This is a genomic window from Pedobacter sp. GSP4, from assembly GCF_051857575.1.
In the GTDB taxonomy this organism is placed as follows: domain Bacteria; phylum Bacteroidota; class Bacteroidia; order Sphingobacteriales; family Sphingobacteriaceae; genus Pedobacter.
In genome coordinates this window covers 57,672-115,342 of the sequence record NZ_JBPZIR010000008.1, presented here as the reverse complement: position 1 = coordinate 115,342, position 57,671 = coordinate 57,672, and the positions used below count along the sequence as shown (strand labels likewise).

General features: G+C 40.3%; 36 protein-coding genes (2 of these 36 cut by a window edge). 27 read left to right on the top strand and 9 right to left on the bottom strand.

Translation table 11 applies throughout. The annotated features are described in order from the left end of the window. From ACS5PU_RS18895 to ACS5PU_RS18855, 9 genes are all read left to right on the top strand, one after another. A protein-coding gene (locus tag ACS5PU_RS18895) for a fasciclin domain-containing protein (protein WP_439460722.1) crosses the window boundary here: on the top strand, positions 1-571 show its 3' portion. It extends 173 nt beyond the left edge of the window; only the last 571 of its 744 coding nucleotides appear in the window; the start codon falls outside the window, past its left edge; its stop codon occupies positions 569-571. Positions 572-601: 30 nt separating this feature from the next. Next, on the top strand, positions 602-2,275 hold the full coding sequence (locus ACS5PU_RS18890; RefSeq protein ID WP_439460721.1) for a DUF5008 domain-containing protein: 1,674 nt from the start codon (positions 602-604) through the stop codon (positions 2,273-2,275). Between the two features lie 26 nt (positions 2,276-2,301). Beyond that, entirely contained in the window at positions 2,302-4,044 is a 1,743-nt protein-coding gene (locus ACS5PU_RS18885) for a hypothetical protein (RefSeq protein ID WP_439460720.1), read from the top strand. A gap of 16 nt (positions 4,045-4,060) precedes the next feature. Next, positions 4,061-6,010 carry a M60 family metallopeptidase gene (locus ACS5PU_RS18880; protein WP_439460719.1) on the top strand — a complete coding sequence of 650 codons (1,950 nt, stop codon included), beginning with the start codon at positions 4,061-4,063 and terminating at the stop codon, positions 6,008-6,010. Positions 6,011-6,027: 17 nt separating this feature from the next. Further along, positions 6,028-7,704 (top strand): LamG-like jellyroll fold domain-containing protein, encoded by a 1,677-nt coding sequence (locus tag ACS5PU_RS18875; protein WP_439460718.1) that lies wholly within the window; start codon positions 6,028-6,030, stop codon positions 7,702-7,704. Positions 7,705-8,401: 697 nt separating this feature from the next. Next, entirely contained in the window at positions 8,402-11,566 is a 3,165-nt protein-coding gene (locus ACS5PU_RS18870) for a glycoside hydrolase family 2 TIM barrel-domain containing protein (RefSeq protein WP_439460717.1), read from the top strand. A 109-nt stretch (positions 11,567-11,675) separates the two neighbouring features. Then, the gene (locus ACS5PU_RS18865) at positions 11,676-12,878 is read left to right on the top strand and encodes a glycoside hydrolase family 27 protein (RefSeq protein ID WP_439460716.1); all 1,203 of its coding nucleotides are present in this window, start codon (positions 11,676-11,678) and stop codon (positions 12,876-12,878) included. Between the two features lie 60 nt (positions 12,879-12,938). Further along, complete coding sequence (locus ACS5PU_RS18860; RefSeq protein WP_439460715.1) at positions 12,939-14,447, top strand: M60 family metallopeptidase; 1,509 nt, start codon at positions 12,939-12,941, stop codon at positions 14,445-14,447. Positions 14,448-14,487: 40 nt separating this feature from the next. Beyond that, entirely contained in the window at positions 14,488-14,694 is a 207-nt protein-coding gene (locus ACS5PU_RS18855; protein WP_439460714.1) for a hypothetical protein, read from the top strand. 438 nt (positions 14,695-15,132) lie between these two features. On the opposite strand, the gene ACS5PU_RS18850 is transcribed toward ACS5PU_RS18855, so the two are convergent. The 5 genes from ACS5PU_RS18850 to ACS5PU_RS18830 form a co-directional block, all read right to left on the bottom strand. Further along, positions 15,133-15,759, bottom strand: coding sequence for a M23 family metallopeptidase (locus ACS5PU_RS18850; RefSeq protein ID WP_439460713.1), 627 nt, complete (start codon positions 15,757-15,759; stop codon positions 15,133-15,135). Between the two features lie 270 nt (positions 15,760-16,029). After that, on the bottom strand, positions 16,030-17,841 hold the full coding sequence (locus ACS5PU_RS18845) for an IucA/IucC family protein (RefSeq protein WP_439460712.1): 1,812 nt from the start codon (positions 17,839-17,841) through the stop codon (positions 16,030-16,032). 520 nt (positions 17,842-18,361) lie between these two features. Next, positions 18,362-19,738, bottom strand: a complete 1,377-nt coding sequence (locus tag ACS5PU_RS18840) for a lysine N(6)-hydroxylase/L-ornithine N(5)-oxygenase family protein (RefSeq protein WP_439460711.1) — start codon at positions 19,736-19,738, stop codon at positions 18,362-18,364. Next, positions 19,738-22,197, bottom strand: coding sequence for a GNAT family N-acetyltransferase (locus ACS5PU_RS18835; RefSeq protein WP_439460710.1), 2,460 nt, complete (start codon positions 22,195-22,197; stop codon positions 19,738-19,740). The genes ACS5PU_RS18840 and ACS5PU_RS18835 overlap by 1 nt, the downstream gene beginning before the upstream one ends. Continuing rightward, positions 22,142-23,683, bottom strand: a complete 1,542-nt coding sequence (locus ACS5PU_RS18830; protein WP_439460709.1) for a pyridoxal phosphate-dependent decarboxylase family protein — start codon at positions 23,681-23,683, stop codon at positions 22,142-22,144. The genes ACS5PU_RS18835 and ACS5PU_RS18830 overlap by 56 nt, the downstream gene beginning before the upstream one ends. Before the next feature lie 342 nt (positions 23,684-24,025). Between ACS5PU_RS18830 and ACS5PU_RS18825 the strand changes: the two genes are divergently transcribed. Continuing rightward, a complete protein-coding gene (locus tag ACS5PU_RS18825; protein ID WP_439460708.1) occupies positions 24,026-26,461 on the top strand; it encodes a TonB-dependent receptor in 2,436 nt (811 codons plus the stop codon). Positions 26,462-26,678: 217 nt separating this feature from the next. Here ACS5PU_RS18825 and ACS5PU_RS18820 read toward each other — a convergent pair whose 3' ends face one another. Further along, positions 26,679-27,899 carry a metallophosphoesterase gene (locus ACS5PU_RS18820; RefSeq protein WP_439460707.1) on the bottom strand — a complete coding sequence of 407 codons (1,221 nt, stop codon included), beginning with the start codon at positions 27,897-27,899 and terminating at the stop codon, positions 26,679-26,681. A 203-nt stretch (positions 27,900-28,102) separates the two neighbouring features. Between ACS5PU_RS18820 and ACS5PU_RS18815 the strand changes: the two genes are divergently transcribed. From ACS5PU_RS18815 to ACS5PU_RS18760, 12 genes are all read left to right on the top strand, one after another. Next, a complete protein-coding gene (locus ACS5PU_RS18815) occupies positions 28,103-28,549 on the top strand; it encodes an RrF2 family transcriptional regulator (RefSeq protein ID WP_439460706.1) in 447 nt (148 codons plus the stop codon). A gap of 372 nt (positions 28,550-28,921) precedes the next feature. Then, positions 28,922-31,015 (top strand): nitrite reductase, encoded by a 2,094-nt coding sequence (locus ACS5PU_RS18810; RefSeq protein WP_439460705.1) that lies wholly within the window; start codon positions 28,922-28,924, stop codon positions 31,013-31,015. A 182-nt stretch (positions 31,016-31,197) separates the two neighbouring features. Next, positions 31,198-31,974 (top strand): uroporphyrinogen-III C-methyltransferase, encoded by a 777-nt coding sequence (gene cobA, locus ACS5PU_RS18805; RefSeq protein ID WP_439460704.1) that lies wholly within the window; start codon positions 31,198-31,200, stop codon positions 31,972-31,974. Continuing rightward, positions 31,958-33,469 carry a TSUP family transporter gene (locus tag ACS5PU_RS18800; protein WP_439460703.1) on the top strand — a complete coding sequence of 504 codons (1,512 nt, stop codon included), beginning with the start codon at positions 31,958-31,960 and terminating at the stop codon, positions 33,467-33,469. Before cobA (ACS5PU_RS18805) ends, ACS5PU_RS18800 begins: the two co-directional genes overlap by 17 nt. A gap of 2 nt (positions 33,470-33,471) precedes the next feature. Then, positions 33,472-34,173 (top strand): phosphoadenylyl-sulfate reductase, encoded by a 702-nt coding sequence (locus tag ACS5PU_RS18795; RefSeq protein ID WP_439460702.1) that lies wholly within the window; start codon positions 33,472-33,474, stop codon positions 34,171-34,173. Positions 34,174-34,413: 240 nt separating this feature from the next. Beyond that, positions 34,414-35,319 carry a sulfate adenylyltransferase subunit CysD gene (gene cysD, locus ACS5PU_RS18790; protein ID WP_439460701.1) on the top strand — a complete coding sequence of 302 codons (906 nt, stop codon included), beginning with the start codon at positions 34,414-34,416 and terminating at the stop codon, positions 35,317-35,319. Positions 35,320-35,393: 74 nt separating this feature from the next. Continuing rightward, on the top strand, positions 35,394-36,644 hold the full coding sequence (locus ACS5PU_RS18785; protein WP_439460700.1) for a sulfate adenylyltransferase subunit 1: 1,251 nt from the start codon (positions 35,394-35,396) through the stop codon (positions 36,642-36,644). A 409-nt stretch (positions 36,645-37,053) separates the two neighbouring features. Further along, complete coding sequence (locus tag ACS5PU_RS18780; protein ID WP_439460699.1) at positions 37,054-37,524, top strand: hypothetical protein; 471 nt, start codon at positions 37,054-37,056, stop codon at positions 37,522-37,524. 309 nt (positions 37,525-37,833) lie between these two features. Then, positions 37,834-38,628, top strand: coding sequence for a uroporphyrinogen-III C-methyltransferase (gene cobA, locus ACS5PU_RS18775; protein ID WP_439460698.1), 795 nt, complete (start codon positions 37,834-37,836; stop codon positions 38,626-38,628). 606 nt (positions 38,629-39,234) lie between these two features. After that, positions 39,235-40,647, top strand: coding sequence for a glycogen synthase (locus ACS5PU_RS18770; RefSeq protein WP_439460697.1), 1,413 nt, complete (start codon positions 39,235-39,237; stop codon positions 40,645-40,647). An 8-nt stretch (positions 40,648-40,655) separates the two neighbouring features. Then, the gene (locus ACS5PU_RS18765) at positions 40,656-41,924 is read left to right on the top strand and encodes a glucose-1-phosphate adenylyltransferase (protein ID WP_439460696.1); all 1,269 of its coding nucleotides are present in this window, start codon (positions 40,656-40,658) and stop codon (positions 41,922-41,924) included. A gap of 314 nt (positions 41,925-42,238) precedes the next feature. Next, on the top strand, positions 42,239-44,023 hold the full coding sequence (locus ACS5PU_RS18760) for a glycoside hydrolase family 15 protein (protein WP_439460695.1): 1,785 nt from the start codon (positions 42,239-42,241) through the stop codon (positions 44,021-44,023). Between the two features lie 279 nt (positions 44,024-44,302). On the opposite strand, the gene ACS5PU_RS18755 is transcribed toward ACS5PU_RS18760, so the two are convergent. The 3 genes from ACS5PU_RS18755 to ACS5PU_RS18745 all read right to left on the bottom strand — a co-directional run bounded on the left by ACS5PU_RS18755 (position 44,303) and on the right by ACS5PU_RS18745 (position 49,378). Continuing rightward, the gene (locus ACS5PU_RS18755; protein ID WP_439460694.1) at positions 44,303-46,492 is read right to left on the bottom strand and encodes a bifunctional alpha,alpha-trehalose-phosphate synthase (UDP-forming)/trehalose-phosphatase; all 2,190 of its coding nucleotides are present in this window, start codon (positions 46,490-46,492) and stop codon (positions 44,303-44,305) included. Positions 46,493-46,575: 83 nt separating this feature from the next. Continuing rightward, a complete protein-coding gene (locus tag ACS5PU_RS18750; protein ID WP_439460693.1) occupies positions 46,576-47,934 on the bottom strand; it encodes a sensor histidine kinase in 1,359 nt (452 codons plus the stop codon). 73 nt (positions 47,935-48,007) lie between these two features. Next, positions 48,008-49,378, bottom strand: a complete 1,371-nt coding sequence (locus tag ACS5PU_RS18745) for a sigma-54-dependent transcriptional regulator (protein ID WP_439460692.1) — start codon at positions 49,376-49,378, stop codon at positions 48,008-48,010. A gap of 333 nt (positions 49,379-49,711) precedes the next feature. Here ACS5PU_RS18745 and ACS5PU_RS18740 point away from each other — a divergent pair, with 333 nt between their 5' ends. The 5 genes from ACS5PU_RS18740 to ACS5PU_RS18720 form a co-directional block, all read left to right on the top strand. Next, positions 49,712-50,956 carry an efflux RND transporter periplasmic adaptor subunit gene (locus tag ACS5PU_RS18740; RefSeq protein WP_439460691.1) on the top strand — a complete coding sequence of 415 codons (1,245 nt, stop codon included), beginning with the start codon at positions 49,712-49,714 and terminating at the stop codon, positions 50,954-50,956. Positions 50,957-51,080: 124 nt separating this feature from the next. After that, positions 51,081-51,779, top strand: a complete 699-nt coding sequence (locus tag ACS5PU_RS18735) for an ABC transporter ATP-binding protein (protein ID WP_439460690.1) — start codon at positions 51,081-51,083, stop codon at positions 51,777-51,779. A gap of 234 nt (positions 51,780-52,013) precedes the next feature. Beyond that, on the top strand, positions 52,014-54,383 hold the full coding sequence (locus ACS5PU_RS18730) for an ABC transporter permease (protein ID WP_439460689.1): 2,370 nt from the start codon (positions 52,014-52,016) through the stop codon (positions 54,381-54,383). Between the two features lie 174 nt (positions 54,384-54,557). Next, on the top strand, positions 54,558-56,930 hold the full coding sequence (locus ACS5PU_RS18725; protein ID WP_439460688.1) for an ABC transporter permease: 2,373 nt from the start codon (positions 54,558-54,560) through the stop codon (positions 56,928-56,930). A 240-nt stretch (positions 56,931-57,170) separates the two neighbouring features. Continuing rightward, positions 57,171-57,671, top strand: partial view of an FtsX-like permease family protein gene (locus tag ACS5PU_RS18720; RefSeq protein ID WP_439460687.1) — the 5' end (the start) only. Its footprint extends 1,875 nt past the window's final position; only the first 501 of its 2,376 coding nucleotides appear in the window; the start codon lies at positions 57,171-57,173; the stop codon falls past the right edge of the window.

Sequence of the window (57,671 nt, the reverse complement as noted above, 5' to 3'; positions counted from 1 at the left end):
CAAATTGGCGGGTATGGCTGATGTGGTAAGCAAAGAAAATATCACGTTCTTCGCGCCACCAAGTGGTTCTATTTTTAAATCTGTTAAACAGTTAAATGTCTATTTAAGGGTGCAGGGTAAAGATACGGTATCTAAACTATCGCAAATCAAACCTTTGGTATGGAAGAACATACTTTCCCAATACATTTTTAAAGGGGCAAGCCGATTAAAAGATTATCCACAGCGCGATACTTTATCCTATCTGGCATATCCTGGTCAGGGCTATGCTTCTTACGGGAATAGGATTATGAATATTGGTGTCATTTTTAACGATGCTGTAGTTTATAATTCGGCAGGAGCAGAAATTTCGAGGGTTGCTTATGCAGGTTACCGTCAATTGTACCTGGCTTACATCCCCGATTTGTCTAATCCGCAGGTTTCATTGGTTAATATACCTGTAGCAACTTCGGATATACAACCTACAAACGGTGTTTTACATGTATTAACCAAGAGTAAGCACAATTTCGGCTTTAATACCAACACATTTATCGAACAGGCTATATCAGCAGGTATAGATCCGGCAACGCCATAGTTTAATATTTCACTCGAAAATTGAATAAAAATGTTAAATAACATAAAATATAAATTTAAGGCGCATTTGTTCTTGGCAACATGCCTCGTAGCAACTTTTGTTTCCTGCAAAAAACAGAATGGCCTAACCGAAGATCCTTATGCAGGAGGTAAAAAACCTTTGGATATCACTTTCGTAACTAAAACCATCGAACCGGATGTTGTAAATGCAGGTGAGGTATTAAGTGTAAAGGTAAAGGGCTTAAACAAGTACATCAACGATTTTAAAGTATATGTAAATGAAGTTGAAGCCGAAGTGGTTACTGCGGCAACAAACGATAGTACCTTAACCTTTAAAGTTCCGGTTACAGCCAGCACAGGCAGTATGTGGATTACCTCACAAGGACAAAGCTTTTTTGGCCCACTGGTTAAAGTAGGCGGTAAAGTAAGTGTAGATCCTACATGGAAGATCATTAATGGGGCTACAAATAGTACAGGTTCAAGCACTGTTTATGATGTAGAAGGTTTGCCAAATGGTAACTACTTCGTAGCTGGAGCCTTTAACAATTTTGAATTAAAGGGAACAGAAAAAGTGCCGATAGGTGGTATTGCACAAATAACGGGAGATGGGGCTTATACCACAAGTGGAGTTGCTTTTGGTAAAGCAGCTGGTGGTGCCGGCAAATACATCAATTCGATTACCAGGATTGCAACCGGTAGTCAGGCTGGTAAATTTATTATCGGAGGTAGTTTTACCGCTTTTAATTCTACACGTCCAAACCGTCAAACGTTAAATAATGTAGCGAGGTTAAATACCAACGGATCATTGGATAGTTTAATTCTTACCAATGTTATTAATCCAAAACCACAGGAAATTTACAAAAATGGCGATACCGTTAGTGCATTTAATGCCGGTGTGGATGGGGCTGTTAGAAAGACCTTTGTTTTTGGCGAACAGGTTTACCTTGTTGGTAATTTTAATAATTATAAACGGATGTATCTGCCAAACTCCAGTTATGATGAAAAGGTTTACGATTTAACGAGAATGCGCCAAATGGTTAGGGTAAACATGGATGGTAGCATGGATTCGACCTTTCATTATAACAAGTCTACCCGCCAAAGTGCTGTGGGAGCCAATGGGGTAATTCTAGATGCCATGATGCAGGCCGATGGAAAATTGATCTTGGCCGGTACTTTTACCACATTTAATGGTGTACAGGCCAATAGGATTGTAAGGCTGAACTTAGATGGTAGCGTAGACAACAGCTTTAGCGTGGGGGCAGGTGCAAATGGTGATATTTACTCGATCAGATACAACATCAATACCGATAAAATTGTAATTGGTGGCACGTTCACAACTTTTAATGGTAAGGCTGCGGCAGGCATTAATTTGCTAAATGCAAATGGCAGCAACGTAACTACTTTTAATGCACTGGCTATAACCGGAGGTATAACCACGTTTGTAGGGCAGCTTAATAACGGAAAAATAATTGTTAGTGGCTCTTTCAACAAATACGGCGACTATTTAAGGCAAGGGTTTATGGTATTGGAAAGCAATGGGCAATTGGCGCTTGGCTACAACAATACCGGAGGTTTTCAAGGGACTATTTACGATATGCTCGAAACCTCAATCAGTACAGGTTCGCAGGTAATTTTGGTAGGGGATATTTTGCGCTTCAACACCTTTTTACCACGCAACCTATTGCGCCTAACTTTTTCTAATTGATCAATATAGTTTCAGACATAATGAATATGAAAAAAGGATTTACATTAACTATCGCCCTAAAATGCTTTGGCTTGGCTTCAGTACTTGGGCTTATCCTTACGGCAACCGGATGTAATAAGGATTTTGAAAATACATTGCCCCAGACTTTTAAAAACGATACCGCGGGGTTGGGAGCAGGTAAAAAAGTGCTTTACATTGTTTTAGATGGTGTAACGGGAGCCGCAATTAAAACACTTGCACCAACCAATATCGCAACAATCAATGCTAAAGCATTATATACTTTTGATGGACTTGCTGATGATAAGCGGAATGTGATTACAAATGCCGCGGCATGGACAAATATGTTTACAGGTTACGATTACACCAAAAGCAATGTAACCACTGAGGATTTTGCCGGCCTAAATCTGGCAACTACGCCTACAATATTTACCCGTATCAAAAGTTCGCTAAGTATATCACGAACGGTATCAATTGCATCAACTCCACTTTTTAACGATAAACTGGCTGGTGATGCAACAATAAAACAGAACGTATCAGATGATGCAGCTGTTAAGGCCGGAGTAGTAGCTGAGCTAAACACAAATAACCCTACAATGGTGGTTGCACAATTTCATAGCGCCGATGTTGCAGGTGCAGCCAATGGATACACAGCAAGTACACCAGCCTATGCAACTGCAATTCAGACTATTGATGGGTATATTGGTGAGATTTTAACCGCATTAAAAGCCAGAAAAGGATATTCGGGTGAAAACTGGTTAGTCGTTGTCGCTTCCAACAAAGGAGGTGGCGTATCTGGTGGGGGCGCAGGATCTAATGTTTACACCGATCCTTCAAGAAATACTTATGTCGCATTTTATAACCCAAGGTTTTCAAAAACCCTGGTAAATCAGCCAGATCCAAGTTCTTATCCGTTTACAGGTTCGGCACTTCGCCTAACTTCAACTACGGCAAATAATGGAGTGGCTGTACTTTCTGATGCCAATATTGGGGATTTTGGAACAAGCGGCGATTATACTTTTGTGTTAAAAATAAGGAGTACAGCAAGTAGCGCAAGTAATTACGCTCATTTTTGCGGCAACATGAGTAACTACAGTGCCAGGGAAGGATTAAACAGTACCGGTTGGGATCTAATGACCTGGGGCGATTCTTATTACTTAAGCTTTGCAGGTGGTTATACTATTTCTGCTGGTGCTGTAATTAGAGATGGTAAATGGCATACACTTGCTTTTAAGTTATTTAGTGAAGGAGCTGTACGTTACGCCTCCTTATTTCAGGATGGCAAAAAAATTACCAGTGTAGATATTACCGGAAAAAATTTAACCAATCCTGCCGCCTTACACATGGGGGCTGGAAAAGCAACGAGTGCTACAGATGGTACTGATTTATGGTTTAGGGATATGGCTATATATAATTTCGCCATGACCGATGCAGACCTAATTACCAATATGAAAAAGGAGATTTCTTTTGCAGCGCCAAACCCGGATAAGCTATTGGGATGGTGGCCTGCTAACGAAGGTAATGGCTTGGTACTTAAAGATCTTTCGACGGCGAAAAAAGATTTTGCAGTAACCGGGAGTGCAAGCTGGGGGGCTTTTCTCGAAGTTTCGCCGGTTGTAGCGGGCAATATTACCGATCTGGCCTTTAAAAATGTACCAAATGGCATTGATATCCCTGTATTAATCTATAACTGGTTAAACATAGCTATACCACAACAATGGGGCTTAATGGGTAATTTATTTACCCCAACAATAGTATTATCAACCAACTAACTTTAAAATTGATAAAATGAAATTTAATCAGTTAACTAAAATATTTGGCCTTTCTCTTTTACTCGCATTTACCGCTTGTAAAAAATATGGCTATGAGGTACCAGATGGCTATCCAGACAATTCACAGAATGTGGCAGAAGGAACTATTGATACCAACATGAAAGTAATAGATAAGTCTATGTATGCTAAAGCCAGGGTTTTTCCTGGTTTGGTAGATCAATCAGAGCCAAGGGTTAAAGATGCACAGTTTACCCTGGATCTTAACTTTACCGATCAAACTGCACAGAATTTAAGAATCTCCGTAGCACCTTCACCACAATATAGTACAGGTTATTATGCTGCTCCGGGCGAACTTATCAAGTTAGTGGTTCCGGCGGGAGTAGAAGGACTAACAGTGCAGATAGGTTCGCATACCGATAACCTTTCTGGTAAATCGCCATTGCTACGCGATCCAATCATTTACAACAGAAAGTTATTGGTTGCAGGAGTTAATTACATACGCAACCTATATGGTGGGCATATTTACATCTTGGCTTCTTTTGCATACGCCAATCCTGTTACATTTACCATTAGCGGTGCTGTGGTGTCTCCCGATTTCATTTTAGGTCAAACAGTTGATGCTGATTGGGTTGCCAAAGTAAAAGCCTCACAAGTGCCTTGGCTAGAATTAAGGGCTAAACGCGTTATTTTTACGATTCCGAGAGATAAGGTTATTGCAACCTTTAACTCCAGCGAACCTTTTACCAATCCAACGGCAGTATTTACCAAATGGAACGATGTTTTCGATCTGGATTATAATGCATGGATGGGCTTATCAGATAATGCTCCCGATGTGAGAGACCGTAGTCCGCAAAGTCAATGGCGCGGTATATTAGATATCCAGTTAAGTAAAGGTTATGGCCATAGCGGTTTCCCTTTTGTAGGTTTAAACGATTCTTATTGGTTTGCGAGTTTTACAAGTCTCAACAGTTTAAATACCAGCAGCGGCCAATGGGGTACCTATCACGAGTTTGGTCATAATTGCCAGCAAGGTGATGTTTGGAGCTGGAGCACTTTGGGAGAAACCACCAACAACCTGTTCAGTTTTAAAGTAGCCAATAGAATTGGTGCAAATTATAATATTCTGCACCCTGCAGTATCAAGTGGTTTTCCTGAATCAATAACCTATGCCAGTGGTACAGGAGTCAAAAACTTTGATACCGATGCTTTTATGACAGACGATAGCAAGGGGCCTTTTAGAAGGATGACACCTTTTGTTCAGATTTTTGAAAAATATGGCTATGGTGCAATGACTTATCTATATTCAGAAGCCCGCCATGCAGATAGATTAAATTCGAGCGATATTACTAAGCATAATTTTGTCTACGAAAAATTATCAGACTATACAAAAGTTGATTTAGCACCATTTTTTGATGCATGGGGCATTTCAATAAGCGACGCTGTTGCAATTAAGGTATCATCAAAATATCCAATCTTAACTAATCAGGTATGGACATATAATGCTTTGAATAAAACAGGGGGAACAGCTGCAATTTCATTTGCACCAAGTGTTACTGTAAGCTCAAATCAATCAAATGAAGGTAGTCCAGCCGCTATGCTCGATAATAATACTGCAACTTACTGGCACTCGCAATATAGCCCTGCGCCAACAACAGCACAAGGCTATCCTTATACTATTGTGTATAGTGAGAATAAAAGGATGACAGTTAAAGGAATGTATTTTGTTCCGCGGAATTCTACCGCTCAGCGTGTAAAAAATATAGAAATATTAGTGAGTAGTGATAATATTGGTTTTACAAGTGTGGGCACTACGCAGATTCCAAATGCATTTTCACGTTACGAATTTGTATTTCCTAATGGGCCGGTATATGGTAAATTTTTCAAGATCTTATTAAAAGATGGTTGGAATACGCCCGTTGCCTCATTTCCTTATGCAGCAATGGCTGAGTTGGGTGTAATTAAATAAACGCTAAATTAAAGAAGATGAAAATTTCAAATAAATTTAAATATTATAGTGCTTTGGCATTGTTTATTCCACTTTGCTTCGCCGCGTGTAAAAAATATAATAATCCGGATGCGATTTATGAAGATTTGAAAACGAGTAATGTAAAACAAAGAAAAGTGCTCATTATTGGAATTGATGGTTTAGGTGGGGCAGAACTACAAGCTATTGCACCAACCAACTTTACAGCCATGCAAAAGAATGGTAAATACTCTTTTACTACCATAAAAGGTGTTTCTGACGCAGGGGGATGGGTAAGTTTACTAACAGGTACTGGTTTTGCAAAACACCAGATATTAGATGATAATTTTGAACGCTTACAGGATCGTGATGGAACAGGGCATACATCGATCACTTCTTACCGGAATGTATTAGATTATATTACCCAGTTTAAAACCGTTAAAACTGGTGTAGTAACACCATGGGCTAATTTACGCAAATACTTAAGTAACACGGATCTCGCACCTGTTGTAAGTTCGGATATTGCGGTTAAAGATAGTACAATAGCTTTGCTGAATGCCCAAACTAATTTAGGCGCATTGATCGTTAATTTTAGGGATGTAGTGGCAGCAGGAACAAATGGAGGCTATACAGCTTCTAATGCAACCTACAAAGCATCTGTAAATAAAACTGATGGTTATGTAGGAGATATTTTAACAGCTTTAAAAGCCAGAAAAAATTACGCTAACGAAGATTGGCTTATTATTTTAACCAGTAACCACGGCGGCAGCAGTGCCGCTCCAACCAGTGGTTTTATGTTGGCTTATCATCCTTTATTGAGCCAGTTAGAACTTAAAAAAACGGGCTTTACCACCATTAACTTTAAAACAAGCGCTATTACAGCCATAGTTCCAAATGATAATGGATTGTATAATATGGCCGATAATAAGGATTTTACTGTTCAGATGCAGACTAAATTTAATACCGCCAATAACTATCCACAATTTTTGGGTAAAAGTACATTACTAAACGGGTCTACTATGACGGGTTGGTTCTGGATGCAGGAAGGTAATACTTGGAATTTGGAGTTTGGCGGAAGTGGCAATGGTGGTGGTGGAAAACAGCAATTACAGATGTCGGGAGTTTTGGCAAATGGTTGGCATACACTCACCATGACTGTTAAATATGTAAACTCAACCACAAGAACGGCTTCAGCTTACGTAGATGGAGTACTTAAAAATTCGTACAATGTTAGTGCTTCGAAAAGCATAAATACTACCGAACCTTTAAAAGTTGGTGCATTTGGTGGCGAGTCTGACTTTTATGCTGCCAACCTATCTGTTTTTAACACCGCATTAGATGCTACCACAATAGCAAATAATGTTAGTTTAAAGGATATCAGTAAACATCCGAACTATGCAAATTTAATAGGCTTTTGGGCTATTGATGAGGGTGCAGAAGGCATTTTAGGAAATAAAGCACCAGGAGGATACAATATGTTTTTGGGTGGACAGTATAAGTGGACTCCACTGGGCATTGATGTTCCGGCTGGAACAACAGCTGATCCCACCTATGTACAAGGAGCAAAATCATTTGTATCAACTTTGGGCGATGCAACAGCACTTTCTCTTTATTGGATGAATATTAAAATTTTGAACGATTACGGAATAGATGGTAATCCATTCTTAAATCAGTTTGAGTTAGAATTTTTAAAATAATAGTTAGTTTAGTTAGTGAAACCCTTGCCTCCGGAGGAGGCATAGGGTTTTTTCTGTTTAAAAACACAACATTTAGAAAGAGGGCGGTAACTTAATGTCCTTAATCCCTTAATGGTAATAGGATGTTGAATAGCTTGATATGTAGAAAGCCCATACAGAACTTAATGTCCTTAATCCCTTAATGGTCAAATGGTGTATAAGCTAACATTAAAAATACTGTCTAAAACTTAATGCCCTTAATTTCTTAATGGTAATAAGATGTTGTATAGCTTGATATGTAGAAAGACCATACAGAACTTAATGTCCTTAATCCCTTAATGGTCAAATGGTGTATAATCTAACATTAAAAATACTGTCTAAAACTTAATGCCCTTAATTTCTTAATGGTAGTATGATGTTATGTAGCTTGATATTTAGATGACCATACAGACTTAATGTACTTAATCCCTTAATGGTAATAAGATGTTGTATTGCTTGATATGTAGAAATACCATGCAAAACTTAATGTCCTTAATGGTCAAACGGTACATAACCTTAAACAAAAAGACTGTATAATGCAACGGCCAAAACTATAAAAACAACCTCCCTGCCAATCGTAACATATTTAAAACTCAAACGTTTGCGCTAAAACATTTTCCCAATAATCAATTTATCATCAGTAATTTGGGTGCACAAAACCTAAATATTATCACACACAATGAAGAGAAAACTAACCGTTTTATTTACCTCATTCCTTATTGCCGGGCAAATCAGTGCACAAGAGCTGCCCACTGAGCTACAAACACCCGAAGTAGTTTCAGTAAACCGCCTGCCTATGCGCGCATCCGCTTTTGCATTCGAAAACCAAGAGCTGGCTGCTAAAAGAGCAAAAGAAAAATCGACCTATTTCTTATCTTTAAACGGTACCTGGAAATTTAACTGGGTAAAAGATCCACGCAAAAGACCAACTGATTTCTATAAAGTAGATTTTGACGATAAAACCTGGGATAATTTTAAAGTTCCGGCCAACTGGGAAGTTAACGGTTACGGACTTCCAATTTACGTAAACCAGCCCTACGAATTTGCTGGCCGCCAATTAACCGGCGCGCGGATGAACCCGCCATTCGATATCCCTGCTGATAATAATCCAGTAGGATCTTACCGGAAAAAAATAAATATCCCTGCCACTTGGGATGGTCGCCAGGTGTTTATTAACCTAGGAGCCGTAAAATCGGCCTTTTACATTTGGGTTAACGGTAAAAAGGTGGGGTATAGCGAAGATAGCAAGCTCGCCGCAGAATTCGATATTACCAAATACGTAAAGCCGGGCGAAAATACCATTGCCCTCCAGGTGTACAGATGGAGCGATGGCAGTTATCTCGAATGCCAGGATATGTGGCGCATTTCGGGTATAGAGCGTGATGTTTATCTCTATTCTACACCAAAATTAGATGTCCGCGATTTTAAGGTAGAAGGTACACTTGATGCAACTTATACCAATGGATTGTTAAATGTCGATTTAGCCGTACAAAATTATAAAATAGATCAACGTACCAACCATAGCCGCCCCGATAGCTTTTATGTAGCACTTGATTTGGTTGATGCCAAAGGGATTAATGTTTGGAAAGATGCCACTACGCTTCAAAAGGTATTGGGTAACTATAAAACCAACCTCTCTTTCAAAACACAGATCAGCAACGTCAAAAACTGGTCGGCAGAAATTCCTTATTTATACACCTTGTACATTACCTTAAAAGATAAAAACGAAAAGGTAATTGAAGTAATCCCTCAGCGTGTGGGTTTCCGTTCCGTAGAAATTAAAGGGAGCGATCTGCTCGTTAACGGTAAGCGCGTATTTTTAAAAGGCGTAAACAGGCACGAGCACAATGCCACCCAGGGCCATACCTTAACCCATGCCGATATGGAAAAAGATATGGAAATGATGAAAAAGCTGAATGTAAATGCGGTCCGCCACTCACATTATCCGCCCGATCCCTATTGGATGGAACTTTGCGATGAATATGGATTATATGTAATTGATGAAGCAAACATCGAATCGCACGGACGGTATTACAGTTTGGAAACCTCTTTTGCCAACGATAAACAATGGCGCATCCCGCATTTAGAACGGATTACCCGGATGTACGAGAGAGATAAAAACCATGCCTCGGTAATCACATGGTCTTTAGGTAACGAAGCCGGTAACGGTGTTAACTTTTACGAGGCATACGAATGGCTAAAAGGAAAAGATTTCCGTCCCGTACAATACGAAAGAGCAGAAAGCGATTTTAATACCGACATGATTGTACCGCAGTACCCGTCTCCAAATTACCTGCCACGTTACTCAAAACAGGATAAAGAAACCCGTCCGTTTATTATGAGCGAATATGCACACATTATGGGCAACAGTTTGGGTAATTTTAAAGAGTATTGGGATGCGATTGAAAACAACCCCAAATTGCAGGGAGGTTTTGTTTGGGAATGGATAGATCAGGCGATTGATACCGTTAAAAACGGCAAACGCATTATGGCCTATGGTGGCGATTTCCCTTTAAGCGGCCCCGTTGATGAAAACTTTAGCGATAACGATTTCTGTGTTAAAGGTGTGGTTACCGCTTATCGTGGTATGACCCCAATGGCCGTTGAGCTTAAAAAAGTGCATCAGTACATTAAAACCACCTTTAACGGCACCAACCAGATTAATGTAAACAACAGCTATTTCTTTAAAGATATTAACAACATACAGTTAAACTGGGAACTGGTAGAAGATGGCAAGGTAGTGCAAACCGGTGTGGTAAATAACTTGAATGTTGGTCCACGCCAAAGCCAAACCTTAACCATACCTTTTAAAACAAATTATGCAGCAGGTAAAGAGTATTTCTTAAATGTTCGCTACCGCTTAAAAACTGCCGAACCATTTTTAGAGAAAGGCTACGAAATTGCCTACGAGCAGATTGCTTTGGCCGGTACACCAAAGGCCAGTGCCTATACTGCCGGCAAAAAGGCTTTAAAAGTAGAACAAACTGCCGATCGTGCAATTGTTAAAGGAAGCGATTTTACCATCACCTTCGATTTAACCAAAGGTACATTGATCAGTTATCTGGCTAAAGGAGAAGAGTTATTGGCTTCGGGACCGCAACCCGGCTTTTACCGTGCACCAACCGATAACGATATCGGTGCAGGCTTAAATACGAGATTGCGCATGTGGCGTAATGTATATCAGGATAACAATACCAGCAATATTAAATCAACCGTAAGTTCAAGCGGCGATGGTTTTACGCTTATTGTAAAATCTACCCTGCTTAAGGGCGATGCAGAAACCACACAGGAATTTAATGTGCTGGCCGATGGAACCGTTAAAGTAAATAACCAGTTTAAAGCGGTTACCGGAAACTACAAAAGCTTAATGCGCATAGGAAACGATCTGCAATTGAAAAACGATTTCAGCAATATTCAGTGGTATGGCCGTGGTCCGGGCGAAAACTATGTTGATAGAAAAACAGCCTCATTGATCGGTACTTATAAATCGACCGTTGCCGATCAGTATTTCCCTTACGCCCGTCCGCAGGAAAGTGGCAATAAAACTGATGTACGCTGGGTGGCATTTACCAATAAGGCCGGTAAAGGTTTACGCTTCGAATTTGCCGATCAGTTATTGAATTTTAATGCACTGCCATATGCTGTTGAAGATCTGGATCCAGAAGCCGAGAAGAAACAGTACCACTCTGGCGAGCTGGTAAAACGCAACCAGATTTATGTACACATGGATTTACAGCAACTGGGCGTTCAGGGTATCGATAGCTGGGGCTCAATGCCATTAATCCAATATCAGATTCCTTTCAAAGATTACCAATACAGTTATTATATCAAACCGATTAAATAACCATTCTCCGTCATTGCGAGGCACGAAGCAATCTTTTTAGTTGATTAGATTGTTTTGTGCCATTTAATGATTTATATAAAAACTTCGACAAAAGATACCTGATCAAAATATGAAATTTATCAAAGTCTATTTCACTTTACTTTTAGTCACTCAGCTGAGTTTTGCACAAGAAACAAAACTGGCTGCAACGCCTCCAATGGGCTGGATGAGCTGGAACATCATGTCAGAAAATCCAAACGAAAAGGATATTAAAGAAATGGCCGATGCCATGGTAAGCAGTGGGATGGTGAAAGCGGGTTATCAGTATATTTTTTTGGATGATTGCTGGCAGGGCGGTCGCGACAATAAAAACAACATCATCGCAGACCCGAAGAAATTTCCTTCCGGCATTAAAGCACTGGCCGATTATCTGCACAGTAAAGGCATGAAACTTGGCATTTATTCGGACGCGGCACCATTAACCTGCGGCGGTTATACTGCAAGCTTAAATTTTGAAGAGCAGGATGCCAGAACTTTTGCATCATGGGGAATCGATTACTTAAAATATGACTATTGCAATGCACCAGAAGATGTAGAAACGGCCAAGAAACGTTATGGCACCATCGCGCAGGCTTTGCGTAAATCGGGCAGGGCAATTGTACTGGGCATCTGCGAATGGGGGCCACGCGAACCCTGGAACTGGGGTGCGCAGGTTGGCGGACAAAGCTGGCGCACCACTTACGATATCAGGGATAAATGGATGGATGTAGAAGGTAAAGGAGGCGTTGGAATTTATAATGTGGTGGATAAAATGGCTGGTTTGGCCAGCTTTTCAGGTCCAGGTAAATGGAACGATGGCGATATGCTGGTAGCCGGCTTGCATGGTACCAAAGGCCCGTCTTCTGCTTTTAAAGGTGTGGGCTGTACCAAAGCCGAATACCAGAGCCAGATGAGTTTGTACAGTATGCTTAACTCGCCATTATACGCCAGTTGCGATATCCGCAAAATGGACGGTGAAGCGAAGACTATTTTCACCAATACCGAAGTGATTGCTTTAAACCAGGATGCTTTGGGCAAACAGGCCGAACGTAAAATCAAAACCGAGGTTTGGGATGTTTTTGTACGTCCCTTGGCCAATGGCGACTATGCTATAGCCATTTTAAATAAATCAGTAACTGCTCAAAATGCCAAAGTAAACTTTGCAGAACTGGGCCTGGCCGATAAATACGAAATAAAAGATTTATGGCAGCACAAAGTGATCGGCAAAAACAACAAATGGACAGGTGAGGTAACTGCTCACGAAACCAAGGTTTTCCGCCTTAAAAAAGTATAATACAAACTGCGCTGAACCAATTAAAGCACACAAACAATCCTAAATAAACCAAACACACAAATGAAAACAGTATTAACCCTTGCCTTGGTAGCAACAAGCTTAGCCGCCTTGGCTCAGGATGCCGCTAAAGATCCATCCACAATTGTCATTTCGCCACAACATACACTTTCTAAAAACGATACCGTATTTAGAAAAGCCATCGCTAAATGGAGCGATGAAACGCTGAAGAGCACCGATTACAAAAGCATTAAAGCACAGCCTTCATCCAGTATTTTTCCTGGCGCAGTAAAAGAGGGCTTTCAGTTTATCAATAAAACCGTTAGTATCGAGCATAAAAAAATGGCCGATAGTCTGGTGTCCATTGTCTCTACGCTGGGTTACTCCGGTTACGATAACGCGACCATGTACAGTACCGGCTTATATGCCAAAGCAGGCGAATATATCGAAATTGAGGTGCCTAAAACAGCAGATGTAACTGATCTGGAAGTTCAGATTGGTGCACATAGCGACCGTTTAAATTACTGGGTAGCTGGTAAGGAAGATTGGCGGAGGATGCCGATTATTACCAAAAAACAAAAACTGGTAATTGGGAAAAACAGGTTAAGTTCTCCTTTTGGTGGCTTGATTTACATTAACGTAAAACCTAAGGCCGAAAGCAGAACCATTGATTTTAAAATCAATCATGCCGTTGCCGCACCATTATTTGTGTTGGGCAAAAGTACCCAGGCCGATTGGGAAACACAGTTGAAAAACAATAAGGCACCCTGGGGCGAAATGGCTACCCAGAATGTAATTTTAACCTTGCCCGACAGTGTATTGCAAACCATAAAGAACCCCGAAGAAGTACTAAAGCTGTGGGATTTGGTTGTACTTGGAGAATTGGATCTGGCCAATATGCCTGCGCCATTTTACCGGGCACAGCGTATGGTACCCGATGAACACATTGGCGGCGGTTACATGCATAGTGGCTACCCGATTATGATCCACCATTCGCCGTCGAGGAAGATGCTATCAAACGAAATTATGGCTAATCCCGAGCTGCTGATGAAACCCAGTAAAGGAGGCGCCAACTGGGGCTTTTTCCATGAAATTGGGCACAATATGCAAAATTTAAACTGGGTTTTTGGCGGTACAACCGAAGTAAGCAATAACTTCTTTTCGCTTTACATGTTCGATAGGTTAATGGGTGGACGGGACGATTCGCATACAGGCGTATCAAGTGCCAATACACAGAAAATGATGAAAAAATATTTTGCTGAAGGGGCCAGCTATGAGAAATGGAAAGGCGATGCTTTTCTCGGACTGATTATGTTCCGCCAGATGCAGGAAGGATTTGGGTGGGAAAGTTTTAAATCGTTCTTTAAAGAATATCAAAAAATCGGGCCGAGCATTGGCAGATTAAACGATCAGCAAAAACGCGATTTATGGGTTAAAACCTATTCAAATATTGTTAAACGTAACTTGGCGCCATTTTTTAATACCTGGGGTGTTGGCATAAGCGAACAGACCCAAAAAGAACTGGCCGGCCTGCCTGCTTGGAAACCTTATAATTTCCCTCCTGTAAACTAGTTGAAATAACTATCCTTAAATTAACTGAACACCAACTGTAATGGCAATAAGTAGAAAAAATACGCTGAAAACAGATGAGCAAAGCAGCAATCAGCTTCATATTTATGAGGTAAACCCAATTATCTTTTATTCAGGCGAAGCAGACGAGCTTAATATAGAACTGTTGGAATTTAATTATGGCGAGTTGATTATCAAGTCTTTATCAACCTCAATTTTACAGGTTAAAGAGCTGATTATGGAAGGATGAAGATTTTACCATCAAATGGAAGCAGGATGCAAAAGGACTGAGAATTACGCTACCTGATGGGCTCATCAATGATGAAAACAGGGAAAAATGCGTTTTGAAAATTAAGTTTTAGCCAATTCTGCAACTTATAACACTCCAAGCCTATGAGGTTAATGGGCACGTTGCTATTAAAACTTCATAGGTTTTCGTTCATAACCAATAAAAACTTTCTTATTTATAATGATTCCAAGCCACCCATGGTGGGAAGCTTGCATACCTTCAATGATTTGGTGCCACTTATGGAGGGAAGGTTTAATTGCCACAATTATTTGATGTTGCTTATGGTGCGAAGGTTTCTAAGTAATTTTGGAAAGTTGTTAGAGAAAAACCCTTTATTCTATCGGTTGGTGTCTCACCAACCGAAATCTACTTCTCTTAAGCTCATCGACTAAAATTTACCTATTTAACATGTTCTTTAATAAAGCCTTGAGGGTTATAAAACCTCTCGTTCAATTGCGCATCATTAAAGGTTAACCAGCTTGCGCAGCCATAATCATCAAATTTTTTCCTGATTTCGAGGTGAAGGTGGTGATAATCCCCGCCATATTTTTTGCTTTCCTGTGGTGTAAATAAGCGTGCCAGTTTGGTGTTCTGATCAACGTTTTGTCCGTTGCTTACATATACTTCTTTCAGGTGTTTGTAAGAGGTAAAAACCGTTAAACCACTAGGTAATTTGTGCTTTACCACTACCGTGCGCTGGTTTTCGCCCAAATGCACAGAACATACAATGCCATTGGCCATAGCATAAACATTAACCAGTTTTGTTTTGGGCTTGGCCGGATTAATATCAATGGCGGTGTGCATGTGCCCTTTAACGTAACTGTCCCTATGATCGCCAAAAATGCTGATGATTTTAATGCTGTTTATCTGTTTACGGTTCACCACATCGAACGGAATAAACCATTGGCTGGCCGTTTTCGCGGGGGCAGTATCCGTATAATAAGGTTTCCAACGGTCGCGGTCTTTCTCTATCGTTGGTGTTTCGGATAAAAGAGTGATTAAAAGAATAAACAATAGGGTTTTCATGCTAAGCGATTTACAAAGCAAGATAATATTATTTATACAAATAAACTATTTTTATAGTTTTAAGAAAGTTGGTTGTCAAGGGCAGGGGTAATGCAGGTATGATCTGATATAAAGATCATCATTTCCATAAATTAACAAAAAATCCGTCATCTCGAGCCGATAGCTATCGGATGAAGCGCAGCCCCGAACATTCGGGAGATAGATCTAACTCGAGACAGATCTATAGACTTCGCTTTGCTCCGCTCGAAATGACGAATAGTAAAAATTCAACTAAGCTAAAACATCCTCCTTCAAAGCTTCAGCAGCGGGATTAATCAAAGTACCAATCAGTTCTGGAACCGGAACATCTGTGCTTTCGCTGTAACCATGGGTTAATAATCTCACCCTATTTATGCAAACCCTGATAAATTCTGGTACAAAAAGGTCGAATTTTGCAAATTTTGGAGCAAGCTCAGCATTTTCCTGTTGAAAGGCTAAAATTACATCGGCCACCTGACGCCAAAACTGTTTTTCATCCAGGCCTACATAACTGTGGAAAATATTGCTGAGGTATCTAAATACAGCATCGAATATTCCAGATAAGATAAATAAAGGAGCCAGTTCATCATTAATCTCCCTTAAAACATCAACCAGGTCGCTTGGTAATTTGGCTTTCGATTCTTCTGTCAATACAATTTCCTCTACAAAATCTTTAATGATAATCCGCTCCGGAACACCATTTTTCATCACCAATATAGTGTTTTCGCCATGCGGACTAAAGAAAAAAGCATGTTTATAAAAAATTCTGAGCACCGGTTTTAGGTAAGCTGATAAATAAGCATTTAACCAGGTTTCGGCATCAAGACCCGATTTTTCGATCAAAGCCTGCACCATGCTTTTACCCTTATCATCTATATAAAGAAGGCTGGCCATGGTCATGATATTTTCGCCTTCTGTTAAATAGTTTTCGGCACTTTCGCGCCAAATTGCACCTAAAAATTCCTGATACTGATACGGTGAACCCGGTATTTCGCTGTATTGCGGGTGTGTATAAGCCACGGTAGCTACTTCGCCCAATAGCACTACACGGGTTTGTTTAAGGTAATCGTCACCCTGAAGCATATCTTTTGCCCATTGGGTTACTTTGGGTGCAATAGCCAGTTTTTTAGGTGACAATCCCCTGAAAATAGAGGTGTTTAAAATTGAAATGGCTGTTTTTACATAGTGCTTTTTAGGCTCACTAACATTAAAAAAGGTACGGATACTGTTCTGGCACATGTATTCGTCGTTCCCAATACCAACAGGCAGAATCAGCTGATGGGCAATATCGTGTGCCAGCTGCAGTACAATTTTATTGTTCCATTGCCACTCATGTACCGGGATAAAAAAGTAATCTTCAGGCTTTAACTGCTGGTCAATTAATACCTGGTTAAAATCATGGACCTGTTTTAAACTGAGTTCTTCATTGTAGAACGAAAAGGCCGAAATACTTTCAACGCTTTTAAACTTCGCCCTGCTTTTATGAACCGCTAACCAGGCCAACTGCGTTCTTTGTGCTGCTTCTGGGGCGTACTTACCTTGGTCGCTATGGTTAAAACCGATACGGCCTTTGTTAATGGTTGCCCATGGGTGACCATCCATTTGATGCTCAATGGTTTGATAATCCGCACTGGCCAATTCATCGGCTGTTAACCTGCCTTTTTCATGGATGTAAGCATCGGCATAAAGTGTATTTAAGGTTTCTTCGATAAAATGGGCAAGGGTAAATGGATTAATACCAAAGGTTTGCTGTAGTTCTGTGTAAAATGCGGGTGCGTTGTTTACGGCTACACTTTTGCCGTTTATAAACTTTTTGATGCTCTGCTTATCAATATGCAGATAATCGAGTGCCCGCTGCTGACCAGAAAAAGTATAGTAAATATTTTCCGTATCGGTAGAGAGTTGGAAATCTAGCACTCCATCTTCATGTGTATTTATAAGTGTTGGTTCCGCTAATTTTTCGTGCATTAGCTCAACTATCGATTTTGCAATGTAGTTGAGATTTACTTTATCCCAAACTTCTTTTTTTAAAGGTTTGATGTGGTTAAAATTGTTGTAGTTCATGTATTTAATTTTTTTTAGTTGGTCCCGATTTGTAATCGGGACCTGTTGTACTCCGGATTTTAAATCCGGTTTTCGGTGATCGGGATTTCAAATCCCGACCAACTATAATCCCAGTCAACTGTGGCTGTATAACATTGTCATCCTGAGCTTGTCGAAGGACTAACAAAAAACTAGTTAGTTTCTACAGGCTGTTGCTTGTCCCGATTTGTAATCGGCACCTATTTTACTTCGGATTTTAAATCCGGTTTTCGGTGATCGGGATTACAAATCCCGACCAACTATAATCCCAGCCAACTGTGGCTGTATACATTGTCATCCTGAGCTTGTCGAAGGACTAACAAAAAAACTAGTTAGTTTCTACAGGCTGTTGCTGGTCCCGATTTGTAATCGGGACCTGTTGTACTCCGGATTTTAAATCCGGTTTTCGGTGATTGGGATTTCAAATCCCGACCAACTATAATCCCGGCCAACTGTGGCTGTATACATTGTCATCCTGAGCTTGTCGAAGGACGAGTAAGATCTAAGTCGTTTCAACAGGCTCAAGGTGACAGGCCCTTTCTTCAAACTCTGTTTTAGGATCATCCAGAGCTTGTCTTAAGGCCTCTTGCTCCCCATCAACACTAAACTGCTGAAAAGCAATCCGTTTTTCAACCGGATAGATTTCAAAACCTAAAATAGCGTTGATGATGGAGGCATTGCGGTAAGCACCCATCCCTAAATCAGGCGTTACAAATCCATGCGTATGCAATTCGGCGTTTTGAACAAAAATTTCATTTCCGCTCACATCAATGGCATAGTTGCGCTGTACCTGAAACAGGCCATCAGCATTGCGTGCAATGCGCATATCAATACCTGATAGGAAGCTTGGCTCGCTATATTTATAGCCGGTGGACAATACCACAAAATCCGTATCAACCGTAAAATCTTTTTCGCTTTCGGTATGATAAAAATCTAGCTGGTAGCTGCCATCCTTGTTCACTTTTAGATTGTTTAATTGGCAGTTCGGCATTAATTCTGCGTTGATTTTCTCTCCATCAACACTCAATTCATACAGTTTATCAAAAATCTGGTTAATCAGATCGAAGTTAATGCCCTTAAATAATGAATTTTGTTTAGCCAGTAACTGTTTACGCTTCGCATCACTTAAATTGTAAAAATGATCAACATACTCAGGCGAGGTCAGTTCTAGGGTCAACTTCGAATATTCCATGGGGAAAAAACGGTCGGGCCGGGTAAACCATTTTAGTTTTAAGCCGTTTTCGGTTTCTGGTAAAAGGTCATAAAAAATTTCGGCAGCGCTTTGGCCAGAACCAATTACGGTTACCGTTTTTTGTGCCAATAAAGTAGGTTTAAACTTTAAATAGGCAGAAGAGTGTACCGCATTTTTATGAATGGCAGGTGTAATAAAATCGGGAACCTTAGGTGCAGTTCCTGTACCGAGCACAATTTTTCTGGTAAAAATGGTTTCGCATGCTCCTGTTGCCTGATCGACTTTTTCAACCTGATAAAGCCCATCAATATGGTTTATGGCAGTTACTTTTTGTCCGAACCGGCAGTTCGGCAAATGCGCAATTGCCCATTTACAATAAGCATTATACTCTTTGCGCAACACAAAAAAATCTTCCCTGATGTAAAACTTATACAAACGGTCGGTCTGTTTTAAGTAGTTCAAAAAGCTGTATGGGCTTGTCGGATCGGCCATGGTAACCAGATCGGCCATAAAAGGAACCTGTAATGTTGCATCACTCAGCATCATACCGGGGTGCCAGTTAAATTCGCTTGCCTTATCAAGAAATAAAGTGGATAAACTTTCTATCGGCGCACATAAGGCAGCTAGGCCCAGGTTAAATGGACCTATACCGATGCCTACAATGTCGTATGTTTTTGGCTGCTGCATTAAATTTCCTCCGTTTCAAATTGTGCTAACTTCAACATGGCATAAGCCTTTGCCTCAGGGAATTTTTCCCAATACCAATCGCGGTAGCAAAAGGTGAGGTTGGCCATTTTGTAAGGCATTTGGATTACTTTTTCTAATTTGAAACCTAACCTGGTAACGAAAATGTGCATCGCGCGACTTTCAACAGCTGCTTCGCCAATACATTTACCGACTTCTGGTTGTTCAAAAATGAAATCCATCAAGGCCTGCCCGGTTTCAAAACTGAATTTTTTGTCCTTATCAGTCGGTGCAATGAGCAAATGCGCGCCATAATCGGTTGTTAAGGCCTCGTAGCAGGCACCTACACCATCGCGCATGGGCCAGTAAGGCTCTATGGTAAAAGTAGGCTCGCCATTTATTTCGCCAATAAAGCTGTGCGATGAATCGTTGGGCAATAAAGTCCTATAAAAAAGTTCCAGGCCTTTAATCGGACCATCCATTTTCCAGATCGGTTTGGCATGTTCTTGATTAAACCAATCGTGAACCATTTCCAGATCACGGTCGATATCAAAAGGACGGATGTTGATGGTAACATTTTCTTTTGGGAAAAACCTACTGTACAGCGCTTCTTTGGTTTGTGGTTTGATCAGGTGCTCTGAGAAGAAATATTTGCTGAGCGGATTGGGAAACTCACGGTAAATGGCCGGATTATCGATAGGTGCACTCGCTTCGTCGATATTGCAGAGGTTGGTAAGCAGGTTGCCTTTTACTTCCCAGCTGCGGCGGTTGAGGATATAATCTACCAATCCCGTAGTGTCGCTATTTTCGAACTGCTTAAATTCAAGATAAACCAGATCAATTAGCGCTTTCTCATCTGCCAAACCATTGCTTGCCAGTGCATTTACCACGCCCAATATGTTGTTAATGAGCAGGTAATAAGTAAGTTTCGGTATAATGTAGGCATTCGGCACAATCGATCCGCTTTCGGCTGCAATCCCTGGATAAACGTTTTTAAGGGCCTCTGCTTTGGCATCACTAAAGAAATAACCCTGGTTATCCCTAAAGTAAAACTTGGCAGGGTAAAAATCCTTATCCAGTTCGAGCAGCACATTTTGCTGGTGAAACTCAAAGGCCATCCCAAAATTATGGTAAAGCCCAACAATTGGCGACACACATAGATGCAGGTATTGTTTAAACCAGCTTACCGCAGTATACGCAAGGCTTTTATTTTTATTGATGGATGCTTCCTCAATTACATGTACAATCCTCGGTTTCTGTCCCAATAAACCATCCTGACAAAGTGCTGCCAATAAGGTTACATTTTTCTCCGCATCTTCGCCCTTAAAAGGATTATGCCTGATGCTGATGTTAAAGCCATCAATGGTTTCGCCCTGATAGTTTACGGTGATAAATGCAGGGTCGGTAATAAATTCGATCTCTGGGAACTCAGCTTTGGCCGCTTTGCCGTAATCTGTTTTTAAAAGTTTACTTACATCATATCCGCGGTGAAGCTCCCTAACCAGATTAACCCTTTGTGAGTTGGTGATTTTTACATGCAGTGAAAATTTAAACATCCAGTCACTCTGTTCATTGTAAACCGTTCTTACCGAAGATGTTGGAGTATAAAGTGCTCCATAATGGCCTAAATAGAACAATAATTTTTCCTCCTTCATGGCCTGTACTGTAGGTAAGTTAAGGAGATAATCAGCCTCCCAAGGGTGCATCGGAACCACTTTATGGTTTGGATGCTGGTCTAAAAGAGCAACGATATCCGCATTTCCACTATCCAATAATTCAATTCTGAAAAGATCGGTCATGTCGAAACCTTCCGCATTTTTCTCGCTGATATTCTCTGCAGCAATTAAAAAATAAGCCAGTTGGAACTGTCCCTGCGTTTCGGGCGAAAACCTGAAAAGTTCCTCTCTGGTGTGAAATCCTAATCGGCCCTTGGGCAGGGGATGGGCATTATGGCCTAAAAACAAAGATTGCTCGGCATCGATAAAGTTCATTTTGGCAAAATTTACCGGCTTCCCATGCTGCTTAAAATAAGCAAGAAATGCCCCAAGGTTTTCTACACTGTTGGCCAAACGTTGGTTAACCACGGTGGCATCAGCATTAGGGAATTCTTCGGCACTGAACGCTATGGCCAGCTCCATAAAGCGGTAAATACTGATCGGACTGATTGCATCTGTGGCAATATTCCGCTCAATTACAGGGAAATTGAATACGTGCCGACCGCTATCGGCATAAAATTTAAGCGGCACGTATACTTCAGAACCAAGGGCTGTAAAATCAATGCGGATGTGCAAACGGTCTTCTGTGCTAAGCAGGTAATTGGCCAGTGGCTCATCGTATTTGGGTACGCCCAGGTAACGGCTCCAGTTGTTAAATTCTCTACAATAGCTGTTTAGGAGGGCATTAAAGTTAGTTTCTTCTGAAATCTGCTGAAGCTTGGTTGAGTCTAACGTATTCGTTTCCATGTTTTTTAATGATTTTAATGATGTTTTCAATATCGCTGATGGTAGTAAGCGGGTTTAGTAGGGTAAACTTGAGGTAGAACTGCTGATTGATTTTAGTGCCGGCAACCAAAGCCTTGCCCTGGTTAAACATGGCTTTTTTAATGTACTGGTTCATGGCACAAACATCTAACCGCACATTTTTCGGACGGTAACGGAAAACCAGTGCACTGATATCCGAGTCGTTCATCAGCTCAAAATCGCTGTCGGTATGCAGCCTGTCTGCAATTTTGGCTGCTGTTTCAATAATGGTATCAAAATAACCGCCCAATTTGTTCCTGCCCATCATCCTTAGCGTAAACCAAAGTTTTAAAGCATCGAACCTGCGGGTGGTTTGTATCGATTTGTTTACCTGGTTGGGTAAACCATCCTCATCATGATCTTTTGGATTTAAATAATCGGCATGATGCGTAATGAGGTTAAACAGGTTTTTATCGCGTACCAGAAAGCCACTGCTGCTTACCGGCTGGAAGAACGACTTGTGGTAATCAACCGTAACAGAATGGGCCAGCTCTATACCGTTAAGCAGGCTGCGGTATTTATCAGTAAGCAATAATCCGCAACCGTAAGCTGCATCGATATGAAACCAGGTATTGTATTTTTTACTGATAGAAGCCAGTTCGGCCAAGGGATCAACATTGCCGAAATCGGTAGTTCCAGCCGTACCAATTATGGCAATAGGGATGTTTCCGTTGGCAATTTCGCGCTTAATGGCATCATCCAGCAAAACGGTATTCATCCTAAAGCTGCGGTCGGTTTTAATTTTAATGACCGATTTTTCACCCAGCCCCAAAAGCGATGCATTTTTTTGAATGCTAAAATGTGCTTTTTCCGAAACAAAGATCCTAAACCGGGAAGCCTCGGGAGGTAAGCCGTTTAGTTTGATGTTGTGGTTTAAAACAGTAACCGAATAATGATCCCTGGCCAATAAAAGGCCCATTAAATTGCTCTGCGTGCCACCACTGGTAAAAATGCCATCGGCTTTTTTACTGTAACCGATCTGATCGCAGGTCCATTCAATCAGCTTTTGTTCAATCAGTGTTCCCCCTGCACTTTGGTCCCAGGTATCAATAGATGAATTGATGGCCGAAATCATCACTTCAGCAGCTACCGCCGGAATCACAATAGGGCAATTTAAGTGTGCAATGTACGCCGGATGGTGGAAAGCAACAGCATGGTTGGTGTACAGCTGTTCAACCTCTTTTAGCAGTGCATCATAATTGTCGTGCGTTTTATCAAACTCAATCGCATCGAACAGAGGCCTTAGTTTGGCTGGCGAAATTCCACTAAAAGGCTGTTGGTTGTTGTTCAGGAATTTTTTTACAGCTTGGGTAACTTTCCCCACAGCATGTAGGTACTCTTCTTCATTTTCGTGGTGAAAGATTTCCTTTGTCGGACTTTCCGTAAGGAAATCGATAAGTTCATGTTTTTCTAGGTCTGATGTAAACATTAGTTTTTCAATTTTTCAAAAGTTAAAAGGTAAAGGCAATAAAATACCGGCCTTAATCAGCCTGTATTTTTATCCATAAATTGGTTAGTAGATTGCTTGAGATTTAGCGCCGCGATTAGCAATAATCTCGACTGCTAGGGTATATTTTTATTTAGATTGATTAAAAATAATATTTAAAATATTTTTAACATGTTGTTAATAAGTATTTTACGAGGTTGTTTTTTGGGTTTGTTATCAAGGGGTAGATAAATAATTTCTTAATTTTATTTGGATTTATTCTAAATTAATGATTGCTTTGCGCAAAAAAAATATCAATCATTGATGAAAACCAAATAAACAAGCATGAAAAATCTATACTTAATTGCAATCTTGGTTTGTGGATTTATTTTAACAGGTAAAGCACAAACCGTTACCGGAAAGGTAATTGGAGAAACCGCACCACTTGTTGGTGCAAATATTAAAGTTGAAGGTAAAAATAGCACGGCCACAACCGGTGCCGATGGTACTTTTGAACTTAAATTAACAGAAGGCGCCTATAAGCTACAGGTAAGTTATGTAGGCTATACTACTGTGCTTCAAAAAGTAAGTTTAGCCAAAAATCAAACGGTCAACCTCACCATTTTCTTAAGCCCTACGGCCAATATGCAAGAAGTGGTGGTGGTATCTTCGCGCAAGCCGACCAAAATTAGTGAGATACCCGGAACCGTTTGGGTTGTAGACGGCGCTAAAATTCAGGAGCAGGCCAGGGCAGGTGTACCATTTAAACAGGCATTGGCGCAACTAATACCGAGCTTAGATGCCGGTCCGGAGGGGCGTACCAATTACGGACAGAACCAGCGCGGAAGAGATGCATTGGTGATGATAGATGGTGTATCGTTAAATAGTACACGTGGGGTAAGCCGTCAGTTCGAATCGATAGATCCCTTTAATATTGAAAGGATCGAGGTTTTATCTGGCGCTAGTGCGGTTTACGGTGGCGGTGCAACAGGTGGTATCATTAACATCATCACTAAAAAAGGTCAGAACAGTCAGCCAAGTTTTACTACGCAGGTTGGGGTTCGCAGTGGTTTGCAGCAAAAAAGCGATCACGATGTACGCGTAGCCCAGGCTATTTCTGGTGGGAGTAAAGATTGGAACGGCCGTATCGGTATTGCTTTTCAAAAAAACAATGCTGCTTATGGTGCAGATGGAAAACAGATTTTTACCGATATTACCCAAACAGATTTACAGTATAACCAATCTTTCGATTTTTTTGGAAGTACAGAATTTAAATTAACCGATTATCAGAAGTTAACCGTAAATGCCCAATATTATAATTCAGGTTACCGTGGCGATAAAGACCTGTTTTTAGGTACAAATTATGCAGGCTTGTTATCCAATTCGGCACTTTTGGAAATGCGGAACGGTTATTCAGCTGATGTAGATCCAAAAACGAGCAGGGCTAACATTAATGCCAATTATCAGGCCAGCGATATTTTGGGCGGACAAACACTTTATGTACAGGCAGCAGCCAGAAATGAGCAGTTTAGCTTTCACCCATTTCCTGGACAGGCCGCTATTCCACAGGTGCTTTACAGCGGTTCATCTATCCAAAATACAAATTACAGTGCATTAAAACTGGTATTAAACAAAGATTGGAACAGGTTAAACCTAAATTATGGTATTGATGCCGACCATGAAACCTTTAATGCACAGCAGGCCCTGTTTGATAGGGCAAAAGCCTTTGCCTCTGGCGGTTTAAACAATACCACCATTGCTACCATTGCCCGTTATCCAAACTTTAGGGTAAATGGCTTATCTGGCTTTTTGCAGGCACAGGTTAAAGTAACCGATTTTTTAACTTTATCGGGAGGTGTTCGCCAGCAGCGCATGTTTGTTAAAGTAGGCGATTTTGTAGGCGTTAACGCTGCAGTACCTTTGGCTTATGGTGTAGGCAGAACGGCCACAGCGATTGCAGGTGGAGAAAACCATTACGATGTGAACTTGCTTAACGGTGGTTTGGTGTTCAAAATCAATGCGCCTCAACAGGCTTGGTTTAATTTTTCGCAGGGATTTAACCTGGCCGATCCAGCTAAATATTACGGGCAGGGTACTTATACTTTAGCCGGTACCAACTGGAACCTGGGCAACTCGATTAATGTAGGCAGCTCACCTTTAACCGGTATTAAAACAGAACAATACGAAGCCGGTTACCGTTACCGTACAGGTGTATTCAACGCTCAGGTAGCTGGTTTTTATGCCTTATCTGATAAAAACGTAAGGACCAACAGTACGCTTAATATCGAAGTTTATGATGAAAATGTAAGGAATATCGGTGCTGAAGGTTCGTTATCCTTAATCCTGAAAAATGGTTTTGAGGCTGGTGCAAACGGATTGTACATTAAAACACAAAAACAAAATGCAGATGGTACTTGGTCATTACAGGATGTAACGGTTGCCAGTCCTTCTAAACTGTCGGGTTACCTGGGGTATAACGGCAAAGTGTTTGGTTTAAAAGCGCAGGTTTTCCATTCTTTCGATTCGAAAGGCATTTCGGTAGTTCAAACTAAGCCTGTAGAGTATGAATTGAAAGGATTTACCACCGTAGATTTATTGGGATCGGTTAAAATCTTCACCGGAAGCCTATCATTTGGTGTTCAAAATCTTTTAAATAAAAATTACCAAACGGTATGGAGCCAACGTTCGCAGTATCTGTATCAGGCATTGGCTAAAAAAGAAACCTTTTATTATGCAGGCCGTGGCCGAACCTACAATTTAACGTATACGCTTAACTACTAGGTAAACCCTTGGTTGGTGTCTCACCAACCAGTCTAAATATTCAGTCCAAGTGGTCTGTGAGGACACAGACCACAGGATTAGATTTACTTTTATTGGTCGTCATTTCGAGCGGACCCGATAGCTATCGGGTGTAGCGAAGTCGAGAAATCTATTTATACAGATCTCTCCATTCCACTGCGTTCCATCCGATAGCTATCGGATCGAGATGATGGCCAAATTACTTCATTTTCAACTCAATTACCGTAATTTCTGGCCAGATGCCGATACGGCCTGAAAAACCAAGGAAACCAAAACCACGGTTTACATTTAAATACCGGCCATTTTCGGTTTTAATACCTGCCCAATGCTTATAACGGTATTTTACAGGACTCCATTTAATGCCAAAAGCTTCGATACCGAACTGCATGCCGTGTGTATGGCCCGCTAAGGAGAGCTGGATTTTTGAAGGATAATTTTTTACCTGGGCATCCCAATGCGAAGGATCGTGCGATAAAAGGATTTTGAAATCATTAATGGCAGTATTTTGCAGCGCATTATTTAAATCGCCTCGTTCTCCAAAGCCAATGCCCCAGTTTTCTATTCCGGCCAATATAATTTTTTCTCCGTTTTTGTGCAGTTCTACATGCTCATCCAGTAAAAGTTTAAAACCTAAATCTTTATGGTAGCTTTTTAACTGGTTTAAATTCTGGATTTTATCAGCTTCGGTAGGCCATTTAATGTAGTCGCCATAATCGTGGTTGCCCAAAACAGAAAACTGTCCGAAAGGTGCTTTAATCTGCGAGAAATGGTCAATGTAAGGAACAATTTCTGAAGCGGCATTATTTACCAGGTCGCCTGTAAACACAAAAAGATCGCTCTTTTGCGCATTAATCAGGTCGATGCCTTTTTGTACAGCCTTTGGGTTGGTAAAACTTCCGGCATGTACATCCGAAATCTGCGTTAAGGTAAAGCCATCAAAACTTGCGGGCAGATCATCAAAATATAAGGTGTGCTTAATTACGCGGTAGGCATATTTCCCCTGGGTAATGCCGTAAGCGAAGAGGGCAATGGTTAAGCAGAACATTACGAATGCAAAATCTACCCAGTAACTGCTGCGGCCCGAGATGTGAAATCCGTGTGCACCAAAACTGCCAGATAGGCCCAACAACAAACGGTAAATATCGCCAACAAGCAAAAAAATGGCGAAAACCAGTTCTGCGGTAAACACAATCAGAAAGGCGTGGCTTATAATCTGGAAAAATCTGTTCATTCCCTGAATCCGCATCTGTTGTATGGCGTATAGGAGCGCAAAAGATAAGCCTACAGTAAACACCCAAAATATCGGACTAAGCCATGTTGATTGATTGATAGTGCCAAGGCCAGATAATACATAGGCATTTAGGGCAAAAAATATAAAAGCCACTACTAAGAGCGGAAATAGATTGAGTTTTCTTTTCATGTTAAGATCGGTAATCGGCTATTGGGTAAAAATAGATTTTAAACGGTGATAAAGTGCTTACTGTTTCTTAGGCAGTGTATTTTTACGCTGGTTTGATTAAAGCCATCAATCGGATTTATAAATGAGATAGGATATGTCTGAATAAAATCAACTTCATGTCGCATATTTTATAATTTACTTTCTTTTATTAGCTTTGTGCAAATATGCTGTCCAAAAAAACAAAATATGCCATCAAAGCACTAGTTGCGCTTGGTAAAAATTTAGATAAACCACCTATGCAGATCTCAAAGATTGCAGAGGAGGAGCATATCCCGAAAAAATTCTTAGAACAGATTCTTCTCGATCTGCGTAACGCCGGCTTTTTATACAGTAAAAAAGGAGCGGGGGGTGGCTATAGCCTAAACAAGAAACCCGAAGAGATTTTATTGGTGCATGTAATGCGTGTTACCGATGGACCAATTGCCATGGTTCCGTGTGCGAGTTTAAACTTTTACCACAAATGTGATGAATGTGTAGATGAGAAAACCTGCGGAATTAGAAGCGCATTTATTGATGTAAGAGATGCTACACTTAAGGTTTTGACTGAAACCAGCATTGCAGATGTAATTGGCCGCGAAGATACTTTAAAGCTGGCTATCGAAAAATTGTAATATATATTCTAGAAAAACCTGATAGGTTTGAACAGTCATCAGTTTACAGTTATCAATTATCAGTTAGCCATTTATTAATTCATCTGGTGAAAGTTGATCCTGAAACAGGTTCAGGATGACGTTGTTGGCCAAAAAATTATGGGCTTTACCAAGATATCTTAAATTTTTTCATAATAAATTACGACTATTCCTATATACTTTATATATTTGGCGTATGAACTTCAATTTTATACCTAACACATTAATCGTTAAGCAAATGATGTACTGTTGTTGTAATGCGCAGTAACAGGAGCTTATAGATAATTTATGTATAAAATATTGAATGCTTCTCGATAACAGGGAGGCATTTTTTGAATAAAGCTAACAACACATATGCAAAGTTTCAGAACAGAACTCGAAAATCCGATTGTCGAGCAGGACATTATCGATTTAGAGAATAAGATTAAAGCTTTTAGGGATGGGACCATCCACGACGAAAAGTTTAGGAGCCTTCGCTTGGCCCGCGGTGTTTACGGACAAAGGCAGCCGGGTGTACAGATGATCCGCATTAAACTGCCTTTTGGCAAGGTTACTTTTAAGCAGCTATTGCGCATTGCCGATATTGCCGATGAGTATGGAAGCGGAAATTTGCACTTAACCACGCGTCAGGATATCCAATTGCACTACGTAAGCTTGGATAAAACGCCAGAGCTTTGGGCCAAATTGGAGCAGGATGATATTACACTCCGCGAAGCCTGTGGCAATACGGTGCGCAATGTAACAGCCTCGCCAAATTCAGGTATTGATAAAGACGAACCTTTTGATGTATCGCCCTATGCGCACGCAGTTTTTAAATATTTTTTGCGTAACCCCATCTGTCAGGAAATGGGCCGTAAAATTAAAATATCATTTTCTTCGAGCGATAAGGATACGGCATTCAGTTATATCCACGATTTAGGTTTTATCCCTAAAATAAATGCAGCAGGAGAACGCGGATTTAAAGTTTTATTTGCAGGCGGCTTGGGCGCACAGCCATTTTTGGCCAGTGCAGTACACGAATTTTTACCCGAAGACCAGCTGATTCCTTTTACTGAATCGGTTCTGCGTGTGTTTGACCGTTATGGCGAACGCAGCAACAGAAATAAAGCACGTTTAAAATATTTGGTGCAGAAATTGGGTTTAGAAGAAGTTTTACGTTTGGTGGCCGAAGAGCGCATTGCCAATAAAGTAAAAACTTTTGCCATAGATTTAAATACCGTACCAGAACCGCTTTTGCCAGTGGAACAAACTTATCCAGAGGTAGAAATTTTGAACGAAACCCATTATAAGCATTGGTTTGCTACCAATGTGGTTGAGCAAAAGCAAGCCGGTTTTTACTCGGTTTATGTAAAGGTGCAGGTTGGAGATATTAAAACAGATAAGGCAAGGGCATTTGTTGATGCCATTAGACTATATGTTGCAGATGAAATCAGGATAACGCAAAACCAAGGCCTGTTGCTGAAGTTTGTGCGCAAAGAAGCCCTACCATCATTGTATGCCGCTTTAAATAAGATCGGTTTTACTACCGCGGGTTTTGATAGCTTGGCCGATATTACCACTTGCCCTGGAACGGATACCTGTAATTTGGGCATTTCAAATTCAATGACATTGGCTGAGGTACTGGAGGAAGTAATTTATACCGATTTCCCTGAGTTTATTTATGAGAAAAACATCAAAATAAAAATCAGCGGCTGTATGAACTCTTGCGGTCAGCACGGTTTGGCCGAAATTGGTTTTCACGGCAGCTCGGTAAAAGCAGAAGGAAAAGTTGTACCGGCAGTACAGGTAATGCTTGGCGGCGGAACCGTTGGCAATGGTGTGGGCAGAGTAGCCGAACGTGTAATCAAGGTGCCTTCTAAAAGGGCAACAAGCGTTCTACATTTCATTTTAAATGATTTTAAGGCCAATAATTTGACGGATGAAAACTTCCACCAATATTACGATAGAAAAGGCAAAGACCATTTTTATCAATTGCTTAAACCGCTTGCCGATTTAACCAATCTCCAAACTGAAGAATTTGTAGATTGGGGCCATGTAGAAGAGTTTGTTACCGCAATTGGGGTAGGTGAGTGTGCCGGTGTAGTGATCGATTTAGTAGCTACATTATTGTTAGAAGCCGACGAAAAATTTGGCTGGGCCAAACAGAATCTGGATAAAGATGCTTATGCCGATGCCATTTACCATACCTACAGCACCTTTGTAAGCGCAGCAAAATCGTTGTTGTTGGATAAAGGGGTAAACAGCAGTACGCAGGTTGGTGTAATCCGCGAGTTCGATAACCATTATGTAGAAACAGGCGAATTTAGTTTGCCCACCAACTTCTCAGATCTTGTGCTGCAGATTAACAAGAACGAACCAACTGAGGAATTTGCAAAAAGATATTTCGAAGAAGCCAGTCAATTTTTAAATCAGATCAAAGAGAAAAGAGCTGTATTGGTAAAAGGATAGGATGAGAGAATGACTGATTGAGAGAATAATTGAATGATAAATTAAATGAATGATAAAATAAATTAAAAAAATTGAATTGTTGGTGGGAGTATATATTATGCAGGTAAATATTCACTCATTCAAAATTCATTCATTCAAAATTTAATCAATAACATTCAATCCTTCAAAATTTAAAATATAAGATGAGCGATCAAAAATTAAATATAGAATCAAGAATTACCCTTTTAGGCGCAGGTCCTGGAGATCCTGATTTATTAACGCTAAAAGGTGTTAAGGCATTGCAAACAGCAGATGTAGTGTTATACGATGCTTTAACAAACGAAGCTTTATTGGAGCACGCGCCGGCATCCGCTATTAAAGTGTATGTAGGTAAGCGCTCAGGCGAACATTCTTATCCTCAGGACACCATTAATAAATTAATGATCGATTACGCCTTAAATTATGGCCATGTAGTGCGGTTAAAAGGTGGCGATCCATTTGTGTTCGGCAGGGGTTACGAAGAGTTGGATTACGCCGCATCGTACAGTATTCCGGTAAGTGTTATTCCGGGTATTTCGAGTTCTATTGGTGTACCAGGTTTGCAGCAGATTCCGGTTACGCACCGCGGCCTGAGCGAAAGCTTTTGGGTAATTACCGGAACAACCACTTCAGGAGAAGTATCGGCCGATATTTACCAGGCAGCACAGTCAAATGCCACTGTGGTGGTTTTAATGGGACTTAAAAAATTGTCAAAAATAGTCGAGATTTTTAAAGCGGCAGGGAAACACCAGTTACCAACGGCAGTGGTTCAAAATGGCTCGGCTGAAGATGAGAAACTGGTGGTTGGCCTGGTTGAAACCATAGAAAGCTTGGTGCAGCAAGAAAATATTAAAGCGCCGGCATTGTTAATTTTTGGAGAAGTTGTATCATTACATCCGTCATTTAAAAACTTAATTAAACAATATGCAAGTATTGCCTAACCAACACGATAATGCAGCATCTTTTTCTGAGCAGGAAAAAGGTAACCAGCTGTTTCCAGTTTTTGTAAAGCTGAACAAGCTGCGTACATTATTAATTGGTGCCGGTAATATTGGCCTCGAAAAATTAACGGCCATTGTAAACAATAGCCACAGCGCAACCATTACCATTGTGGCCGAAATTGTTTCGCCAGAGGTTTATGCGCTGATTGCCAATTACCCGCTGATAAAAGTTAAGCAAAAAAGTTTTGATGTAAACGACCTGAACGATATTGATATCGTTTTTGCAGCAACCAACAACAATATTCTGAACGAGGAGATCAGAAGGGTAACCCACGAACGTGGCCTTTTGATTAATGTGGCCGATAAGCCAGAGCTTTGCGATTTTTACCTGGGCTCTATTGTTCAGAAAGGTGATTTGAAAATTGCCATTTCTACAAACGGTAAATCGCCCACCATTGCCAAGCGCTTAAAGCAGATCTTAAACGAAGGCCTGCCTGCAGAACTGGATGAGACGCTGCAAAATATGAGCGCTTTACGCCAAAGTTTAAACGGCGATTTTTCTGCGAAGGTTAAAAAACTGAACAAGGTTACACAAAGCCTAATCAACCCCAAAAAAAGTTTTGCCGAGCGTAATATTAAATGGCTAATCTGGGTAGCTTCGGTTTTGTTGATCGGCGCAATCGGCTTTTCCCTGTGGAATACTGAACCCGAGTTTCAATCTTTTTTAATTCATATCGATCCTTTATTCTATTGGTTTTTAGGTGCCGGATTTTTATTCGCACTGATCGATGGTGCAATTGGCATGTCATACGGGGTTACTACAGCCTCTTTCTCGCTGGCAATGGGTTTACCTCCGGCCTCAGCCAGTATGGCTATCCACATTTCGGAAGTAATGAGTAACGGTATTGCCGGTTGGATGCACTACCGGATGGGTAATGTAAACTGGAAACTGTTTAAAATATTAATCCTGCCGGCTATTGTTGGGGCAGTGCTTGGCGCTTATATTTTGTCGTCGCTTGAGCACTACAGTGCTTATGTTAAGCCAATTGTAGCGGTGTACACCTTGTTTTTAGGTGGCATTATTTTAATGAAAGCTTTTAACATCAAAAGAAAGAAAGCCGATCAGAAGATTAAAAAAATTGGCTTACTGGGTTTTGTTGGTGGTTTTATCGATGCCGCTTTTGGTGGCGGTTGGGGATCGATTGTTTTATCGAGTTTAATAGCAGGTGGCAGGCACCCTTTGTTTTCATTGGGAACAGTAAAAATCAGCAGGTTTTTTATTGCCACACTTAGTTCGCTAACCTTTTTTACCATGTTGGGTGGGAAACACTGGGAAGCTGTATTAGGATTGATTATTGGTAGTGCGATAGCATCGCCGATTGCTGCAAAAGTATCGAACAAAATTTCGGCAAAAACCATTATGGTAGCCGTTGGCATTATTGTAATGATAGTGAGCTTGCGCAGTGTAATTATGTTTATTTTAAAATTAATTTAGTGATGGAACGTGTAGAAGAGATAAAAGAAGCACTAAAGGGCTTAAATACCATTGAAAAATTAAGGTTTTTGGCCGATCGCTATGAAGGCCGAATCATCTTTTCGACAAGTTTTGGTTGGGAAGACCAGGCAATTACCCATTTAATTTTTGCCAATAACATACCGATTAAAGTTTTTACTTTAGAAACCGGCCGGTTGTTTCCCGAAACTTATTACGTTTGGAACCGTACGCTGGAAATTTATAACAAACCTATCCATGCCTATTACCCAAAAAACGATTTGTTGGAGGATATGGTAAATACCAAAGGCCCGAGCAGTTTTTACGAATCGGTTGAAAACAGGAAAGAGTGCTGCTATATCCGTAAAATAGAACCTTTAAAAAGAGCATTAGAAGGTAACGAAATCTGGATTACAGGCATCAGGGCCGATCAGAGTGCCAACCGGGAAGATATGCACGATGTAGAATGGGATGAAGGCAATCAATTGGTTAAATTTCACCCGATTTTCGACTGGACATTAGATGAGGTGAAGGCCTATATTAAAGAAAATAACATTGTTTACAATACCCTGCATGACAAAGGATTCCCGAGTATAGGTTGTGCCCCATGTACCAGAGCTGTACAACCAGGCGAAGATTTTAGGGCCGGAAGATGGTGGTGGGAAGACCAGAGCAAAAAGGAATGTGGCTTGCATGCGACTTCTTAATACCCACAAGTCGTTATTGCGAGGAAGGGAAGAGCGAGCCGAAGCAACCTTTTTGAACAATAGCATAAAAATAAATGTCATTACGGGTAGCAAAATAGATTGCCGCGTCGGCTAAAAGAGCTCCTCGCAATGACGATAGTGAAAACATAATAACAACAGCAAATATATTAGTTGAAAAAGGAACAGTGCTGGCAGGCAACATTCCAACATTTCAACAATCAATCATTTCAACATTTTATAATGAGTACATATAATTTTGATTATTTAGATGAACTAGAGGCAGAGGCCATTCACATTTTACGTGAGGTTGCAGGGCAGTTTGAAAAGCCGGCTTTACTGTTTTCGGGTGGAAAAGATTCGATTACCTTAGTGCGTTTAGCAGAAAAAGCTTTCCGTCCGGGTAAATTTCCTTTTCCACTGGTACACATTGATACCGGGCATAATTTTGAAGAAACCATTACCTACCGTGATAAAATGGTAGAAAGAATTGGCGAAAGGCTGATTATTGGTTCAGTTCAGGAATCTATTGATCAAGGTAAAGTAGTAGAACAAACCGGTAAAAATGCGAGTAGAAATGCTTTGCAAACTGTTACCTTATTAGATACCATTGCAAAACACCAGTTCGATGCCTGTATTGGCGGTGCACGCAGAGACGAAGAAAAAGCACGCGCAAAAGAACGTATTTTCTCTGTTCGCGATGAGTTTGGGCAATGGGATCCAAAACGCCAGCGCCCTGAACTTTGGAACATTTACAACGGCAAAATCCATAAAGGAGAAAACATCCGCGTATTCCCGATCAGTAATTGGACTGAACTGGATGTTTGGAATTATATCCGTCGTGAAAAAATTGAATTGCCAAGCATCTACTTCTCGCACGAACGCGATGTGATTACCCGCAACGGACAGTTAATGGCCGCTTCTCCGTTTCTGAATATGGATGATGAAGATGTAGTAGAACGTAAGCAAGTTCGTTTCCGTACCGTGGGCGATATGTCTTGTACTGCCGCCGTAGAATCAGATGCATTTCTGATTGATGATATTATTTCAGAAATCAGTGCCTCTAAAATTTCAGAACGTGGTGCCCGTTTAGACGATAAAGTTTCAGAAGCAGCAATGGAAGACAGGAAAAAGGGAGGGTATTTTTAGTCTTGAGTTCGGAGTCTCTAGTCGAGAGTCCTATTCAATAATTAGATCCTCCATTCATTCAATCATTTTTTAACATGAACATATTAAAATTTTTTACAGCAGGCAGTGTAGATGATGGTAAAAGTACCTTAATCGGCCGTTTGTTATACGATACAGATTCTATTTTAGCCGATCAGTTAGAAGCCTTGCAAAGCTCTAACCGTAAAAACGATGATGGAACCATTGATTTAGCCATTTTAACTGACGGTTTAAGGGCTGAGCGCGAGCAGGGCATAACCATTGATGTGGCTTATAAATACTTTCAGACCGAAAAGCGTAAATTTATCATTGCCGATACACCAGGTCACATCCAGTACACCCGCAACATGGTTACCGGAGCCTCAACCGCAAACCTGGCCATTATTTTAATCGATGCCCGGAACGGCGTGGTAGAGCAAACCATCCGCCACTCGTACCTGGTTTCTTTATTGGGCATTAAACACGTAGTGGTATGCATCAATAAAATGGATATGGTTGATTACAGCGAAACGGTTTATACTTCTATCATCGAAAAGTACAAAGTACTGGCTAAGCAACTTAAGTTAGACGATGTAACCTACATCCCGGTTAGTGCTCTAAAAGGTGATAATGTGGTGCAACGTTCAGAAAATATGCAGTGGTACGAAGGCGAAAGCTTGCTACATTTCTTAGAACAGGTAGATACTGATCATTTAGACCGTTCGCAACTGGCACGCATGCCGGTACAGTGGGTTGTACGCCCGCAAACCGACGAATTGCACGATTACCGTGGTTACGCCGGTCGTGTATTGAGCGGTACTTTTAACTTGAATGATAAAATTACCGTGTTGCCTTCGGGTGCAAGCTCTACAGTAGAAAAAATTGATTTTTTTGACCAAAGCCTTGATGCCGCACATGCAGGTCAATCGGTTATTATCCATTTAAAAGATGATGTAGACATTAGCCGTGGCGATACCATTGTAAATGCTTCGGCCCTGCCACAGGAAACCAAACTGATAGAGGCTGACCTTTGTTGGATGGATACCCGCGCTTTGGATACCTCGGTGATGTACAACATTCAGCACAACAGTAAGATCACCAAATGCAAAATCAGTGAAATCCTGCACAAGGTTGACATCAATACACTGGATAAACACGCTGCTGATGAATTTAAACTGAACGATATTGGTCGCGTAATTGTTAAAACCGCTGATGCTTTAGCATTCGATTTATACGATGATAACCGTGCAAATGGCTCGGCGATTTTGGTAGATAGCCGTACCAATTTAACCGTAGGCGCTTTAATGTTCAGAGCAGCCGTGGAGTAGGAGGGAGAATGCAAGATGTGAGATGAAAAATGGATAATAACCAAATTTCAGTAATCTTAGTACGTTTGTCATCCTGAGCGTAGTCGAAGGATCTCTTTCATTTGGTAAAATATTTAAATGGATTGAAAGCGTAAGCTGGAAGATGGGGAATAACCAATAACCAACTTCAATACTAAAATCCAAAAATCATACGGTGTAGAACCACAACCAAATATAATAATGAAAGCTTTACTAAACTAAGGCGGAAGCAATTTCAACGGGAAATCAGATAAAGGTTTCCCGTTTTTCTTTATCGGTCAATATCTCAGCTACCAATGTCCTTGCTAAATTAATCATGCCCCAGCTTATGGAAATATTTAAAACCTTTCATCTTCTTCGTATATTGTATATACAACCTAATTAAAACAACATGAAAAGAAATTTTTTATACTTGGTTTTTGCAGCGCTTCCATTTGCCTATGCCTGCAACCCAAATAATAAAACAAGTAAAAATTCGAAAACAAAAACCGATTCTGTAGTAAGCGGAGGCTGTTATACAGCGGTGTTTGAAAAAGATACTGCAGCAATGAATGTGGAAATACATGCATCGGGCAAAGTTACAGGCTCATTACTGGTTAATTATGCTGATAAACCGCAAAATTCGGGTACCATTTTAGGGAAATTTGAAGGCGATACCTTATATGTAGATTATCGTTTCAAGACCGGAGAAGATACGGTGAGCGTTTATACCAATCCATTGGCTTTTCTGAAAAAAGATGGTAAACTGATAATGGGCGTTGCACAGATTGAAACCACGCTAGGCCGTTCTTATTTTGTAAAAGGGAAACCGATTAATTACGAAGCCGGGAAATTTACTTTTATGGAAGGGAATTGTAAATAAACTCCATTTTGTCATCATATGTCACCGTCATTTCGAGCGAAGTGCAGCTAAGTCGAGAAATCTAATACCACTGGTCTTAGCATCCCGCTAAGACCTATTTTTTTTATTAGGGTTGTTTTGCCACGGAGATATGCCCTTTTTTTTATGCGTTAGTGTGAAAGATTTTTTTAGCTAAGTCCCATTCCTGCAGATTCTTCACTGCGTTCATAATGGCAAAATAAAAATATTTCAAAATAAATTACTACTATTCCCATAGACTTTATATATTTGTATAATTAATGAATGTAAACGAGCACAAAAATTTCGGTTATGATTTTAAATAAAGTAGAAAAAGCGAACATTGAACCAAGGATTACGTTAATAGGTGCAGGTCCTGGCGACCCGGATTTATTTAGTTTAAAAGGGGTTAAAGCATTAAAAACAGCTGATGTTGTTTTGTACGATGCTAATGTAAACGAAGCTTTATTGTGTCATGCGCCAGATGGTATACCGAAAGTTTATGTAGGTAAACGCAGCGACGACGAGTCGTTTTCGCAAGAAGCAGTAAATAAGCTGATTGTTGATTATGCTTTAAACTACGGACATGTGGTCCGTTTAAAAAGCGGCGATCCGTTTTTCTTTGCTAAAGGTTACGAAGAAATAGATGCTGCAGAATCATATAGTATCCCAACCGAAATTATTCCAGGTATTTCGAGTGCTACCGGTGCGCCGAGTTTGCAAAAAATACCAATGATTTACAAAGACCTGAGCGAAAGCTTTTGGGCGGTAACCGGAACAAATTCTAAAGGAGAAATTTCTGAAGATTTATACATCGCCGCTAAAACCAAGGCAACCATTGTTGTTTTGAACGGAATTGAAAAAGTAAAAGAAATTGCTGCTATTTTTCAGTCTGAAAATAAAAATTTATTACCGGTAGCTGTAATCCAAAATGGTTCTACACCTGAAGAAAAAATTGCAGTCGGCATTGTTGATACAATTGCAGAAATTGTTGAAGATAAAAAAATTGATGCACCAGCACTATTGGTTTTTGGCGACGTGGTTTCGTTACATCCACAGTTTCAACCAATCCGCGATTTCTATGAAATTCTTGCAGAAGAATATTAAGATATTTTTTAAACCAAAAATATATTTGTTTTGTTGTTAAAAACCGCTTATGGATTTAGGCGGTTTTTTGTTTTTTATTCCGCAATGCTTATCGGATTGTCATCCTGAGCTTGTCGAAGGATCTTCATTAAACATTGTGCGAGGCGTTTCGACGGGCTCAACGTGACAAAATTATATATCATATCGAAACCTACTTTAAAGCAAGATCGATGCTGAATAACCGGGAATCAATTGGCCGTTTTGCTCCCGCAGATTAAAGATGATCACCGCAGAATAAATTTATGTTTTTGCATTTTGCAGGAACAAACTTTGTTTTTAAGCCTGATTGAAGTGTAAAGCCCGAAGCGTAGCGAGGACTTGCAACGGAAAGCAGGGCAGTAGGCCGCCACAAAAAGCTGAACATTAACTTTCAAATAAAAAGCCTCTTCGCATAGCTAAGAAATCAGCGGGGAAAAATTGACCTCATCATACACAGATTTAAGCTAATTGCCACACACAGAAAAGTTTAGTTTAAACCTAAAAAAATCAACTAAAAATATAATTTCCATTATTTGCAAAGCTCAAAACAATTAGTAACTTACTTAGGTTATCTACACCAAATATTTGATGGAAATTATACATATAAGTGCCGAGTGTTACCCTGTTGCAAAAGTTGGTGGTTTAGCCGATGTAGTAGGGGCCTTACCAAAATATCAAAATAGATTGGGCCACATTGCCAAAGTGGTTGTTCCTGCGTACGATACTAAATTTATCCGCGAAAACGAATTTGAAGTAACTTACGATGCATGGGCAAATTATGGCAACAACCATTTCCAATACCGCATATTAAAAGAAAAAACCAATAAACTGGGTTTTGATGTATATGTAATCCATATTAAGGGCTTAACCGATAGGCCAAATGTATATGGTTACCAGGATGATACCGAAAGATTTGTAGCTTTTCAGATTGCAACCTTAGATTGGATAGCCCAATGGGAACACCAACCGGATGTAATTCACTGCCACGACCACCATACGGGCCTAGTTCCTTTTATGGTATCTAATTGCATAAAATACGAACGGATCAGAAAAGTACCAACCATTTTAACCATCCATAATGCGCAATATCAAGGCCCGTTTGGCTGGGATAAATTATATTATTTGCCAGCCTTCGATTTATGGAAAGGTGGTTTGCTGGGCTGGGATGATGCCATTAACCCATTGGCATCGGCCATAAAATGTGCCTGGAAGGTAACTACGGTTTCGCCAAGTTACTTGGAAGAGATGATGAACAATGCGCGTGGCCTGGAAAGTCTTTTGAGGCAGGAACGCTGGAAATCGGTGGGTATTTTAAATGGCATTGATAGCGAGGTCTGGAATCCAGAAACCGACCCCATGCTTACCAAAGGTTATAATTTAAAAACAGTAGAAGCTGGTAAATTGGCAAACAAAACAGCACTCTGCAGTGTTTTTCAATTGGATGCGTCGAAACCTCTATTTACTTTTATTGGCCGTTTGGTTGATGAAAAGGGTGCCGACCTGCTTCCGGATATTTTTTACACGGCTTTGCAGCAGCATGGCAATAATATTAATGTATTGGTTCTGGGATCGGGAGATAGTTGGGTAGAAGGAAGACTGAATCAGTTAAAAGATATTTTTGGCGATCGGTATAACGCCTATATCGGTTACAACGAACAGGTTTCGCACGAAATGTATGCCGGTGCCGATTTTCTGATCATGCCATCAAGGGTAGAACCCTGCGGCTTAAACCAGCTTTATGCCTTACGCTATGGCACAGTGCCTATGGTGCGCAGGGTTGGCGGCTTAAAAGATACCGTAATTGATATTGGTGATGGTGGTTTCGGTATCTGCCACGATCAAACCAGCATTTGGGATGTTACGCACGCCATTAACCGTGCAGTAGAATTATACAATGATAAAAAGGCTTTTAAAGCTGTGAGAAAAACCATGATGGTGATCGACCATTCTTGGGATAAGGCAGCATTAAACTATATAGAATTATACCAAAATTTAAAATAAGCTTAAACATGACCGACAAAGTTTTAGGCGTTATCCTTGGCGGTGGCCAGGGCTCTAGATTATCGCCACTCACACAAACACGCTCTAAACCGGCAGTACCGATTGCTGGAAAGTACCGCTTGGTAGACATTCCCATTTCGAACTGCCTAAATTCTGGTATACACCGCATGTTTGTGCTGACGCAGTTTAACTCAGCATCGTTAAATAAGCATATTAAAAATACTTATCACTTTAGTCATTTTAGTACGGCTTTTGTTGATATTTTGGCGGCTGAGCAAACTGTACAAAACTCCGGTTGGTTTCAGGGTACTGCCGATGCGGTACGCCAGTGTATGCACCATATCGTTTCGCATGAGTTCGATTATATCTTAATTCTTTCCGGTGATCAATTGTACCAGATGGATTTTAAAGAAATGATCGAAAAACACATCGAAGCAAATGCAGAAATTACAATTGCCACCATTCCGGTAACTGCGAAAGACGCAACTGATTTTGGTATTTTAAAAGCCGACGAGGAAAATATGATTACCTCATTTATCGAGAAACCTAAAACAGGTCTTGATGAATGGATTTCGGATACCGGTGAAGAAATGCAGGCCGAAGGCAGAAACTTCTTGGCCTCTATGGGGATTTACGTTTTTAACCGCGAGTATTTAATCAATATCTTAAACGAAAACGAAGACGAGAAAGATTTTGGTAAAGAAATTTTACCAAGGGCAATCACCCAGAGCAGGGTTTTAAGCTTCCAATACGAGGGTTATTGGACCGATATTGGTAATATATCATCGTTCTTTGAAGCCAATTTGGGCTTAACTGATGAGATTCCTAAATTTAATATGTTCGATAGCAGCCATACCATTTTTACAAGGGCCAGGATGCTACCACCGTCAAAAATTTCGGGCACTACTTTAGAGAAGGCGATTATTGCAGAGGGCTGCATTGTGCAGGCCAGTAGGGTAGAACATGCTGTTTTGGGTATCCGGGCAAGAATTGGTAAACATACAGTGGTTACCAACGCCTACATTATGGGCAGCGACCGTTATCAAACCCTGGAAGAAATACAATCGGAAACGAGTAAAGGAAACTCTTTAATAGGTATAGGCGACAGGTGTTACATCAACAATGCCATTATCGACAAAAACTGCCGCATTGGTAACGATGTGAAAATAAACGGCGGAGCGCATTTGGAAGATGGAGATTTTGAACTTTATGCCGTTAAAGATGGTATTGTCGTAATTAAAAAGGGCGCAGTTTTGCCTAGCGGGACCGTAATTTAAGAGAAACATTATTTTCAAACGCAGCGAATTCTTTCAGACCTCGCAGGTTTTTAAAACCTGCGAGGTCTTTTTGCTTTAGAGCTCTTCTGTCATTCTGAACGAAGTGAAGAATCTTTCAAAGCAAAATGTCTTAAACAGTATTTTGAGTCAATTTTGTAATTTTTGCCCTATAGATTCTTCGTTGTAACCGATAGCTATCGGATCAGAATGACAGGTTTTTAAAACCTGCGGGGTCTTTTGGATTTAGGTCTTTTTCATTTTCTGCCTAACATTTTCCGGATAAGCTTGTTGTAAAAATAAACAGAAAATAGTTTATGGCCGAACAACATTTATATCAAACCGGAATAATAGGAAATTGCGCTTTCATTGCACACGTTAATAAAAATACCGATATCTCATGGCTTTGCTGGCCCCGTTTTGATAGCTCTTTTGTTTTTGGAAGTTTGCTTGATCAGAAAAAAGGAGGCGAATTTTCGATCTTACCCCAGGGAGAGTTTACCTCCAACCAATATTATGTAGAAAATACCAATGTGCTCAGAACCGAAATCACTGCAGCAGACGGGACTTACCGCATTACAGATTTTGCGCCCCGTTTTCATCTTTACGAAAGGTATTTTAAACCTTTAATGCTGATCAGAAAAATTGAACCTTTAAGGGGAAACCCGAGGATAACCATAAAATGCGAGCCTGTTTGCAATTATGGTGAGGGTAAAATGCTTGCCAGCAGGGGCAGTAACCACATCGATTATGCGGGCTGCGATGAAAATGTACGTTTAAGCACCAATGTATCTTTAACCTATATTCTGGACGAAAAGGCATTTGTGCTCAATGAGCCAAAGTACCTAATAATGACCTACGGGCAAAACCTCGAAGCACCAGTTGTAAGCACGGCCGAAAATTTTCTTCGTGAAACAATGGCTTACTGGCGCTTATGGATTAAACACTCCTCAATTGCAGGTTTTTACCAGCCTTTTGTTATCCGTTCGGCCTTGGTTTTAAAAATCCATCAGTACGAAGATACAGGCGCAATCATTGCCGCAAGTACAACCAGTTTGCCCGAATCGCCGGGCAGTACCCGCAATTGGGATTACAGGTATTGTTGGTTAAGGGATTCGCATTATGTACTTACCTCGTTAAACCACATTGGCCATTTCGAAGAGATGGAGAAATATTTCAATTATCTGTCGGATATTTCGCATGCCGAAGACGAACGCTACCAGCCTTTGTATGGAATTGCCGGGGAACGCGAGATAACCGAGCGTACTTTAGATCATTTGGAAGGTTACAAAGGCGAGCAGCCCATCAGGATAGGTAACCAGGCATATGAACACATTCAGAATGATATTTATGGACAGGTTTTGATTTCGATGTTGCCACTTTATACCGATCACCGCTTTATCTTCTCTGAGCGTAGCGATTCTGTGAAATGGATAGAAAGTGTTTTATCTAAAATAGAACGGACCATTGATGAGAAAGATGCAGGGATATGGGAATTTAGAAATATTGCCAATGTACACTGCTACAGCAATCTTTTTCAATGGGCGGGGGCACAGGCGGCCTTAAAAATGGCCAAAACCATCGGAAATGCCGATTTCGAAAAAAGGGCAGAGATTTTAATTGATAAAGCCGCTGCACACATTGAAGCTTGTTACGATCCGGAGAGAAAAGTGTATACCAATGCTGTAGGCAGCTCACATCTGGATGCCAGTACACTGCAGTTGATTATGATGAATTACCTCGATCCGGCTTCTGATAGGGCAAAAGATCACCTAATTGCTTTAGAAAAAGAGCTGAAAACCGAAGATGGCCTGTTTTACCGTTACCTGCATGCAGATGATTTTGGGAAACCCAAAACAACGTTTCTGATCTGCGCTTTCTGGTATGTTGAAGCTTTGGCCTGCGTAGGTAGAACGGATGAGGCCATAAAGGAGTTTGAGCAAATTATCAAATATTGCAACCATCTCTTGCTATTCAGTGAAGATGTTGATGCCAAAACGGGTAGTCAGTGGGGTAATTTTCCTCAGGCGTACAGCCACGTAGGTTTAATGAATGCGGCATACCGCATAGCCATTAAACTGGATAGGCCTATATTTTTGTAAGGGTCTGGATTACAAATCCGCAGTTCAGAGGTCGGGATTACAAATCCCGACCAGCTTGGAGATTTGCGCAGAAAATATAAAATCTGCGGAAATCTATTGAATCTGCGGGATTTCACTCTAGCCTAATGGTAATAAAAAAGGTCTGTGGTGACACAGACCTTGGTACTATATTTATTTCAAAAAAGAACCGTCATCTCAACCGGAGCATGGCAAGTGGAGAGATCTGCCTTGAGATAGATGTCTCGACTTCACTGCGTGCCGCTCGAAATGACGGTTTATTTACCCCCGCTCCACAAATTCATCCTTAACCAAGCTCCAAAGCAGCTTTCTTACTTCCCTAAAATCGTTTAGGTAATATTTGGCTTCAGAAATATTGTTACCAACCTTGATGGTAAAAGCATCATCTGGTAAAGCCCTAAAAATATCTTCATCTGTATGGTCATCGCCAAGTGCTAAAATAAAATCGGGGTGTTTGTCATACAGCCAGTTAAGTGCCGCCTTGCCTTTATTTACCTCCATATTTTTAAATTCGATTACTTTATTGCCTGGCATTAACTGCAATCCTTTATCGGCAGCTAAAATTTTCATGTGGCTGATAATTTCATTGGCCCTTAAATCGCCAAGTCCTTCTTCTGCCTTTCTATAATGCCATACCAGTGAATAACTTTTTTCTTCAATAAACGATCCCGGTGTACGGTCGGTGTAGGTTTCGAGCAGGGTTTTAATCTCCTGTTTCCATTGGTCAGTGAGGAGGGGCAAACTGTTCCATTTATCGCCGTACGATTTCTGCCAGGCGCCATGTTCGGCAATCAGGTCTACTTTTAAATTTCCGAACCAATTTTCGAGCGTTTCATGTCTTCTGCCACTAATGATAATTACTTTGTTGGCATTATCAATGGTGAGGTTTTCGATCAGGTCGTACAGTTCCGCATCCGGAGATGCATCGTCTATATTTCCGGTAAAATCTACCAGTGTTCCATCATAATCCAGAAACAGCACCCTGTCGGATGTTTTAGCATATTTATTGGCTATTACTTCGTTAACTGCATTTACTGCATGTTTGGTCAATAACGATTTTTGAGAATCTTTCACTTCGTTTAATCTTAAAATAAAATTGTTTACCCAATGTTTCACATTGAATTTTTCTACAATGGTACGCATGGATTTCATGCGTTGCTGCTGTTCTTCGAGAGGCATTTTTAACGCCATCACAATGGCTTCCATAATATCGCCAAGGTTGTTTGGGTTAACAATTACCGCATCTGTCAATTCTTTTGAAGCGCCGGCCATTTCACTTAAAATGAGCACGCCATCGTTGTTGTTCCTACTGGCAATATATTCTTTGCTTACCAGGTTCATGCCATCGCGCATTGGCGTAACCAGGCAAACATCCGCTGTGGCATAAAGTGCCGATAATACTTCGATTGGGAAGGAACGGTAAAAATAATTGACCGGAATCCAGTTGATGGAGCGGTACCTTGCATTTAAATTGCCTACAAACTGATCAATTTGGTCTCTGAGTTCGCTATACTGCGGAACCGTATCGCGTGAAGGCACCACAATCATAAAGAGCTCAATTTTACCGATATACTCGGGATGGTGCTGCAACAATAATTCTAATGCTTTTAATCTTTCCAATATGCCCTTACTGTAATCCAGCCTATCAATAGAGAGGATTACTTTCATATCTTCTTTTCCGGTTCTGAAATACTCGATTTCTTTTTTTACTTCTTCAGTAGCGGTTAATTCAGAAAACTTGGTAAAATCGATCCCCATGGGAAAAGCTTCGATTACAATCTGCCTTTCGTTGCTGTTCAATACATTGGATGAGGAATTTACAGGTAGCAGGCGGGTTGCGGTACTGATAAAGTGGCGAACATCATCGTAGGTATGGAAACCAATTAAATCTGATCCGATTAAGCCATTAAGCAGCTCTTCGCGCCAGGGGATAAGCCTGAAAATTTCGTATGATGGAAAAGGGATGTGCTGAAAAAAACCAATAGTGGCATTGGGCAGTTTGGCCCTTAAAATTCCCGGAAGTAATAGCAGCTGATAATCCTGCACCCAGATCCGGTCTCTTCTATTAAGCACCTGTATGGCGGCTTTTGCAAATTTTTCGTTAACCGATTGGTAGCAGTCCCAATAATTCTGCTCATAATGTGCATAGGTAACCAGATAATGAAAAACAGGCCATAAAACTTCATTCGAAAAGCCTTCGTAGTATAAATTGATTTCTGTTTGCGTTAAAAAAACCGGGTAAAGATTGAGGTGGGCAAGTTTCTCTTTTACTGCATCCTGCCGTTCTTCCGGTACATCTATTCCGGGCCATCCAATCCAGATACAGTTGCCTGATTGATAAACGTCTGCCAGTCCGGTAGCCAAGCCACCTTCACTGGGAATAAATGTGTATTCGCCATTTTCTTCGGTAATTTTTACGGGTAGTCTATTCGAAATTATAACTGTCTTCATGCTTGTATTTGATGTATCCACATCTTTAAAAGCATATCAAATGGGTTTTGTTTGAATTTTGAGGCAAAAAAACATTGAAATGATCAAACATAATTAAATACCAACGAAAAAGTGGTGACTTCTTTTGGTGCCGAAATAACCTCAATACTTCCGCGGTGCATTTTCATAATGTTGCGGCTAATGGTTAGGCCTATTCCCGAACCATTTTTTCTGGTGGTGTAAAAAGGGACAAAAATTTTCTCTAAATCTGAAGGTTCAATTCCTTTACCATTGTCGCTAACATCGATATATAACTTGGTGTTTTCTAAGCGGTAGTTTACGGAAATATAAGGGTTTTCTTTTTCCTCAACGGCATAAATACTATTGGTAATGAGGTTAATAAGCACTTGCTCAATCAGTTTTAAATCCAGCTGAACGGTAATTTTTGATGAAGTTTGTTCTACATTGAGGGTTACGTTTTTAACCTTTGCAAAAGGCTGCATTAAAACCTTGATGTGCTTTAGTATTTCGCCAATGGTATGCGATTCGAGATTTGGGGTAGGCAATTCGGCTATTAGCCTATAATCTTTTACAAAATCGAGCAAACCCGACGAGCGTCTTTTGATGGTTTGCAAAGCCGTTTTTAAATCTTCCATCTCACTGATGTCCAAATTTTCCTTGTCGCTAACCATGCTGTTTATGGTATCGGATAAGGAGCTTATCGGGGTAATCGAATTGAGTATTTCGTGCGAAATCACTCCGATTAGCCGGTTCCAAGCTTCAGTTTCCTTTTGCTCAATTTCATCCTTGATATTCTGAAAACTGATAATGGTATAATTTTTTCCGTAAAGATTTAAGGGGATCACTTCGGTAGAGAGCTGGATCAGTTTATCCTGTATTTTGAGCTCCAAAAATCTTTTTCCCCCTTGGGCAATCTGTTCAACTTCGATGGCAAAAGCAGGGAGGTGCTGTTTTAGCCGGTGCCAGTATTTATAGGCCGGAACGCTTAGTAAATTTGAAGCTGCCTGGTTAAAGAAAGCAATTTCTTCATCTTTATCTGCAGTTTCGGTATTGTTGATTACAATTACGCCCACTGGTACCTGTTCTAATATGGTTTTGATTAATTGGAACATAGCCTCTTGCTCTAGCCTAATCTGTTTATGAACGAGCAGGATATCGGTAAAAGATTCGTACAGCTCAGGAAAACTGCCTTTAGTCGCTTTATTTTTAAAATTCAGGGTATGATCGCGTGTTTTAACAGCCAAAATAAACCGTTTAATGTCCGATCTGATTTCGTTGATGTAATAATAAAGCGAAATAATGGCCCCTAAAAGCATCAGTGCAACACCAATAATGGTAAACCAAAGTTGGGTATTGCGTACCAGATAAAATAAAAGATAAGCCAACAGGTTAATCACCAGCAGGCGGAATATTAAACGGAAGGTAAAGCGTTTGTAAAACATGTTTTTAAGGTAAAAGACTAAAGCTTAAAGGCGATAGACTAAAGCTTTAAGCTATGGTCTCCCAGCTTTCGGCTTAGATTCCAAATTTCTCGATTCTTCTATACAGTGCGGCTCTTGTTAAACCAAGTTCTGCAGCTGCTTTTGATATGTTTCCCTTGTGTTTATCAATGGCTTTTTGTACCATCATTTTTTCCATATCTTCCAGCACCATTTCATCGGGTAAAGTATTGTTCTGGGCAAAGCGCTGTGGGCTCAGCTGTAAATCTTCTTCGGTAATTTCGTTCCCATCACTCATAATTACTGCCCTTTCTAAAACATGCTGCAGTTCCCTAACATTGCCTGGCCACTTGTAGCTTAATAAAACTTCTTGCGCTTTGGTACTCAAATTACGGATTTCTTTATGGTATTTGCTGCTGAACACCTGCATAAAATGATTGGCAAGCAATAAAATATCTGTGCCGCGCTTGCGCAAAGGCGGTAATAAAAGTTCTACTGTATTAATCCTGAACAATAAATCCTGCCTAAAAGTATTTTTGGCCACCATTTCATCTAAAGGCATATTGGTAGCGGCAATTAAGCGCACATTTACTTTCCGTTCCTTGCTTTCGCCAAGCCTGATTACGGTTCTGTTCTGCAAAACGCTTAGCAACTTGGCTTGAAGGGGCAGGGTTAAGTTGCCAATTTCATCTAAAAATATGGTTCCTCCATCGGCCAGTTCAAAACGGCCCGGCTTATCTTCTTTAGCATCGGTAAAGGCACCTTTTGCATAACCAAAAAGCTCGCTTTCAAATAAATTTTCATTTAATGATCCTAAGTCTACGTGCATAAAAACCTGGTTTTTGCGCAGCGAATTTCCATGTATTTCGTAGGCAAATACCTGCTTTCCAGTACCGTTTTCACCTAAAATAAGCACATTGGCATCAGTTGGTGCAACTTTTAATAAAGTGTTCTGTAAATGTTTTATCCCATCTGCCTGACCAACAATGTTATCGAAACCACGGGTCATATCTTTCTGCAGCGAAGAATGTATTTTTTCGAGTTTCTTCACTTTTCTGGTCGACGCCCTTAGCTTTGATGCTGCAGATATGGTGGCAAAAAGCTTTTCGTTTTCCCAAGGCTTTAAGATAAAATCGGTTGCGCCTTTTTTGATGGCTTTAACGGCCAGTTCTACATTGCCAAAAGCCGTCATCAATATCACTACATAATCTTTATCTATTGATAAAATATGCTCCAACCAATATAATCCCTCTCTACCATCGCTGGCACCCTTTTGGTAGTTCATATCCAATAGGATAATATCTACTTCATTTTTGCTCAATAAAACGTTAATTTCTTTTGGCGATTTGCAGGTAATTACCTGTTTAACCTGCTGTTTTAAAAATAGGCGGGCACTCAAAAGAATGTCATCGTCATCATCAATAATTAAAACTGTGGCGTCTAACATAACCTTTCCTTAATAGGGTTGTATCATAAATAATTGTCATCCTGAGCCTGTCGAAGGACTTATTTAAACGTTTGCTAAAGCATATCGATTTTCTACTACCAAAATCGGGAGTTCCATGTGAAAATTCGGATCAAATCTTGCCTTATCAAAACAATCTCAATCAGGGCTGAGCAAAAGTAATAAAACTGTCCGCTCCCGCACATATACTGTCCGATAATGAACAGGTTAAATTTATAAAAACTTTTAAATTGTTGATTATGAGTTGTTTATTTGTGTTTGGTTCTTTTGGCACAAGCTTGGTTATTAAGCAAACCGAACAGTACAACCAAACACATGGACAAAAAAATAGAGAAAAAGAAGTTTAGCACAAAAACCTTAATAATAATAGGCGGGGCAATCGCATTTGTGGCCGTTGTTATTTATGGCTACACTTTATCCCTTAAAAAAGTTTACAGCGCAGATGCCGATAAATTAACAATCAGTAAGGTAGAATATGGCGATTTTGAAGATGTTGTTCTACTAAACGCCAGCGTTGTTCCGTTAACTTCGGTTATCGTGAGTTCATCAGAAGGTGGTACAGTTGCCGAAATTTTTACCGAGAACGGTGCCTCTGTAGTAAAGGGAACACCGTTATTGCGGATAGCCAATTCGAATGCCATGCTGGGTTATACTTCACAGCAAACTGCAGCCACCGAGCAAATCAATCAATTGCGTAAATCGAGATTGGATTTAGAACAGAACCAAAGAATTTTAAATCAGGATGTATTGGACGTAGAGAATAACCTGCGCACTGCTACCCGTCAATACCACTTAGATAGCTCACTTTTTCAGAAAAAAGTAATCACCCTTCAGGAGTTTAACAAATCGAGTCAGGATTATGAATATTACCAGGGAAAGCTCAAAATTGTACGCCAGGCCATTAAACAGGAAAACCAGAGCAGAAAAATGCAGTTGGCCCAGATCGATCAATCGATGGGGCAGATGAACGAGAGTTTGGAAATGATCCGCAAGAATATTGAAAATATGACCATTAAAGCGCCTGTTTCAGGTAAACTTTCCTCATACGATCCAGTTATTGGAAAATCTTATAACTCAAATGAAATGATTGGTAAAATTGATGTATTGCAAGGCTATAAACTGCAGGCAGGCGTAGATGAGTATTATATCAATAGGGTTAAAGAAGGGCAGACGGCTACTTGTGAGTTTAATGGTAAAACCTATAATTTAACCGTAAGTAAAGTTATTCCAGAGGTTACTTCAGGCCAGTTCCAGGTTGAAATGATTTTTAAGGCCGCTGCGCCAGATGGTTTACGCCGTGGATTATCGCTGCAAACCAAATTAACCTTATCTGATAACAGCAAATCGTTGCTCTTGGCCCAGGGACAGTTTTTCCAAAGCACCGGAGGATCGTGGGTATTTCTGGTAAGCAACGGTAAGGCCATCAAGAAAAATGTTAAAATCGGAAGGAAAAACTATCTGTATTATGAAATATTGGATGGACTGCAAAAAGGCGACGAGGTAATTACTTCTTCTTACGATCAGTTTAACCAATACGACCAGGTAGAGATAAGTAAGTAGGATGGGAAATGTGAGATGGAAGATGGAAAAATTTAGAGGATAAAATTAACAAATTAAAAATATAGCCGGGTCTTGATACTTGAAACTCAATACTCGATATTAAAATACTTGATACTAAAAAGCTATGATTAAAATAGAAAATCTGGAAAAAGTTTACAAAACTGAAGAAGTAGAAACAACCGCATTAAATGGAATCAACCTGTATGTAAAAGAAGGAGAATTTGTATCCATCATGGGGCCATCGGGCTGCGGAAAATCTACTTTGCTAAATGTAATGGGTTTATTGGATAAGCCAGAAAGCGGAAGTTACAAATTTATAGATACCGAACTTTTAACCCTTAATGATCGGGAGCGTTCAAATTTCCGTAAAAGGAACATGGGTTTTGTTTTTCAGAACTTTAACCTGATAGATGAGCTAACAGTTTTCGAAAACATTGAGCTGCCTTTAATCTACAATAAAATTCCTGCCGGCGAACGCAAAAAACTGGTTAACGATATTATTGAAAGAATGAATATTGTAAACCGAAGTGGCCACTTCCCACAGCAACTATCGGGCGGACAACAGCAGCGTGTAGCCGTGGCAAGGGCTTTAGTAACCAAACCTAAACTGGTTTTGGCCGATGAGCCTACCGGAAACCTGGATAGCTCGCACGGTAACGAAGTAATGGAATTGCTGTGCGAGTTGAATGAAACCGGAACCACCATCGTTATGGTTACACACTCCAGCCATGATGCAAGTTTCTCTAACCGGATTATTAACCTGAAAGATGGGCATGTAATTTCTGAAAAGATAAACAAAAGCCGAAACGAAGAGCTGATATAGGGTGAGAAGGCTGATGGTTTTAAAGGTAGAAGGTAAAGTTATATCAACCCTCCACCTTCCTGCCTTCAGCCTCCAAAAAGAATTTTAGTTTAGTTAATGATAGCCGCCCAAAAATCTTCCTGGATGGGAAGATTTGGGAAGGCGCTTAAAGGAATAAGGTTAAAAGATATAAGGCGTACGGTTTGTGCGCCCAAACCCTAAACCTTTAACCTTCCAACCTTCAACCTTAATAAAATGTTCAAATTAAACCTAAAAATAGCCTTACGTAACCTTTGGAAAAACAAGGGTTTCTCACTGATCAATATTGGTGGACTAGCCATTGGCTTAGCCAGTTGTATGATTTTGCTTTTATATGTAGCATACGAGTGGAGTTACGATAAGCAATTTACAAACAACGATAAAACTTATGTGGTTTATCAGAGTGTAGTAGCAAATGGTAAAACCTTTAGCTGGTCGTGGACACCCAATGTGATGGCCAGCGATATACAGGAAAAATTTCCGGGGGTTAAGTATGCTTCGCATTCAAGCTATCCACGAACAAATTTAATTACTGTTGGTGAAACAAAGATCAGCAGTAAAGTAGTATATGCCGATCCGAATTTTCTTAAAATATTGGATTACAAATTTATCAAAGGCAACGCTGGTACAGTTTTAAAAGATATCAATACCATTATTCTCACCAAATCTTTCGCCCAAAAATTATTTGGCAATGAAGACCCCATTAATAAAACCGTAAAGTTAGAAAATCAGGATGTTTTAAAAGTTGAAGCCGTGATAGATGATGTTCCGGCTAACAGCAGCATCAATTTTGAATGCATTATGCCATGGGAATTGTTTGAAAAAAGAGAATCCTGGGTCAAAACTCCGAATTGGGGAAACAACATGTGCCTTACCCTGGTGCAGTTAAAAGATAATAATGCTTTTGCTAAAGCTAACGCCGACATTAAGGATATTTATAAAAGGCACGATAAGGAAATTGCTGCCGTGGCCCTGCTTCATCCTTTAACCAAATGGCATTTGTATGCCGATTTTGAAAATGGAAAATCTGTGGGCGGTAAAATCGATCAGCTGAAGATATTTTTATTGCTGGCCTTTTGTATCTTATTAATTGCCTGTATCAATTTCATGAATCTATCAACAGCCCGATCAGAGCGTAGGGCCAAAGAAGTTGGTGTGCGTAAAGCAATTGGATCTACCCGCAAATCTTTAATCAGCCAGTTTTTCTTAGAATCCCTGCTCATTACCTTTATTGCCACTGTGTTTGCCTTCATTTTGGTAGAAGTTAGCCTGCCTTATTTCAACAACCTATTAAATATTAAACTCGCTATCGATTACCATAACAGCTCGTTTTGGTTAGTATTATTAGGCTTAACAATTTTTACAGGTTTGTTGGCAGGCAGTTATCCAGCATTGTATCTATCATCTTTCGAACCGGTTAAGGTATTAAAAGGCTTTAGCTTAAAAGCAGATTCGTCGGTGTCGATCAGAAAGGTACTGGTAGTAGGGCAATTCGTTTTTGCTGCATGTTTAATTGTTTGTACCGTAGTGATTTACCAACAGCTTAATTACATCAAGAACAAGCCAATTGGGTATAATCAATCCAATTTAGTTCAGATTGCTGTTGATGGAAAATTGCGCGATCAGCACAAACTGGAGCTGCTTAAAACCCAAATGATCAAATCGGGCGCAACCACCAATGTAACTTTTTTTAGTTCCGACTTTACTGAGGGCGGAAACAACACCACCAACATATCGTGGGAAGGGAAAAATCCGAAAGAACTTATTTCATTTAACCATAGGGCCATTGGATACGATTTTGTAGAAACCATCGGTACGGAAATAATCAGTGGAAGAGAGTTCTCTCCAAAGTTTCCAAATGATACCACATGTGTAATGCTTAACGAAGCCGCTATAAAAATGATGGGCTTAAAACAGCCAATTGGTGCCATTATCGATTTTTGGGGCAATAAATTAACCAATATTGGGGTGGTAAAAGATTTTGTGGTAGAAAACGCCTATCAAAAAGTTGCACCGATGATTTTTTACCTGAACACTACAGATAATGCCAATATGATTATTGCCCGTTTAAACCCCGATCAGAATATCAGCTCCTCATTGGCTAAAATAGATGAGCTGGTTAAAGAAATGGAACCCAATTACCCGGTGAACCGCAAATTTGTAAATGAATCTTTTGAGGTAAAATTCCAGGACGAAAAACTTTTAGGTACGCTTTCTAACTGGTTTGGTGGTTTCGCAATATTTATTTCCTGCCTGGGCTTGCTGGGTTTAGCACTCTTTATGGCCGAGCAGCGTAAAAAAGAAATCAGTATCCGTAAGGTTTTAGGTGCCAGTACAGCCAACATCCTTACCCTGTTAAACAAAGATTTTATTAAGCTGGTGGCCATTGCTAACGTAATTGCTTTTCCATTGGCTTACATCATCATCAACAAGTGGCTGTCTGCTTTCGAGTACCGGGTTTCGATTTCAGCATGGCCTTTTATTGCAGCCGTTGCCATATCGGTAATTATTGCAGTACTTACTGTTAGCTTACAATCGGTTAAAGTGGCCAAGGCAAACCCTATCGATGCACTTAAATACGAGTAAAGGATGGAAGGTAGAAGGTAATAAGGTAGAGGGCTTGTGTAGCCTAAATTTTAACTTTTAATGTAGTAAATATTAAATAAAACATAAAGGCTGGAAGATATAAGGTAATACAGTAGGAGGTTTAGATATTTCGACCTTCAAACCTTTAACCTTCCAACCTTCAACCTCTGAAAAATGTTCAAATTAAACCTAAAAATCGCATTGCGAAACCTATGGCGCAATAAAGTAAGCTCATTTATCAATGTAATTGGCTTGGCTATTGGTTTGGCTGCTTGCTTAATGTTGCTGTTGTACGTTACCTACGAATGGAACTTTGATAAGCAGGCTAAAAGTTCAGCAGATGTTTTTACCACGCTGACCAATATCCCTGGCGAAAACGGTCAGATTTCGGGTACTTTTGAAGGTTCTACCAGTGCGTTCGGACCAGCCATTAAACAGGATATCCCGGAAATCAAGTATGTGGCAAGAATGGATTATGGAGGCAAAAATTTAATTGCCAACGGGCAGAACGCTTTTAAGCGCTTATCCAAATTTGCCGAACCCGATATTTTGAAAATGTACGATTACGAATTTGTACAGGGTAACCCAAATACAGCGCTGAGTGCCCCTAACTCTGTAGTTCTAACAGCCGTTACCGCTAAAATATTGTTCGGAAATACCGATGTGCTAAATAAAACAGTGCGGTTTAAAGATCGGTTCGATTTAAATATTACCGGGGTAATTAAAGATCAACCGGATAACAGCTCTAACAAATTTGATTATTTAATGCCCTGGTCTTTTTACGAAACCATTGATGAGGGCGCAAAGAACCCCAGCTGGGAAAACTTTAGCTACGTTACACTGGTGCGGTTAAAACCGGGAGCAGATTTAACACTGGTTAATCAAAAAATATATACTGTACTGAAAAAAAACACCAACGATAATCATCAATCACAGGTGTTGTATCCTTTGTCAAAAATGCATTTGTACGGCAAGTTTGAAGACGGTAAAAGTGTTGGTGGTGCAATAGAACAGATTTACCTGTTTGTGGGACTTGCTTTTGGCATCCTTCTCATTGCCTGCATTAACTTTATGAACATGGCAACGGCCAAATCAGAAAAGCGTGCAAAAGAAGTAGGGATCAAAAAAACCATAGGGGCTAACCGTACTTCGTTGGTTATACAGTTTTTAACCGAATCGATGATGCTTACCGTTATTGCGGTAGTTTTCTCTGCTGCAATTTTAGAAATCTTTTTGCCAACCTTCAATCAGCTGCTCAACATAAAATTAAGTGTGTCTTATTTCAATAAAGGCAGTTGGATAGGTATTTTAGGCGTTGTATTCTTAACCGGTTTAATCGCTGGGAGTTATCCGGCATTTTATTTGTCGGCTTTTAACCCGATACAGACCTTAAAAAGGAAGATTAAAACCGGTAGTTTCTTTTCCATTAGTTTAAGGCAGGTGCTGGTTGTAGGGCAGTTCTGCTTTGCCATTATCCTTATTATTTCTACCCTGGTAATTTACAGGCAGATCCAGTATATTAAAAATAAACCTGTTGGTTTTGACGTGAATGCCCTGGTAGAAATACCGCAGGATGGAGAACTGAAAACAAAATATGAAGTACTGCGCGCGCAGCTGCTAAAATCGGGTGCAGTAAGCTCCATGTTCCAGTCGTCGGTTAGTTTATCGCACCGCGGACAAAATTTTATGGATATCCGCTGGGAGGGAATGACTACGCCTGATAATACACAACTGTTTAACCAGGTTTCTACCACCTACGATTTTATTAAAACGAACGGAATTAAATTAACTGCAGGAAGGGATTTTTCTGAAAAATTTGCTTCCGATTCTGTAGGGGTAATGGTGAGCACATCAGCTGTTAAAACCTTTGGTTACAAAAATCCGATAGGCAAAACTGTTAAAGTATTTGGAGATCAGTACCACATTATTGGTGTTTTTGATGATTATGTTTGGGATTCTCCGTATAAATCAAATCATCCGATGGTTGTTTTCTTTGATCAAAAGCGTACCGGAACCATAACCATGCGTTTAAACCAGAACAACAGTTTACAGCACAACATAGAAACCATTAGCCGTATCACGAAAGCTTTAAACCCAGCTTATCCGCTCGAAGTTAATTTCCTGAATACCTTATACAGCGAAAAATACAATACCGAAAAAAACTTGGGCATCCTATCCAACCTTTTTGGCGGCTTGGCCATATTTGTTTCCTGCTTAGGGCTGTTTGGTTTGGTTACCTACAGCGCCGAACAGCGCACCAAAGAGTTTGGCGTAAGGAAAGTTTTGGGTGCTTCGGTGGGTAATTTAATGAAGTTATTATCCCTCTCATTTATCAAAATGATTGTGGTGTCCATATTTATCGCAGTGCCTATCAGTTATTATGCAATGGGCAAATGGCTTAATAAATTCGAATTCCATACCGAAATCAGTTGGTGGATTATCCCAACGGCAGCTTTTGGTACATTGTTAATGGCCGTAATTACCGTAAGCTTTCAAGCCTACAAAACAGCAATAGCTAACCCGGTTGATGCGCTTAAATACGAGTAAAGGAGGGAAGGTAGAGGGTTTAGGCTGACTAAATTTTAACTTTCCAACTCTAAAAATATTAAATGAAAAGTAAAGGATGAAGGTAATAAGGTAGAGGGTTCAGACAGCCTAATTTTAACTTTCCAACTTTAACAAAATATTAAAAAAGCATAATGACTGGAAGCTGGAAGGTAATAAGGTAGCAGGTTTAGATACTTCAACCTTTAAGCCTTTAACCTTCCAACCTTTAACCTCAGAAAGATGTTCAGATTAAACTTAAAAATCGCTTTGCGTAACCTTTGGAGAAACAAGGGAATTACGGCCATTAACATTGGCGGATTGGCAATTGCTTTAGCTGCATTTGTTTTGGTAACCATGTATTTTACCTACGAAACAGGCTTTGACCGCGCAAATCCCAATTATAACGAGATTTATGTAATTGGTAGGCAGCTGCCCGATTTTAAAACCAACAATACCCCGCCTCCATTGGGCAAGGCCTTAAAGGCAGAACTGCCCGAAATTGTTGCTGTGGGTACCATGAAGTTGAGTTATTTCGAATTTCCGGTAAGTAGCAATAATGGTGTTGCTTTTTTAAGCAAATGCCTTTATCTTGATTACGCCGCGGCAGAAATGTTCAACATCAGGCCAAATACCGGTTTAATTAAGCCCGAAAGCAATACCGAAAACCTGTTTTACCTGAGCAATGAAAATTACAGAACGCTTTTTCCGAACAATAAAAACAATACGCCTGAAATCATTACA

Bases quoted from the DNA above. Each gene is read 5' to 3' on its own strand.
- ACS5PU_RS18890 (WP_439460721.1), top strand. From the start codon at position 602: ATGTTAAATAACATAAAATATAAATTTAAGGCGCATTTGTTCTTGGCA.
- ACS5PU_RS18885 (WP_439460720.1), top strand. From the start codon at position 2,302: ATGAAAAAAGGATTTACATTAACTATCGCCCTAAAATGCTTTGGCTTG.
- ACS5PU_RS18880 (WP_439460719.1), top strand. From the start codon at position 4,061: ATGAAATTTAATCAGTTAACTAAAATATTTGGCCTTTCTCTTTTACTC.
- ACS5PU_RS18875 (WP_439460718.1), top strand. From the start codon at position 6,028: ATGAAAATTTCAAATAAATTTAAATATTATAGTGCTTTGGCATTGTTT.
- ACS5PU_RS18870 (WP_439460717.1), top strand. From the start codon at position 8,402: ATGAAGAGAAAACTAACCGTTTTATTTACCTCATTCCTTATTGCCGGG.
- ACS5PU_RS18865 (WP_439460716.1), top strand. From the start codon at position 11,676: ATGAAATTTATCAAAGTCTATTTCACTTTACTTTTAGTCACTCAGCTG.
- ACS5PU_RS18860 (WP_439460715.1), top strand. From the start codon at position 12,939: ATGAAAACAGTATTAACCCTTGCCTTGGTAGCAACAAGCTTAGCCGCC.
- ACS5PU_RS18855 (WP_439460714.1), top strand. From the start codon at position 14,488: ATGGCAATAAGTAGAAAAAATACGCTGAAAACAGATGAGCAAAGCAGC.
- ACS5PU_RS18850 (WP_439460713.1), bottom strand. From the start codon at position 15,759: ATGAAAACCCTATTGTTTATTCTTTTAATCACTCTTTTATCCGAAACA.
- ACS5PU_RS18845 (WP_439460712.1), bottom strand. From the start codon at position 17,841: ATGAACTACAACAATTTTAACCACATCAAACCTTTAAAAAAAGAAGTT.
- ACS5PU_RS18840 (WP_439460711.1), bottom strand. From the start codon at position 19,738: ATGCAGCAGCCAAAAACATACGACATTGTAGGCATCGGTATAGGTCCA.
- ACS5PU_RS18835 (WP_439460710.1), bottom strand. From the start codon at position 22,197: ATGGAAACGAATACGTTAGACTCAACCAAGCTTCAGCAGATTTCAGAA.
- ACS5PU_RS18830 (WP_439460709.1), bottom strand. From the start codon at position 23,683: ATGTTTACATCAGACCTAGAAAAACATGAACTTATCGATTTCCTTACG.
- ACS5PU_RS18825 (WP_439460708.1), top strand. From the start codon at position 24,026: ATGAAAAATCTATACTTAATTGCAATCTTGGTTTGTGGATTTATTTTA.
- ACS5PU_RS18820 (WP_439460707.1), bottom strand. From the start codon at position 27,899: ATGAAAAGAAAACTCAATCTATTTCCGCTCTTAGTAGTGGCTTTTATA.
- ACS5PU_RS18815 (WP_439460706.1), top strand. From the start codon at position 28,103: ATGCTGTCCAAAAAAACAAAATATGCCATCAAAGCACTAGTTGCGCTT.
- ACS5PU_RS18810 (WP_439460705.1), top strand. From the start codon at position 28,922: ATGCAAAGTTTCAGAACAGAACTCGAAAATCCGATTGTCGAGCAGGAC.
- cobA (WP_439460704.1), top strand. From the start codon at position 31,198: ATGAGCGATCAAAAATTAAATATAGAATCAAGAATTACCCTTTTAGGC.
- ACS5PU_RS18800 (WP_439460703.1), top strand. From the start codon at position 31,958: ATGCAAGTATTGCCTAACCAACACGATAATGCAGCATCTTTTTCTGAG.
- ACS5PU_RS18795 (WP_439460702.1), top strand. From the start codon at position 33,472: ATGGAACGTGTAGAAGAGATAAAAGAAGCACTAAAGGGCTTAAATACC.
- cysD (WP_439460701.1), top strand. From the start codon at position 34,414: ATGAGTACATATAATTTTGATTATTTAGATGAACTAGAGGCAGAGGCC.
- ACS5PU_RS18785 (WP_439460700.1), top strand. From the start codon at position 35,394: ATGAACATATTAAAATTTTTTACAGCAGGCAGTGTAGATGATGGTAAA.
- ACS5PU_RS18780 (WP_439460699.1), top strand. From the start codon at position 37,054: ATGAAAAGAAATTTTTTATACTTGGTTTTTGCAGCGCTTCCATTTGCC.
- cobA (WP_439460698.1), top strand. From the start codon at position 37,834: ATGATTTTAAATAAAGTAGAAAAAGCGAACATTGAACCAAGGATTACG.
- ACS5PU_RS18770 (WP_439460697.1), top strand. From the start codon at position 39,235: ATGGAAATTATACATATAAGTGCCGAGTGTTACCCTGTTGCAAAAGTT.
- ACS5PU_RS18765 (WP_439460696.1), top strand. From the start codon at position 40,656: ATGACCGACAAAGTTTTAGGCGTTATCCTTGGCGGTGGCCAGGGCTCT.
- ACS5PU_RS18760 (WP_439460695.1), top strand. From the start codon at position 42,239: ATGGCCGAACAACATTTATATCAAACCGGAATAATAGGAAATTGCGCT.
- ACS5PU_RS18755 (WP_439460694.1), bottom strand. From the start codon at position 46,492: ATGAAGACAGTTATAATTTCGAATAGACTACCCGTAAAAATTACCGAA.
- ACS5PU_RS18750 (WP_439460693.1), bottom strand. From the start codon at position 47,934: ATGTTTTACAAACGCTTTACCTTCCGTTTAATATTCCGCCTGCTGGTG.
- ACS5PU_RS18745 (WP_439460692.1), bottom strand. From the start codon at position 49,378: ATGTTAGACGCCACAGTTTTAATTATTGATGATGACGATGACATTCTT.
- ACS5PU_RS18740 (WP_439460691.1), top strand. From the start codon at position 49,712: ATGGACAAAAAAATAGAGAAAAAGAAGTTTAGCACAAAAACCTTAATA.
- ACS5PU_RS18735 (WP_439460690.1), top strand. From the start codon at position 51,081: ATGATTAAAATAGAAAATCTGGAAAAAGTTTACAAAACTGAAGAAGTA.
- ACS5PU_RS18730 (WP_439460689.1), top strand. From the start codon at position 52,014: ATGTTCAAATTAAACCTAAAAATAGCCTTACGTAACCTTTGGAAAAAC.
- ACS5PU_RS18725 (WP_439460688.1), top strand. From the start codon at position 54,558: ATGTTCAAATTAAACCTAAAAATCGCATTGCGAAACCTATGGCGCAAT.